The sequence below is a fragment of the Sphingomonas flavida genome (assembly GCF_036663655.1).
GTDB lineage: Bacteria > Pseudomonadota > Alphaproteobacteria > Sphingomonadales > Sphingomonadaceae > Sphingomonas.
On record NZ_JAXOJH010000012.1, the window covers coordinates 1 to 57,505 of the forward strand.

A 57,505-nucleotide genomic window follows, 5' to 3' on the forward strand; every position below is an offset into this window, starting at 1 on the left:
TACGGCCAAGTCCCGCTTCGTCGGTGCGGAAAAGGCCGAGAATGCCCGGCCCGAACTGACCAGCGCCAAGATCATCGTCTCGGGCGGTCGCGCGCTGGGCTCGGAGGAGCAGTTCCACGCGCTGATCGACCCGCTTGCCGACAAGCTGGGCGCCGCCGTCGGCGCTTCCCGTGCCGCGGTCGATGCAGGCTATGCCCCCAACGACTATCAGGTCGGGCAGACCGGCAAGATCGTGGCTCCGGAAGTCTATGTCGCGGTCGGCATCTCGGGCGCGATCCAGCATCTGGCGGGGATGAAGGACTCCAAGGTCATCGTCGCGATCAACAAGGACGAGGACGCGCCCATCTTCCAGGTCGCCGATATCGGCTTGGTTGGCGACCTGTTCACCGTCGTGCCGGAGCTGACCGGCAAGGTGTGAGGCAGTTTTGGTTCGCGCAGAGGCGCAGAGAGCGCGGAGAAGAAGTGTTCTCCATCTCTCTGCGTCCTCCGCGCCTCTGCGCGAACAGGTTTTTCCTCACCTGCAAGGGGAGGAATTCAGCCTACCCTTCCCTTTCCCGCCCGCCCGCGCGACAATCTTGGCCATGGTCGGTCGTCATCTTCGCATTACCGGGCGCGTGCAGGGCGTCGGGTATCGCTACTGGTTTCTCGGTCGCGCCGAGTCGCTCGGGCTCACCGGCTGGGTCCGCAACCGGGCTGACGGTTCGGTCGAGGCGGTGGTGCAGGGCCCTGAGGACAAGATCGCGCGGATCGTCGCTGAGGCCGAATCGGGACCTCCCACCGCGCGGGTCGACCGGGTCGAAACGACCGAGCGGCCCGCCGACACCACTCTCATCCAATTCGAGCAGCGACCGACATGCTGATCGCACTGCTCCTTGCGCAGGCGGCCGATCCGGCCATTACGCGCCGGGTCGAGTCGCTCCTCGCCCGCGCGCCGATTGTCGACGGGCATAACGACCTGCCCTGGGAGTTGCGCGACACCGGCGTTCCGCCCGAATCGCCTGCGCTGGCCACGGACACCACCGCCCTGCCCCATCCGCTGCAGACCGACCTGCCCCGACTGAAACGTGGCGGGGTCGGAGGGCAATTCTGGTCGGTATGGATTCCCGCCGATGTCACCGGCCCGCGCGCGGTCGAGATGACGCTGGAACAGATCGACCGCGTTCACCGCCTTGTCGCCGCGCACCCCGAGCGACTCGCGATGGCGCGCACAGCCGAGGATGTCCGCCGCCTGTCCCACACAGGCCGGGTCGCCTCGCTGATCGGGGTCGAGGGCGGGCATCAGATCGACGGGCGGCTGTCGGTGCTGCGCCAGTACAAGGCGCTGGGCGTCGCCTATCTGACGCTGACCCATGGTCGCAGCTTGGCTTGGGCCGATTCGTCCACCGATACGCCCATCGCCAACGGATTGAGCCCCTTTGGCCGCGCGGTGGTGGCGGAGATGAACCGGATCGGCATGATCGTCGATGTCGCGCATGTCTCCGACGCGACGATGGCGGCGGTGCTGGACGTCAGCAAGGCGCCGGTCATCGCCTCGCATTCCGACGCCCGCGCGCTGGCCGATGCACCGCGCAACATTCCCGATGCCATGCTGCGCCGGATCGGCGCGAGCGGCGGGGTGGTGATGGTGAACTGCTACCCCGCCTTCCTGTCCACCGACTGGCGGGCCTGGGATGCAGCGCGTACCGCCTATGCCAGGTCGGTCGGCGTGCCCGCCAATATCTACGGCCCGCGCAGCCCCGCGCCGCTGATCGCCTGGGACGCGCAGCACCCTGCTCCGCACGTGACGGCGACGATGGTGGCGGATCATATCGAGCATGTCGCCCGCATCGCCGGGCGCGGCGCGGTCGGGTTCGGCGGCGATTATGACGGGATCAACGGCACCGGGCCGGAGGGGATGACCGGCGTCGACGGTTATCCGCTGGTGCTGGCCGAACTGGTCCGGCGCGGCTGGAGCGACGCCGATCTCGCCGGGCTGACCAGCGGCAATATCCTGCGCGTCATGGAACGGGTCGAGGCCGTGGCCAAAAGCCTCAGTGCAGCAGCACCGGACGATTCGATCGATCCGCTGGCACGCTGACCTGCCCGCGCGACACGCGCATCGCGATCAGCCAGATGACAAAACCGCCCAGCGCCAGCCCGCAGCCGACATAGCCGGTCGAGGTCCACCCCAGGCCATTGGCGATCGCCAGACCGCCCGCCCAGGGCCCGATGGCATTGGCGGTGTTGAACGCCGAATGGTTGAGCGCCGCGGCCAGCCCCTGCCCCTCGCCCGCCACGTCCATCAATCGCGTCTGGAGCACGGTGCCCAGCGCGCCGCCCAGTCCGATCGCAAAGACGACAGGCAGGATCGTCCACAGGCTCCCCGCCGCCCAGGGATAGAGCGCCAGCATCGCCGCCGACCAGAGCAGCAGCGCCCCGGCGGTCGGCATCAACGCACGGTCGGCGAAGCGCGGCACCACGATATTGCCGATCGTCATGCCCAGCCCGAACACGGCGAGCACGAGCGGGATCATCGCTACCGACGCCCCCGTCACCTCGGTCAGGGTCGCCGCCAGATAGGTATAGACCGCGAACATGCCGCCGAAACCGATCGCGCCGATGGCCAGCGTCAGCCAGACCTGCCCCTTGCTCAGCGCGTCCAGCTCGCGACGGATGCTCGCCCCCTCGTCGGGGCGGTCGTGCGGCGCGGCGATCCAGACCAAGGTCGCGGTCAACAGGGCCAGCCCCGCGACCACGCCGAACACCCAGCGCCAGTTGAGCCACTGGCCCAGCATCTGCGCCAACGGCACGCCGACAACGGTCGCGACGGTCAGCCCCAGCATGATCCGCCCGACCGCCACCGTCCGCCGCGATTCGGGGACGAGCGAGGCCGCTACCAGTGCGGCGATCCCGAAATAGGCGCCGTGCGGCAGGCCGCTGAGGAAGCGGAAGAACAGCATCCAGTGATAATCGGGTGCCATCGCCGACAGGCCGTTGCCTGCCGCGAACATCAGCATCAGCACGATCAGCAGCGTCCGACGCGCGACCTTGGCCGACAGCACCGCCAATAGGGGCGCGCCCACCACCACGCCCAGCGCATAGGCGCTGATGACATGTCCCGCCATCGGCGCATCGATGCCCAGGCCACGTGCCAGATCGGGCTCGAGGCTCATCGCGGCGAATTCGGTCGTGCCGATCGCAAAGCCGCCCACCGCCAGCGCGGTGTGGACGATGCCGGGGGAAAATGTCCGCGCCATCATGGAATCCTTTCCCCACCCATATGTTGCGCCGCAGCAAACAACGCAACCGCCCCGCGCGCGTCCCGCTGAAAATGCGGCTGAATGGCTTCCATATTCATCCGCTTCCCGCGTCTCTCCCGATATGAGCCGAAGTTTGGCGTTGAAGATGCCTGCGCGGTCGGTCAGGCTCGGTCCCGGCAAAGGGGAGATTGCCGCTTGGACGGGGTCATCGGGGGGATCGCGATCGTTGCGCGCGAGCTGTTGCTGTTCGCGGGTGCGGGCCTGTTGCTTGGCGGGATCGACGACCTGCTCGTCGACCTGATCTATTTCACGCGTCGCCTGACCCGTGGGCCTGCCACACCGCTGCGCAGTTGGGCGCTGCCCGCGCCTGAGACGCCGGGACGCATGGTGATCCTGGTGCCCGCCTGGGACGAATCGGCCGTGATCGGCGCGATGCTGGCCAATGCGCTCGCCCGGCTGCGTCGCGACGATTACCGTATCTATGTCGGGCTCTATCCCAATGATCCGGCGACCATCGCGGCGGCGGCGGACGTTGCCGAGCATGACCCACGGGTGCGGCTGGTCATCGGACCACGTCCGGGCCCGACGACGAAGGCGGACTGTCTGAATGCGGTCTGGCATGCCCTGGAACGCGATGCGCGGGACGAGGGCTTTGCGGTCCGGGCGGTGGTGCTGCACGATGCCGAGGATGTGGTGCATGCCGACGAACTGCTGGTCTTCGATTCGCTGATCGAAGGACGCGCCGTGGTCCAGTTGCCGGTCCTGCCGCTGGTCGCCCCCGGATCGCGACTGGTGTCGGGCCACTATGCCGACGAGTTTGCCGAAAGCCATATCAAGCAGCTGGTCGTGCGCACCGCGCTGGGCGCCGGATTGCCGCTGGCGGGCACCGGCTGCGCGATCGCGCCCGCGATGCTGCGTGAGATTGCGCGGCGGCGCGGCGGCGATCCGTTCGATGCGAGCAGCCTGACCGAGGATTACGAACTGGGCCTGCGGATCGCCGAGTTGGGCGGCAAGGGGCTGTTCGCGCGGGTCGCCGATGGTCCGCCGCGCAGCGTGGTGGCGGTGCGCGCCTATTTTCCCGCCACCCTGCCCGCCGCCGTCCGGCAGAAGGCGCGGTGGATGACGGGCATCGCGCTGGTCGGCTGGGACCGGACGGGATGGGGCCGGACCTGGGCGATCGGCGATCACTGGTGGCGGTCGCGCGACCGGCGCGCGCCGCTGGCCATGCTGGTCCTGGCCGCCGCCTATCTCGGCCTGTTTGCCGAGGCGGTGGTGATCATCCTGTGCTGGGCACGCGGGGCCGCGCTGCCGGTGACCGATCCGCTGCTCGGCGGGCTGATCGCGGTCAACGCCATGCTGCTCTGGTGGCGGCTGGGCGTGCGGATGGTCTTTACCGGGCAGGCTTATGGCTGGCACGAGGCGCTGTGGTCGCTGCCGCGCTTCGTCGTCGGCAATTTCGTGGCGCTGGCGGCGGCACCGCGGGCGATGGTCCGCTATCTGCTGATGCTGCGCGGACGACCGCTGACCTGGGACAAGACCGATCACCAGTTTCCCGACCTCCCCGCCCGGTCATGAGCGGACGGCCGATCCGTTTCCTGGGGGGTATATTGGCGTTGTGGACCCTGGGGCGGGTGGCATTCCTGTTGCCGGGTGAGGCCGGCCTGGAGCAGGCGGGCCGCCTGTCGGTCGCGGCGGCGGCCGAAGCCGCACCGCCCGCAACGCCCGCCCCGCCGCGCCGCCATGCGCGGAGGCCTTCGAGCAGAGTGGCGGCAGCTGGGCCGTGGCAGCCGTTGCGCCGGAAGCCGGTGCTTCGCCCGACAGGCGGAGCGATGGTGCACGCACGCCCCCTGCTTTCCCTTACCAGCGCGGAGGCGATCGAGCCGATCATGCCCCCGCCGATCCTGCGCGACGCGCCAGCGTCGATCGCCCCTGTCTGGCCCGACACGCCTTCGCGGCCGGACCGCTGGAGTCTTGGGATATGGGCGGTGGCCCGACAGGGCGGCGACGCGCTGACGCCGGGTGGGCAGCTGGGTGGCAGTCAGGCGGGACTTCGCCTGCTGCGCCGCCTCGATTCGCGCGGTGCATGGTCGGCGAGCCTGCGCCTGTCCGCCTCGGCAAGCGGCGTGGGGCGCGAGATGGGGGTGGGTCTCGACTGGCAGCCCTCTCACACCGTGCCGGTGCGCGTGCTGGTCGAACGGCGTGTGGCACTGGATCGGGGACCCGGCGGGACGGCATTGCTGGCCGTGACCGGCATCGGCCCCCGCCCGGTCGCCGCCGGGCTGACCCTCACCGCCTATGCCCAGGGCGGCGTGGTGGTGCGCGATCGGATCGAGCCCTTTGCCGACGGCGCGATGCGCGTGGCGGTGCCGCTGGCCCCCGGCCTCGACCTGGGTATCGGGCTATGGGGCGGGGCGCAGCGAGGTGCGCAGCGGCTGGATTTCGGTCCCACCCTGGGGGTCGCGGTGCCGGTCGGGAATCGACGCGTCCGCCTGTCGCTCGACTGGCGACAGCGGGTGGCGGGCGGTGCCGCGCCCGGCTCGGGCCCAGCGCTCAGCCTGGCGGGCGATTTCTGAGCCATCGACACTGTTCCGAAAGGTCCATGCGGCTATAAAGCGGCGGTGGATCTCTATCTTCCGATCGCCAACCTGTCGGTCAACGCGCTGGTCATCATCGCGCTGGGCGCGGGCGTGGGCCTGTTGTCGGGGATGTTCGGGGTGGGCGGCGGTTTCCTGACCACGCCGTTGCTGATCGTTTATGGCATCCCGCCGACCGTCGCCGCCGCCTCCGCCGCCAGCCAGGTGACGGGGGCCAGCGTGTCGGGCGTGTTCGCCCATTTCCGGCGTGGCGGCGTGGACACCAAGATGGGTGGCGTCCTGGTCGCGGGCGGCATCGTCGGGTCGTTCGCGGGTGCCTGGATCTTTCGCCTGCTTCAGGCGAGTGGCCAGATCGATACGGTCATCGCCATCGTCTATGTGCTGATGCTGGGGTGGATCGGATCGGTCATGGCGCGCGAGGCGACAAGTGCGATCATTGCGCAGCGTCGCGGACGGCCACAGCGCGCGGCGCGGCGGCGGCATCATCCGGTCGTGGCGGCCCTGCCCTTCCGCACCCGCTTCTATGCCTCGGGCCTGTATATCTCGCCGCTGGCACCTTTGATGCTGGGATTCTTCACCGGCATCCTGACCATCTTGCTGGGGGTCGGCGGCGGGTTCATCCTCGTCCCTGCGATGATCTATATCCTGGGCATGGCGACCAACGTCGTGCTCGGCACCTCGCTGTTCCAGACCTTGTTCGTCACCGCCGTCGCGACGATGGTCCATGCCACGACGACCAAGGCGGTAGATATCGTGCTGGCCGGGCTGTTGCTGGTCGGGTCGGTGACGGGGGCGCAGATCGGCGCGAAGCTCGCCACCAATGCCAAGCCCGAATATCTGCGCCTAGCGCTGGCGGTCATCGTGCTGCTGGTCGGCATTCGTATCCTGCTCGGGCTGGTGTGGCGGCCCGAGGAAATCTTCACGGTGCAGCCGCTGTGAAACGTGCCGCCGCCGCGCTGGCGCTGGCGTCGCCGCTGCTGATGGCGCAGGCCAAGCCAGTGCTGGTCCCCGACGTGTCGCAACGCGACATCCAGATCGCCTACAGCTTCACCGGTGCCGAACTGCTGCTGTTCGGCGCGATCCTCTATCCCGGTGGGCGTGCGCCGCAGGACAACCGGCCGACCGATATCGTCGTGGTGGTGAAGGGCCCGACCCAGTCGATCCTGATCCGCGAGAAGGGGAAGATCGCCGGGCTGTGGGTCAATGCCGGGCGGCTGCGTTACCAGTCGGCGCCGTCCTTCTACGCCATCGCCTCGTCCCGGCCGATCGACCGGATCGTCGATGACCGCACCCGCGCCATTTACGAGCTCGGGCTGGACAGCCTGCAACTCTCCCCCGCCTCCAGCGCGCCCGCCGATGTCCAGGCGCGTTTCCAGGCGGGGCTGGTCGACCAGCGCCGCCGCTCCGGCCTGTATGTCGAGGCGCCGCGCGCCGTCGAGATCACCGACGACGTCCTCTACCGCGCCCGCGTCACCATCCCGGCGCGCGTGCCGGTGGGACGCTTCACCGCCGAAACCTTCCTGATCCGCGACGGCCGCGTGCTGGCCGCCGCCGTGCGGGACATCGATATTCGCAAATCGGGGTTCGAACGCTTCGTCGCGCGCGCCGCCGACCGCGCCGCCATCCCCTATGGCCTGACCGCGGTGGCGCTGTCGATCCTCCTCGGCTGGACCGCCGGCTGGATCGCGCGGCGGATCTGATTTCCTTGAGATACGGCATCTTAAGGATCGGCTGCTAACGATATCATCCTCCAGAAAGACCGGACGGTATCGCTTTTCATGTTTTCGCCCGCCCCCGCCGCCGAACATTCCGTCGCCACTCCGCACGACACGCCGGTCATCGGCTGGCTGCTCGGCATCGCCGGATCGACGGGGCGCATCGTGCTCGACCGTCAGGCGGTGACCGCGCTGGCCGGGCATGGCGACCCGGTGCTGGCGGCGGCGGGGCAGGTGGCGATGCCGGTCAAGATCAAGCGCGACGATCGCTGGATCATCGGCACCATCCGCTCGCTGTCGCTCGACCCGTCCGGCGACGGAGCCGCCATCGCGACCGAGATCGACCTGATGGGCGAGGGGATGCGCGACCCCTATAGTGGCGAGCTTTGCGGTTTCCGTCGCGGCGTCACCTCCTATCCGATGCCCGGCGCGACCATCCATGCGATCACCAATGCCGAACTGGCCGGGATCCACGGCAATCGCGACACCACGACCGTGACCATCGGCACCGTCCATCCCGCGCGCACCGTACCCGCCACGCTGGCGGTCGACGCGCTGCTGGGGCGGCATTTCGCCATTCTGGGGTCGACCGGCACCGGCAAGTCGACCGCGACCGCGATGATCCTGCACCGGATCTGCGAACTGGCGCCGCGCGGCCATATCGTGATGATCGACCCGCACGGCGAGTATGCCTCCGCCTTTCGCGACGCGGGCGAGATCCACGATGTCGGCAATCTGCGCATGCCCTATTGGTTGATGAACTTCGCGGAGCATTGCGAGATCCTGCTCTCGTCGGGCCCGGCCGATCGCCAGAGCGATGCCGACGTGCTTGCCAAATGCCTGCTCGCCGCGCGGATGCGCAGCCGCGCCGCCGCCGACCTGCCGCGCGTCACCGTCGATACGCCCATCCCCTATCTGCTGTCCGACCTCACCAGCCTGCTGACCGCCGAGATGAGCAAGCTGGAGCGGGCGGGCGACATCGCCCCTTACTTGCGGATCAAGTCCAAGATCGACGAGGTGAAGGGCGATCCGCGCTATGCCTTCATGTTCTCCGGCATGTTGGTGGCCGATACCATGGCGTCCTTCCTGGGCCGCATCCTGCGCCTGCCGGGCGAGGGGCGGCCGATCTCGATCATCGACGTGTCGGGCGTGCCGTCGGACGTGACCAGCGTGGTCGTCGCGATGCTGGCGCGGATGATCTTCGACCATGCCATCTGGTCGCACCCGGCCGAGCGCCGCCCGGTCCTGATGGTTTGCGAAGAGGCGCACCGCTACATCCCCGCCCGCGCCGAACAGGATTCGGCGGTCGGCCGCATCCTGTCGCGCATCGCCAAGGAGGGGCGCAAATACGGCGTCTCGCTGGGCCTCGTCACCCAGCGTCCGTCCGACCTGGCCGAGGGCGTGCTGTCGCAATGCGGTACGATCATCGCGATGCGCCTGAACAACGAACGCGATCAGGCGGTGGTCCGCTCGGCCATGCCCGAGGGCGGGCGCGGGCTGCTCGACACCATCTCGGCGCTGCGCAACCGCGAGGCGATCCTGTGCGGCGAAGGCGTGACGTTCCCGATGCGCGCCAGCTTCGTCGACCTGGACGAAGGCAAACGCCCCGCATCGAACGACATGAGGATCACCGCGCTCTGGGCACAGCCCGCCCGCGGGGCGCCGATGGTGGCCGACACCGTCGCCCGCTGGCGCGCGGCGGGTAAGTAAGAGCCAGTCTCACCCCACGGCCGTTCGCACTGAGCGAAGTCGAAGTGCACATTCCGCTCTTGGCCAAGTCATCCCCTGGCCTTCGACTTCGCTCAGGCTGAACGGAGGTGGGAGTGGGCGGGCGTGTGCGGTCTTACCGCCCCGGCCGCACCGCCAACAGGTTCTGCACCTCACGGCGGAACGCGCGCAATTTGGCGCCCGACAGGACTGCGACGCTCGACAGGTTCAGCGTGCGCGGGTTCACGACGGCGCCGTTCTTCCACACTTCCCAGTGCAGATGCGGGCCGGTCGACATGCCGGTCGAGCCGACATAGCCGATCACCTGGCCCTGGCGAACATGCGCGCCCGACCGCACGGCGAAGCGGCTCATATGGCCATAGCCGCTCGCGATGCCGCCCGAATGGGTCAGCTTGACGAAATTGCCGTAACCGCCCGAGCGTCCGGCGAACTGGACGACGCCGTCCATGATCGCATGGATCGGTGTCCCGTAAGGCGCGCCGATATCGGTCCCCTTGTGCATCCGCATGAAGCCCAGCACCGGGTGCATCCGCTTGCCGTAGGACGAGGTGATGCGCCCCGCGACCGGCATGTTCATCGCGCCGCGCCGCTCGGTCTGGCCGTTGACGTCATACCATTGGCCGTCCTCGTCGTCGGGAAAGCGGGCGAGCTGCGTCTTGCGCCCGCCATGGTTCAGCCCGACGAACAACAGCTTGCCCAGCCGCGTCTCGCCGGTCGCGGCACGCTCGCGCTCGATGATCAGGTCGAAACTGTCCGACCGCTTCACGTCGCGGCCGACCGACATGCGCGCCGACAACGCCTTGATATAGCCCTCGACCGCCTTGGCCGGCGCGCCCGCCGCGCGGACCGAGCGGTACAGGCTCGAACCGGCCAGACCCTGCAGGCGCAGCGGCGTGCGATCGATCGCGATCGGCGTCTGCGTCATCTCCAGCCCCTTGGGCGTACGGGTCAGCGTGACGGCCAGGTCGAAACGCGCGCGCAGCTTCATCGCTTCCAGCGGACGCGCGACCGTCCGGCTCGGCCGCCGCCCCAGGGTCAGTGCGACACGGGTGCCCGACGCGATGGCCTCGCCCCCCGCCGCCTGTTCGACCAGCTCGGCGGCGTCGCGGGCCTGATCCCGGCTGACGCCGGCGCGTTGCAGCACGCGGGCCAGCCGGTCGCCCGAGCCGACCGTCGCCGACAGCTCGACCATCGGCCGCTCGGGCGCTTCGGCGAGATGCGTGACCAGGTCGCCCGCCGCCATGCGCCGTCCGCTGTCCGCGCCCAGCGCGATCGGCGCGATCGCCTGTGCCCGCGCATTCGCCCAGGCCTCACCGGTCAGCGGCTCCGGTGCGACCCCCAGGATCGGCCGTTCCAGCCGGGGCGCCATCGCGATCGTCGCGGCACACAGCGCCGAGCAGGTGACCAGGCCGCGCCACCAGTCGCGGCTGCCGATCCGCGCGCCCAGATCGGGCACCCAGTCGGTATCGCGCGCGGCCTGGCGCCAGCGCGCCCAGACAGTCGTCCGGGCGGGCGGGAAGGTCACGCCTTGCGGACGCACGGCTGTGCCGCCGGTCATTAACAGGGCTTCGTCGGTGGCAAGGAACATCGGTGGAATGCGTTTCCGTGAAATCGTCGAACAGCGTCGCCGATTCCCCCCGGCGCACAGCATTTTGCGGTGTCGATCGTGCCCGCCAAAGTCAAAGCCGCTGCGCCCCACCGCCCCGATGCTGCGGCAAGACGTGGCCGGACCGGCACAAATGTCGTGGGCTGGCGACGATCTTGCCCCATGCCGTTGCAACCGCGCGCGCGAAGCCCGATGTAGGGGGCATGACAAGCCGCGTATCGGGCGCCGTGACGGCCGTTCTCGGGCCGACCAACACCGGCAAGACGCACCTCGCGATCGAGCGGATGTGCGCGCATTCCAGCGGCATCATCGGCTTTCCCCTCCGCCTGCTCGCCCGCGAGGTCTATGACCGGGTCGTCGCGCTGAAGGGCGCGAACCAGGTCGCGCTGGTGACCGGCGAGGAAAAGATCGTGCCCCCCGACGCGCGCTGGTTCCTGTGCACCGCCGAGTCCATGCCCGACCGCGATGTCGCCTTCGTCGCGCTGGACGAGGCGCAGCTGGGCGCCGATCCCGAGCGCGGTCATGTCTTTACCGATCGGTTGATGCATGTGCGCGGCCGCGACGAGACGATGATCCTGGGCTCCGAGGCGCTGAAACCTATGATCCGCGCGCTGGTCCCCGATGCCGAGATCATCGCCCGGCCGCGCTTCTCCACGCTGACCTATGCGGGTGCCAAGAAGATCAGCCGCCTGCCCAAGCGCTCGGCGATCGTCGCCTTCTCGGCCGAGGAGGTCTACGCGGTGGCAGAGATGCTGCGCCGTCTGCGCGGGGGGGCGGCGGTGGTGATGGGCGCGCTGTCCCCGCGCACCCGCAATGCGCAGGTCGAGATGTTCCAGGCGGGCGAGGTCGATTACCTCGTCGCCACCGATGCGATCGGCATGGGCCTCAACATGGATGTCGCGCATGTCGCCTTTGCCGGGCTCCACAAGTTCGACGGTCGCCGCCGTCGCCGCCTGACGGTGGCCGAGATGGCGCAGATCGCCGGGAGAGCGGGGCGACACCACCGCGACGGCACCTTCGGCGCGCTGGCCGAGGAGGGGCCGGACTCGTTCCTGCCCGAGGAAGTGCTGGCGATCGAGGAGCATCGCTTCCCCCGGCTCGACCATCTCTTCTGGCGCGAGGGCGATCCCGACCTGTCGAGCATCGACGCGCTGATCAAGACCTTGGAGCGCAGGCCCGAACCCGGCGTGCTGCGCGCCGCGCCGCTCGCCACCGATTTGCAGGTGCTCAAGCGCCTGGCCGACGAGCCCTGGGTCCGCGACCGGGTGCGGCGCCCCGCCATGGTCGCGCGGCTGTGGGCGGCGTGCGGCATTCCCGACTTCCGCAAAGTCGGCATCGATCCCCATGCCCGTTTCGTCTCGCGCGTGTTCGGCCATTTGTCCGAAGGCCTCGGCCATGTCCCGCACCAGTGGTTCGCCGACGAAATTGCGCGGCTCGACAATATGGCGGGCGATGTCGAGACGCTGGCGGGCCGCCTCTCCGCGATCCGCAGCTGGGCCTATATCGCGCAGCGTGCCGACTGGTTGGCCGATCCGCGCCACTGGGCCGAGCGTACCCGCGAGATCGAGGAGCGGCTGTCCGACGGTCTTCACGCCAGCCTGACCCAGCGTTTCGTCGACAAGCGCACCACCGCGTTGATCCGCCGCATCGGCGCGGATGCGGGCGCGCTGCCCGTCACCATCGGGCCGGAGGGCGAGGTGCTGGTCGAGGATCACCCCATCGGCCGGCTGGAGGGGTTTCGCTTCACCGTCGAGGCGGGCGCGCGAGCCAATGACAAGCGGCTGCTGCTCGCCGCGGCCGAAAAGCGGCTGGGCACCGAGCGGTCGCGCCGCGCCGAGGCGCTGATCGCCGCCGAGCATGACGCGTTCATGCTTCGGGAGGACCGGCTGGTCTGGGACGGGCATGGCGTCGCGCGGCTGACCTCGGGTTCGTCGCTGGGGCGGCCGGTCCTGCGGCTGGAACGCGACCTCGATTGCCTGGCCCCGCTCCAGCGCGATCAGGTGAAGGCGCGGCTGGAGACATGGCTGGCGCGCTCGCTCGACCGGCAACTACCGGCACTCGTCAGACTGGCGGGGCTGGCGCGCGAGGCCAAGGCGTCACCGGCGATCCGCGCCGTCGCCGCCGCGCTGGAGGATGCGGGCGGCATCGCGCCGCGCCAGCCACTACGCCTGATGATCGATGCCCTATCGCCCGACGAGCGGCGGCGTCTGCGCGGGCTGGGCATCACCATCGGCACGCTCGACGTCTTCGACCCGCGCCTGCTGAAACCCGGTGCCGCCACGTGGCGGCGCACGTTGATGACGCTATGGGGACAAAGCCCGGCGCTGCCCCGGCCGGGCGCGACCATCCTGAAGCGCGACGAGCCGGGGCGTACCGTCGCCTCGGGCTTCCGGCCGCTGGGCGAGCAGGCGGTACGCATCGATCTGGTCGAACGCATCGCGCGCGCCGCGCATGACGCACGGGTCGGGCGCGGGCCGTTCACCCCCGACGCCGCGCTCGCCACCTCGATCGGGCTGGAGGCGGCGACGCTTGACCGGTTGATGGGCGATCTGGGCTTTCGCAAGATCCGGGGCGGAGAGAAGGAACCAGCCCGCTGGATCTGGCGCGGTCGACCACCCGCCCGCCCCGCCCCGCGCGTCGCGGCCAGCCCCGGCAACGCTTTTGCCGCGCTCGCCGACTGGGGGCGGACACCGTGACCCCTGCCTATGCCTCGACCCCGGCGGAGGCCGGGGCCCAGTTGCGGTGAACGTGGTGGCGCGCCACCCGCCCATTTGGCACCTGGACCCCGGCCTTCGCCGGGGTGGTAGAAGATTTATGGGTTTTTCCTCCCGAAAGGACCGTCCCACCCTATGAGCACCCGTGCCCCCGCCCCTGAGTCGATGCGGCTCGACCGTTTCCTCTGGTGGGCGCGGATCGCCAAGTCGCGGGAGCGGGCACGGGAAATGGCGTGCGACGGGCATTTCCGCATGGACGGCCGCGCGATCGATCGCGCCCATGCGCCGGTCCGGGTGGGCAGCATCCTGACCTTTGCACAGGCGGGTGACGTCCGCGTCCTGCGGGTGGAATCGCTGCCCGTCCGGCGCGGACCGCCTGCCGAGGGGCGCGCCTGTTACTGCGATCTGGTCACTTCCCCGGTTTCAAGCGTTGACGGATCGCCATACGCGGCATAGCAGCACGCGTTCGTACCTTGGGAGTTGTCATGACCTACGTCGTCACCGATGCCTGCATTCGCTGCAAGTATATGGACTGTGTCGAGGTGTGTCCCGTCGACTGCTTCTACGAGGGCGAGAATATGCTCGTCATCAACCCGTCTGAATGCATCGACTGCGGCGTGTGCGAGCCGGAATGCCCGGCCGAGGCGATCCTGCCCGATACCGAGAGCGGGCTGGAACAGTGGCTGGAGCTGAACAACACCTTCTCCGCCCAGTGGCCCAACGTCACGCGCAAGCTGGACCAGACGCCGCCCGACGCCGACGCGATGAAGGGCGTCGAGAACAAGTACGACCAGTTCTTCAGCCCGGAGCCCGGCAAGGGCGACTGATCGGAACGTGCCCGGCAAGGGCGACTGATATAAACTTTTCCTCCCCTGCAAGGGGAGGTGGCAGGCCGAAGGCCTGACGGAGGGGTGTCACCCTCTCGATGACGGGGATACCCCTCCACCATGCTTCGCATGGTCCCCCTCCCCTTACAGGGGAGGAAGAGGAGGGAAGGCGGTCAGCATGGACCATGCCTCGACCGCCTGCGCCCGAAGGTTCCCCTAGCCCGCAGATATGCTGGTAATTTTGTTGCGACCATGCTATATAGTCCCGCGACGGGCTTAGCTGTTTTCGCGACCGCCCGCCTTGATGTGTTCGACCCTTCCTTCCCGAGGCCGATGAGATCAGTGGACTCATTTCCGCTCGTCCGGCGCTCGTGCGAAGGCCTTTGATCCGGAAAGGCCCCCAATGGCTGCCAAGGCGCTCCACTTCGACGTCGGTGACTATGTCGTGTACCCCAAGCATGGCGTGGGCCGCGTGATCGAGCTGCAAAAGCAGGAAATCGCAGGGATGCAGCTCGAACTCTATGTGCTGCGCTTCGAAAAGGAACGCATGACGCTGCGCGTTCCCACCAACAAGGCCGAGTCGGTCGGCATGCGCAAGCTGTCCTCGGACAAGACCATGCGCGAGGCGATGGAAACCCTGAAGGGCAAGCCCAAGGTCAAGCGCACCATGTGGTCGCGCCGTGCCCAGGAATATGAAGCCAAGATCAACTCGGGCGACCTGGTGTCGATCGCCGAAGTGGTCCGCGACCTGTTCCGCGCCGACGACCAGCCCGAGCAGAGCTATTCCGAGCGGCAGATCTTCGAAGCGGCGACCAGCCGCCTCGCGCGCGAACTCGCCGCGATGGAAGAGGTGGACGAGCCCCGCGCCCAGGAGAAGATCCTGGAAATCCTGCGCGCCGCCGCGGCCATCTACAACAAGGAAAAGCCCGCCGCCTGACCAGCGGCGTCGGTTCGACCGAGGCGAAAGGGGGCGGTGCCATGCGGTGCCGCCCCTTTTCATTTGCGTGGTGCCCGCCTCCTTGTGTATTGCTTGGACAACACACAAGGAGGCCGTTCCATGATCCGATCCTTACGCCTGCCCCTGATCGCCGTCGCGGTGCTCGCGATCCCCACCGCCGCCTGTTCGTTCGACTGGTCTTCGGACGAAGGCGACGTCGTACCTGCGCAGGGATCGGGCAATGTCCGCAGCTTTACCGCACGCGACTTCACCGGCGTCGACCTGCACGGCAGCGATCCGGTGGAGGTCCGGGTCGGCGGCGATTACTCGGTACGGGCGGAGGGTCCGGCGGACACGCTCGACCAGTTGCAGGTCGAGCGCGACGGCACGACCCTGCGCATCGGCCGCAAGAACGGCGTTCACTGGGGCTGGTCGAAGGGCAATCCGGTCCGGATCCTCGTCACCCTGCCGCGCCTCGCCGATGCGGGCGTGTCGGGATCGGGTCGGATGACGGTCGACCGGGTCGAGGGGCCACGATTCCATGGCGGCATCGCCGGGTCGGGCGACCTGGTCATCGGCGCGATGCGGGTCGGCCATGCCGATCTGGGCGTTGCCGGGTCGGGCTCGATCAGTGCCAGCGGCACCGCCGATACGCTGAAGATCGGCGTCGCCGGGTCGGGCGATGTCCGCGCGACCGGACTGCGCACCCGCCAGGCCGATGTCTCGATCGCAGGCTCGGGCAATGTCACGGCGCGGGTCGAAGGTCCGGCCAAGGTCAACCTGATGGGCTCGGGCAGCGCCGATCTGGGCCCGCAATCGACCTGCACCGTCAACAAGATGGGGTCGGGCTCGGCGCGCTGCGGTCGTTGATCCGGGTTGCGGGGCGGCGGTGACGGGGCGAAGGTGGCGTCATGCTCCATCGCCCCGCCCTCACCCTGTCGCTGATCCTCGCCGCACTGCCTGCCATTGCCTTGGCCGCAGAGCGCCGGGTCGACTTGAGCAGCTTCGACAAGCTGCGCGTCGAGGGGCCGTTTCGCGTGACCATCACCACCGGCCCCTCGCCGCGTGGCATGGTATCGGGCGATGCCGAGGCTTTGCGCGCGGTCGAGACGCGGCTGTCCAACGGCGTGCTCGTCGTCCGGCGGGTGGCGGCGGATGGCGGGCCGGTGCGCAGCACGACGCCCGTCACGTTTGCGCTGACCGCGCCGCCGCTCTCGGCCATCACCGTCATCGGCGGGGCGCAGGTGAATGCGCAGGCGCTGAAGGGAAGCGCCATGACGCTGTCGATCACAGGCGCAGGTGAGATTCAGGTCGAGCGGGCGGACGGCGATCAACTGACCGCGACGCTGTTCGGCCCCGCCCGGCTGGGCATCGGCGGCGGACGGGTGGGCCGTGCCCGGCTGCTCGCCAACGGTCCGGTCGCGCTGGCGGCCAGCGGGCTGGATGCGGGCGACCTGTCCGTCACGCTGGAGGGTGCGGGCGAGATCGGCGCGCGGGCACGCTATACCGCGACCATCGGCAATAACGGCCTGGGTCGCGTGATCGTCGAGGGCTCCCCCAAATGCCGGGTCACGGGCGGCGGATCGGTGCGTTGCGGCGCTAAATAGCCGCTTAGACCCGCCGCGCCAGAAACGCGTCGATCGCGGCCAGGGCATTGGCGCGGATCGGATCGGCCTCGCGCAGGATCTCATGCGCGCAGTCCCGGCCGAAGGCGACCAGCTCCCCCTGCGGCAGGCGCGCGGCGACCTGTCCTGCGGCGCGCGCATCGACCAGTCGGTCGGCCAGCGCCACCAGCATCAGCACCGGCACCTGGATTTGCGCCAGCCCCGGATCGCGGCGCAGCGCCGCCGTCGCGCGAAACGCCTCGGCCACCCAGTGCCAGCTGGGCGATCCCAGGCACAGTTCGGGCCATTCGCGGCGAAAGGCCTGCTGGTCGGCGAAGCGCGCCACGTCATGGGTCAGCCGCTTCTGCCGGGCGCGCGCCGCCGCGTCGGTCTCCAGCCGTTGCCAGGCAGGGCGAGCCGGATCGCCGCGCCCGACCTGCCAGCGGGCAAAGCGCGCGCCCGCCCATTGCCCGACCGGCGAGCGCAGCGCGAGCATCGGCGCGACCAGCACCACCGCATCGGGCGCGATCATGCCCACAGTCAGCGCCGATAGCGTGACGAAGCCGCCCATCGAATGGCCCAGCACGACATGCGGCCCCGGCGCCTCATCGACCCAGGCGGCATGAAAGGCGGCAAGATCCTCGCCCAACTGCTCGAACCGGTCGATATGCCCGGTGCCGTCACCGGTCAGCCGCCCCGAGCCGCCCTGCCCCCGCCAGTCGAAGGCGCTGACGTCCCAGCCCTGCGCCCGGAAATGATCGATCGCGTCGCCATATTTCTCGATCATGTCGGCCCGCCCCGTCTGAAACAGCAGACGCCCGCGCCGCACCGTCCCCGATACGCGCGGCCGGTCATAGCGGCGATGGACCCAGCCATCGGGCGCGATCCAGCGTGACAGATAGGGGGCCAGGACACCCCGAGCCATGTCGATCTCCATCGTCGCCATATCACCCCGCCCCCTGTGCGAACCCCGATTATTTGCCTCTCTCGACGGCCGCGCCGAACCAAGCAAGTTCCGACGCGTTCATCCCCCAGCAATCTTTTGTTACAGTCAAAAGGGAGGGGTGCGTGCTCGGTCGGATCTTGGCAAAAATCCTGGGTTGGACGCTCGCCCTGCTCGGTGGCTTCTTTGCAGTGGCGGGCGGCTATCTCGCGCTGATCGGCGGCTCGCCCTATTATGTCGTGACCGGGCTGGCGATGATCCTGTCGGGCGCATGGATCGGGCGGGGCGATCCGCGCGGACGCTGGCTATATGTCGTCATCTGGCTGGCGACGATCGTCTGGGCATTGTGGGAAGTGGGGCCGGACCCGCTTCAACTGGTGCCGCGCGTCGTCGCGCCCACCGTTCTCCTCATCCTCGTCATCCTGCCCTGGCTGATTGCCGGGATGCATATGCCCCGCGTCCGCACCCGCGCGGTGCCCGCCATGCTCGGCATCGTCGCGCTGCTGATCGCGGTGCCGGTGCTGCGCAGCCGCCCGGCCGAGGCACAGGACCCCGCCCTCCCCGCCGGGTTGCCGGTCGCGGCACGGGCACCGGTCGGCGACTGGACCGATTATGGCGGCACGCTGTCGGGCCAGCGCTACTCCGCGCTGTCGCAGATCACGCCGGGCAATGTCGGCAAGCTGGAACTTGCCTGGACCCAGCGGACCGGCGACCTGCCCGACCGCGCGGAAGCGGTCGAGCATAAGCGCGAATATCATTCCGAAGCGACGCCGATCCATATCGGCGACACGCTCTATACCTGTACCCCGCATTCGATCGTCCAGGCGATCGACGCGACGACCGGGCGGACCAAATGGACCTGGAGGGATCAGGTCAGCCGCCAGGGCAACAGCTATCTCGTCTGTCGCGGCGTCGCCTTTTACCAGGCCCCGGCGGGCACGCCCTGCCCGCGCCGCATCTTCGCGCCGACCTTCGATGCGCGCATGATGGCGCTGGATGCCGATACGGGGCGGCCCTGCCCCGGTTTCGGCACGAATGGCGGCATCGACCTGCGCCGCAACATGGGCGTGTCGGGCCCGGCGGACCAGATCAGCACCTCGCCCCCCGTGGTCGCGAACGGCCGCCTGATCGTCGGTGAGCGGATCGTCGACAACGTCAACCGCAACATCCCCAGCGGCGTCGTGCGCGCCTATGATCCCGTAACGGGCGCCGGCATCTGGGCCTGGGACGTCGGCCGGTCGCCCGATGCGATCCCGCCCTTGCCCGAGGGGCAGACCTATACGCGCGGCACGCCCAATGTCTGGGGCGCGATGACCGCCGATCCGGCCAATGGCCTGGTCTATCTGGGTACCGGCAATGCCTCGCCCGATTACTGGATCGGCTGGCGACGGCCGTTCGACGACCGGTTCGGCACCGCGATCGTCGCGCTGGAGATCGCCACCGGCAAGCTGCGCTGGGTCCGCCAGCTGGTCCACCGCGACATGTGGGACATGGACCTGCCGATCGGCCCGTCGCTGTTCGACTATCGCGCGCCGAACGGACAAACGATCCCGGCACTGATCCAGACGACCAAGATGGGCCAGGTCTATTTCCTCAACCGCCTGACCGGCGCACCCATCACCCCGATCGTCGAGCGGCCCGCGCGTCAGGACGGTGCGACGCCGGGGGTGAAGGTGTCGCCGACCCAGCCATGGTCGGTCGGCCTGCCGTCCTTCACCCCGCCCGCCCCGACCGAAAAGGCGACCTGGGGCGCGACGCCGATCGACCAGCTGTTCTGCCGGATCGACATTCGCCGCGCGCAGGGCACCGGCATCTATCAGCCGACGGGGTTGAAGCCGATCATCGGCCATCCCGCGTTCGACGGCGTCACCGACTGGGGCGGCGCGGCGCTCGATCCGGTGCGGCAGGTCTTCACCGTCAACACGATGGAGATGCCGTTCAAGATTTGGCTGATGCGCCGCGACGATCCGCGCGTGAAATCCTATATGGAAAAGAAAAAGGGCGGCGAGAATGCGCGCGAGCCCAATCTCCAGACCCAGTACAACACCCCCTATGTCGCGGTGGTCGCCGCCTGGATCGGCCCGTTCGGCGCGCCGTGCAACGCGCCGCCCTGGGGCCATTTGACCGCGGTCGACCTCAATACGAAGAAGGTCGTGTGGAAAAAGATACTGGGCACCGCGCAGGACACCGGCCTGTTCGGCAGCCATCTGGGCGTGCCGATCAAGACCGGCGTGCCCAATCTGGGCGGCTCGATCATCACCGCGTCCGGGATCGTGTTCATCGGCGCGACGACCGACCAGTATCTGCGCGCATATGACCTGAAGAGCGGCAAGGTCCTGTGGCGTGCACGGCTTCCCGCAGGCGCACAGGCGACGCCGATGACCTATCGCGGGCGCGACGGGCGGCAATATGTCGTCATCACCGCCGGCGGGCATGGCGCGCTGGGCACGCGTTATGGGGATTATACGATGGCGTTTGCGCTGCCCAAGGGGGTGTGAGGAGCGTCGGATAAACTGCGAAAGCTCACCCAAGACACACCCCTCCCGCAGGCGGGAGGGGATGGGGGGAGGGAAAGGAGTCTCACCGAGACCATCGCCCGTGGCACCTCCCCTCCCCAAACCCCTCCCCCGTCCCGGAGGAGGGGCTCAAGGCATCAGAAGATCGACCATTCCAGGATCGCGGGTTCGTTGGCCTGCACCGTCATGCGCAGGAAGCGCGCCTTGCCCGGATGGCGCAAGGTGATCGGCGAGCCGCTCACCCCCGTCTCCGCGGCGACCTGACGCCAGCTCTTGCCGTCCACCGACGCCTCGATCCGCAGATCCTGCGGCTGGATCGCAAAGGCCGGACGCACCCGGCTTTCGCGCAACGTCCGCACCATGCCCAGGTCGGCGGTCAGCACCGGCGGCTGACCGGCGTCCGGCCGCCAGGCGGTCGCGTAGTTATCGTCCGCCGCCAGCGCATCGGCACCCTTGCCGGTCCAGCGCAAGCCCCGTGTCCGATGCGCCGCGAAGGCCGGGATCACCGGATCATGGCTGGGCCGGACTTTCTCCAACAGGCCATCGCCACGTACGTTCAGCGGATCGACCGCCACCTGCCGCAACACCCGCTCGCCGCCCATGACGAAGGGCAGCGCCTGGCGGTGATAGAGGATGTAGGACCGCCCCTGATCCGCGAAGATCGCGTGATGGCCCGGGCTGATGATCTGCTTGCCCGCATCGGTTTCCAGGATCGGGCTGTTCGCCGCCTCGACAAAGGGCCCCATCGGCGACGATCCGACCGCATAGCGCACCTTGTAGGTGTCCTTGGTCGTGTTGCCGTCGCTATAGGTCAGCAGGTATCGCCCCTTCTCCTTCACCATGAAGGGGCCTTCGAAATAGTTGGCCGGGGTCACGTCCTTCGGCGCGCCGTCGAAATGGACCATATCGGGCTTCAGCTTCACGACGAAGCAATGCCCGTTGACCCAGTTGAGCCCCGATCCCCAATAGAGATAGGCCTGGCCGTCATCATCGACGAACGCCTCGGCATCGATCATGTGATAGGCGGGCGCGAAGTCGCGCGCGATCAGCGGCTTGCCGCCATTGGCATCGGCCCAGGGACCCGCCGGAGAGGCTGCGGAGCCGACCCATATCTCGCTGCCGACCGAGACATACATATACCAGCGGCCATTCGGTGCCTTGACCACCGAGGGGGCCCAGACCTTCGCATCGCCCGAGGTCGGGCTGGTCGCGGCCTGCTTTGTCGGCCAGTTGGGCTGGGAGAAAGTCCAGTCGCGGCCATTGTCCGAGGTCCACAGGCCCAGACGGTCATCCCCCCACGGGTCGATCGTGGCGAAGATGTACCAACGCCCCCCATCGCGCACGATGGAGGGGTCGGCGAAATAGCCGGGAAGCAGCGGATTGCCCGCCCCCGGCGCATTCCAGGAAAGGTCGCGCCGGGGCGCGGCGGACCCCGCCGTCGCAGTTCCCCATATTGGGGCGAGCAGGACGGCGGCGAACAGCGCCCCGGCGCGGCACCACATCAGCGCAGGTCCAGCATCACGACCGACTTGGCCGGGATCTGCACGGTCAACATGCCGCCCGACAGCGTCGCGCCGTTGAACGGCTGCGGCGTGACCTGGTTCGGCGCGTCGAAGGTGTTGTGCGCGTCCATCGCCGTGCCGGTCAGGATACGACCCGACACCTGGGCGGCGTTCAGACCGTCCAGCTTGACCGAGACGGTCGTGGGCTGGTTGGGATCGACATTGGTCAGGCCGACATGGACCACGCCCGCCTTGTCCCGCACGGCCGAGGCGCTGACCGCCTTCATCACCCACTGGTCCTTGTTGTACCAGCGCGACTGCACGTCGACCGGCAGGACGGTCGCGTCCTGATAGTCCTTGTACATGTCGAAGACCCAGTAGGTCGGCGTCTTCACCATGCGTGCGCCGTCGGTCAGGATCATCGCCTGGAGGACGTTGATCATCTGCGCGATGTTGGCGCCGCGCACCCGGTCGGCGTGGCGGGCGAAGATGTCGAGGTTCAGGCTCGTCACCACCGCGTCGCGAAGCGAGTTCTGCTGATAGAGGAAGCCCGGATTGGTGCCGGGTTCGACATCATACCAGGTGCCCCATTCGTCGACGAGCAGCGCGACCCGCTTGTTCGGATCATATTTGTCCATGATCGCCGAGTGCCGGGTCAGCAGCTCTTCCATCTTCAGCGTCTTGGACAGGGTGCGGGCCCAGGCCTCCTCGTCGAAGCCGGTCGCCGCGCCCTTGTTCGCCCACGAGCCGGGGACGGTGTAATAATGGACGCCGATGCCGTCGAACGCGGAGCCCGCATCGCGCATCATCACTTCGGTCCAGTTATAATCGTCGTTGTTGGCGCCGCTGGCGATCTTCATCAGCTTTTCGCCCGCCGGCACCTTCAGGAACGTCGAATAGCGGCGCGTCACGTCGGCGGCATATTCGGGACGCATATTGCCGCCACAGCCCCACAGCTCGTTGCCGATGCCGAACATGGCCAGCTTCCATGGGCGGTCGCGGCCGTTCTTGCGGCGCTCCTCGGCATAGGTCGATTTGGACGGGAAGGTCATATATTCGACCCACTCGGCCATTTCGGACGGCGCGGCCGAGCCGACATTGCCCGAAACATAGGCCTCGGCGCCGACCATCTCGCTATAGTTCATGAATTCGTTGGTGCCGAAGCTGTTGTCCTCGGTCACGCCACCCCAGTTGGTGTTGACCTTGGTCAGGCGCTTGGATTGCGGACCGATACCTTCGCGCCAGTGATATTCGTCGGCGTAGCAGCCGCCCGGCCAGCGGATGACGGGGACGCGGATCGCCTTCAATGCGTCGATGACGTCGCGGCGATAACCGTTGATGTTGGGGATCTTGCTGCCCTTGCCCACCCAGATGCCCGGATAGATGCCGGTGCCCAGATGCTCGGCAAACTGGCCGAAGATGCGGCGGTTATAGACCGGACCCGGCCGGTCGCCGTGCACCGATACGGCATCTCCGGTGGTCGTCGGCGCGCTGGCCGCTGCCGTCTGGGCGCTCGCCGCGCCCGCGAACAGCGTGGCGGCGGCCGCCGCGAACAGGAATTTCGTTGCCCTTTTCATGGATTCTCCTCTGCCTGACGCGGCATGATGACTTATTGTCCGAGTAAAGGATAGCCCTATTGCGGTTCCGTCGCGCGGGCGGGCCTGGCCTGGTCGGGGGTCGTGCCCTGGCCGGTGAAAGGCTCCAGGCGGAATGCGACCCGCGTCGGCTCAAGCTTCGTCCGGTATTTCATGTGCGGCTGGCCGACATGGCTCCAGGTCGTGTCGCCGCCGACACCCCATTGCGCGGAATCGATGATCAGCGTCGTTTCGCCATGGGCCACGATATCGGTCGATTTCCACGTGCCGGGCGCGCGGCGGTAGAGATCGGTATAGGGGAAGGCGAGCGCCTGCATCATCAGCGGCCGAGGCGCGCGGACCCGCAGGCCGCCCCCCTCGCCCGACAGTTCCATCCAGCGGACATCGACCTTGTTGCCGGTGTCCTGGGGACGCATGTAATCATGGTCCTGCTCGGCGATCGCCCCGCGCCACAGCCCGATCGCGGCCGAGCTTTTCCGATCGACATAGCTTTCATGCGGGCCCCGGCCATACCATTCGACCGTCTTCATCGTCGTGGGCATGGTGTACCACAGGCCGATGCGAACCGGCGGCGGCAGGTCGGCCTTGAGCGGCACGAACTGCCCGTCGACATCGACCGCACCGTCGCCCGCCATCCTGTATCGGGTGACGAAACGCGCCGCCCCCGCCCCCATCTCGTGATCCACCGTCACGCTTCGATCTGGACCGATCGATACACTGCGTACCTGATAGCGGCCGTTCATCGTGAGCCACGGGCCCTGCTGCGCCACCGTGCCATTGGCGGTGTCGTTGTCGGTTTCGGCACGGACGAAATTGGGCTTGCCGCCTTTCGCCAGCACGCGCCCACCCGACGCATAGCGGGCGACCAGCCCGGTCTTGCGATCGATGACCAGCTCCGCCCCGTTCGCGGAGAGGGTCACATTGTCGGCCGTATCCGCGACGGCGACCTGGCCCTTGGCGGCAACCGGCATGGCAGGCGCGTCGCTCAGCGCGAACTGCTCCCAGCCGATGACGTAATTCGCCGGAACCGCACGGATCGTGCCGTCCCTGGCATGGGCGCGGACGGTCAGCAGATACTCCGCCCCGGCCTCGCGCGTGAACTTCGGTGCGAGCGCGACCGTCTGCACCTGTCCGGCGGCGGTGGTCAGCGCAGGCAGATCGCCCTTCGCCGCCACGACCCCGTTCTTCTCCACCACCCAGTCGAAGGTGAAGCCCGACAGGTCGATAAAGTCGTGACGGTTGTGAACGGTCAGACGCCCGGTCTTCGCATCATAACCGTCGAAGCGGATCGGCGACTGGACCTTCTGCACCTCATAGAGTTGCGGGTTGGGGGTCCGGTCGGGCTGGTTCAGCCCGTCGCCGAACTCGATATCGCCGCCGGGATTCGGGCCATATTCGCCGCCATCGCCCCAGTAACGCCGCCCGTCCTTGGTATAGCGGTACATGGACTGGTCAACCCAATCCCAGATGAAACCGCCCTGCAACTTGGCGTGAGCGTAGATGGTGTCCCAATAATCCTTGAAATTACCGCCCGAATTGCCCTGCATATGGGCATATTCGCATTGGATCATCGGCTGGGTCCGCGTCGGGTCCTCGGCCCAGTCGACCATCTTCTCGATATCGTCATACATGGGCGCGTAGATATCGACGTAGGAATTGGGCTGGTGGCTCCAATCGAGCGTTCCCCAGCCGAGATAGGAAATCAGTCGCGAGCCGTCGCGCCGCCGGATCGCCGCCGCCGCCTTCTCGAAATTCGGGCCGATGCCTGCTTCGTTGCCCAGCGACCAGAAGATGATCGAGGGGTGGTTCTTGTCCCGTTCGACCATGTTCATCACGCGGGCAACATGCGCGCTTTCCCAGGCGGGATCGAAGCCGATCTGATACTTGCTCCGCTCGTCACCGTGGCGGTTGCCCTGCTCCATATAGGCGTGGCTCTCGATATTGGCCTCGTCCATCAGGTAGAAGCCATATTCGTCCGCCAGCGCCAGGAAGCGCGGGTCGTTGGGGTAGTGCGAGGTGCGGATCGCGTTGAAGTTGTTGCGCTTCATCAACTCCAGGTCGCGGCGCATCGACTCCTCGGAGATAACGTGGAAGGTTTCCGGGTCATGCTCGTGCCGGTTGACGCCGCGGATCATGATGCGGCGGCCATTGACCATGACCTGCCCATCCTTGATCTCGACGGTGCGAAAGCCAATCCGCTGCGGCGTGGCCTGCATCACCTGTCCTTGCGCGTCGACCAGTTCGACCAGCAGCGTGTAAAGGTTGGGCGTCTCCGCCGACCATGCCCGCACGCCGGGCACCGCCGCATCCAGCGTCGCCGAGGTCGCGCCCTTCGCCAGCGACACTTGCCGCGTCACCACCGTCCGCTCGCCGTCGAGCAGCGTCATCCGCGCCGTCATCGCCTGGGGCAGCGCGGGCAGCGTCAGTTCGGTCGACAGCGTGCCGTCGCGATAGCCCTTGTCGAGCCCGGCATGGACGAACAGGTCGTCGATCCGTGTCCGGGGCACGGCGCGCAAATAGACCGACCGCTCGATGCCCGAGACGCGCCAGAAATCCTGATCCTCCAGATAGCTGCCGTCCGACCAGCGATGGACCTGGATCGCCACGACGTTGCGCCCCGGCTTCAGGAACCGCGTGACGTCATATTCGGTGGGGAGCTTGGAATCCTCGGAGTAACCCGCCTCGTGCCCGTTGATCCACACCCGATAGGCCGATCCCGCCGCGCCGACCTGAAGGATCACATCCTGTCCACGCCACCCGTCGGGCAAGGTCATGTCGCGGCGATATGATCCCGTCTCATTGTCGTCATGCGGCACGAGCGGCCGGTTCGCCGGGAAGGGATAGGTGATGTTGTTATATTTGGGCTGCCCATACCCGTGCGCCTGCCACATTGCGGGGACCGGAATCGTCTTCCACTTGGACACGTCGTAATCGGGCCGCTCGAATCCCTTGGGGGCACCGTCGACCGAGGGGGAGAAGGCGAAGGACCAGGCGCCATCCAGGCTCATATAACGGCTGGACTTGGCCTTATCCCCCGCCAGTGCCAGCGCACGGCTTTCATAGGGAAAGGCGGTGGCGCTGGCGGGTCGGGTGCCGCGCGCGTTGACGGCGGGGTTCTCCCAGTCGGGGCGGCTGGGATCGACCTGCACCGGGGCCACTTGCGGACCGTTCGTCTGGGCCGGAACGGGGCCCGCCAGAGCCACCACGGCCGCACCGGCCGCCAAACGCCACTTCATGCCACTCCCCTTTTTTATCGCTGCGCCGCCGCGCTTGTGGCCATGGCATAACCATGTTGTCGGAGAAATGCGTCATGATCGGGCATCAGCTCAAGCGATTTTCGCGTCACCGTCGCAATATGCGCCAGTCGCGCGGCGGCTTCGTCGCCCGCCATGCCCAGTGCGATCGGGTCGAACCCGCGCGGGCTCACCCCCTGCCCGTCCATCACCGCCAGCCAGCTCGTCTTGGTGAACAACGCCTCGCCCTCGCGATGGATTCGCCCCGTCGCGCAATAGATGTCCAGCCGATCCTGCAAGCTTTCGGGCACCGTCATGGTGCGCAGATCCCGCCAATAGCATGTGTCGTCACGGTCGGTGGCGTGGAAGTGCAGGATGATGAAGTCCCGGATATCCTCATATTCCTCCGCCATCAGCCGGTTGTAGCGGCGGCGGTCAGCGGCCTCGAACGCGGTCGTCGGCAGCATTTCGAGCAGCCGGGCGATACCGACCTGGATCAGATGGATGCTGGTCGACTCCAACGGCTCGAGAAAGCCGCCCGCCAGCCCCAGCGCGATGCAATTTCCTTCCCACATCCGCGCCCGCCGTCCGGTACGGAAACGGATGCTGCGCGGCTCGGCAAGTGCCGGTCCGTCCAGCCCCGCCAGCAGCCGCGCGGTCGCTTCATCGTCAGACAAATGGGTCGAGGCATAGACGATGCCGTTGCCGGTGCGATGCTGAAGCGGGATGCGCCACTGCCACCCCGCCCCGTGCGCGGTGGAACGGGTATAGGGCGTCAGCGCACCGGTCCGTGCCGAGGGCACGGCAATCGCGCGGTCGTTGGGCAGCCAATGTCCCCAATCCTCGAATCCGACGCCCAGCGTCTCGCCCAGCAGCAGCGCGCGAAACCCCGAGCAGTCGATGAACAAATCCCCCGCGATCCGCGTGCCGTCCTCCAGCACCAGCCCCGCGATCAACCCGTCGTCGCGGCGCTCCACGGACGCGACCTGCCCTTCATGCCGTAGGACGCCCTGCGCCTCGGCCCGGCACCTCAGAAAGCGGGCATAGAGCCCGGCATCGAAATGATAGGCATAACCGATATGGCCCAGCGGCGTGTTGCCGGGGCGCGGGGTGGTGAATCGGTTGGCCGCCGCCGCCTGGGTCGCCAGCGCATAGGCTTCGAGCGGTGCGGCAAGCCCCGCCTGCTTCATGCGCTGCCAGATCGCCTCGAACGGAATGGCCCCGAAATCATGGCCATAGGTGCCGAAGGGGTGGAAATAACGGTGGCCGGGCCGCCGCCAGTCGACGAACTCGATACCCAGTTTGAAGGTGCCGTTGGTTTCGCGCACGAACTCGCGTTCGTCGATGCCGAGCAGCGCGTTGAAGGCCTGGATCGGCGGGATCGTCGCCTCGCCGACGCCGATCGTGCCGATCGCATCCGATTCGATCAGGGTGATGGCGGGACCATCGTGGCCGAGCACACGGGACAGCGCCGCCGCCGCCATCCAGCCGGCGGTCCCACCGCCCAGGATGACGATCCGCCCGATCGCCGCAGGGTCGCCATGCTGCGGGGCGGTCCGGGGCTGTTGCATCATGCGTCCGATCGCACCGTTGCGTGAGGAAAGGCGGCATGGGGGCGGTGCCTCCCCCATGCCGAGGTGGGGTCGTCAATAAAGGACGCGGATCGATGCGCCAAAGCGGCGGTCATTCAGCTGATACTGAAGCGGTGCGGCAGGCGTGCCGATGTACAGCACGTTCATCCGGTTGTTCAGGTTCACCGCATCGATCGACACCGCGAGATTCTTGGTCAGGTTGAGATTCAGCGAGGCATCGAGCGAGGCATAGGGGCGTGCATATTGCGCCTCACCATTCGCACCGCTGCCCGTGGTCGCATCGAGATAGCTGGACCGCCAGTTCCAGGCGACACGCGCGGTCACCGGGCCCTTTTCGTACAGGCCGATCAGATTGTAGCTGTGCTTGGACAGCTTCTCGAGCGGCAACGACTGCGGCGCGTTGGGATTGTTGCCCGCGAACGGATTGGCGACGTTGGAGTCGACATAGGTATAGTTCGCCTGGATCCCCAGACCGCTGAGCAGACCCGGCAGGAAGTCGAAGAACTGCTGATAGCCGATCTCGGCGCCCTTCACCGTGCCGCTGCCCGAATTGACGACGGTGTTCACGTCGTAGGCGCGGCCGCCATAGACCCCAACGACCCGGCCGCTGGCCAGGAAGCCGTCAATCTTCTTGTAGAAGATACCACCGGTCAGCGAGCCCGCGGAGGCGAAATACCATTCCGCCGTCAGGTCCAGATTGTCCGAGTCGATCGGGCTGAGCCGCGGATTGCCCGAGCTGGCGCTCGGCCGTCCGGTCGCCGGGTTGACCTGGTTCGGGTTGTTGAGCGTGATGTTGGTCGACAGCTGGTCGAAATTCGGGCGCGCCAGCCCCTTGGAATAGGCGAAGCGCATCTGGAACTCGTCGGTCAGCCGGGCGCGCAGGTTCACGCTGGGCAGGACGCGATTATAGCGGTTCTTGAGCGCCAGCGGTGCGCTGCTGCCATCGGCGTTGAACTGCGTACCGTTGGACGTCAGGTCGGTGCGGATGATCCGCGCGCCGGCGCTGCCGTCGAAGCGCACGCCGCCCGCCTCGAACTCGTAATCGGCCATGCCCCAGGCGGTGTAGGTCTTTTCGGTCTGGTTGTTCAGGTCGCCCGGCGTGAAGGCATCCTTGGTCTTCGCGCCGAACAGCGCATAGAGCGCCTTGGTCTGTGCCCAGACGCCGTCTCCTGCCGGGAAGGCCGGGTACAGGATACCCCCCTTCACCGTATTGCCGTCGAACCAGTTGGCCGACGGCCCCTTCATCGCCAGCTGCGGGAAGCGCGACAGCGGGATCAGCGCAGTGCCAGCCGGGGCATCGGTGCCCGGTGCCACCCCCTGGTACAGGCTGACGCCGTTCCAGGTGCCGCGCAGGTCGATGGTATTGTCGGCAAAGCGCGCGCCACCGCGCAGCTTCTGCAGCACACCGCCCTCGAAATCATATTCGATGTCATAGGCGAGCGCGAGCGTCTCGGCATCGTTGCGCTGGAGCGAGTCGGCGATGAACGGCAGCGTATAGTTGGCGGGATTGTTCAGCACCGTCGGGTCGGTCACGTCCCAGCGCGGATATTTGCCGCGCAGGTCGAACACCACGGTCGAGGGATGCGGCGCGTTGAGCGCGGTCTGCCCCGACCGGTTGTAGAGCGACAGGACATGGCCGTTGCGATCGGCATTATAATAGGACGTCAGATACTGGACGTCGAAATTCACCTTCGCCCGGTCGGTGGCCTGCCAGCCGACATTGAAGGTATAGTTCTGGCTGGCGCTCCACAATTCCTGGTCGAAACGCCCGGTCTCGAACGTCTGGGGCGAAAGCGCGCCGCTGGTTGCATAACCCTGGTCGTTGAAGGTGAAGGCGGCGCCGGGGGCCGCGCCGGTGCCATAGGACGTCACCTGCCCGGCGGCGTTATACTGGTTCGAGCGGTTGTTGTAGTCGTAGTAATAGGCGCCGGTACGGTTGAACCAGTATTTGGTGCCCTGATACTGGGCGGTGACCAGCACGTCCTCGTTCGCCTGCCATTGCAGCGCGGCGGCGATGCCGAAGCGGCGGCGGTCGCCGCTGTCGTCATAGATTTCGAAGCCGTAGGGGATGCGCGCATTGGCGGGCGCGTTGGCGATCGTGCCCGGCTGCGCCTCGGCGAAGGGCCCGGCGAGCAGGCCGTCCTGGCGATACTGGCTCTTGGAATAGACCGCGTTGACCAGGATGCCGATCTCACCGATCGTGCTGTCGAAGCGGTTGCTGTACAGGCCCGAGATCGAGCCGCCGAACTTGTCGACCCGGTCATAATAATTGCCGCGCGCGGTCAGCGAGATGACCTGACCCGCCGAGTCGAACGGCCTGCGCGTACGCAGGTTCACCGCGCCGCCGATGCCGCCCTCGATGATGTTGGCGGGTGCGTTCTTGTACACGTCGATGCCCGCGAGCAATTCGGGGGGCACGCCCTCCAGATCGAAGGCACGGCCGCCCGATGCCGAGTAAACGGCGCGGCCGTCGAGAAAATTCTGCACCTGGGTCAAACCGCGCACGGTCACGGCGGGCTGGGTGCGGTGGTCGAAGTCGGTCGCGCCTTCGCCGTAACGACGCTGGATCTGGACGCCGGTGATACGCTGCAACGCCTCGGTCGTGTTCGCGTCGGGCAGCTTGCCGATATCCTGCGCCTGGACCGAGTCGACGATCTGGTCGGCATTGCGCTTGATCGCCTGGGCAGAACGAAGGCTCTCGCGGACGCCGGTGACGACGATGTCCTGGTCGCTGGGTGGGGCCTTGGCGGCCTGATCGGCGGTCAGTGCCTGGGTCGACTGCGCGGTCGCCTGGACCTGCGCCATGGCCGGTGTGCCCCACAAAGCCGCCATGGACGTACCGCATAGCAGAATCGTGCCGATCTTCATCGCCTTATCCCCTCCCTTTACAGGCCGGCCCATTTTGTCATGGGTGCGTACCTAATTGTCTGATTTATACGTTCCGTTCCGAGGCCTCGCAACTGGAATTTCCAGCCATGGCTGGGCTCACAAGACCGAATATTTCACGGTAAACCCTAAATTGTTCGATTAACGGCGTATTTTCAATCCGAAAACCGGGATTGACGGACTGATCGATCCTGATCCTATAGTCAGACGTAAAACGGGAGCATGAGACTATGGGCGGGATGATTCCAGACAAGCCACGGCGATGGCGACTCGCTGCCCTGCTGGCCCTGGGCATGTCCGCAGCCGCCACGCCCAGCTTGGCGCAGCAGCCTGCATCACCGGCGATGGATCGCCCGGTGCCTGTGACATTGCGCCCCGCGATCGACCGGCCATCGACGGTGTTCGAGGGCTGGGGTACGGCGCTGGCCTGGTTCGCGCATGTCACCGGCGGCTGGCCCGAGGCGGAGCGGACCCGGCTGGCCGACCTGTTCTACGGTCCGGACGGGCTGGGCTGGACGATCGCGCGCTACAATATCGGTGGCGGCAATGCGGCGGACACCCCGCCCTATATGAAGGTGGGTCGCGCTGTGCCGGGGTTCTGGCGGCAACCCGCGGGCGTGAGCGGCAAGGACTGGTGGCGGGCGAACGACCCCGCCATGTGGGACTGGAACCAGGACGCCAACCAGCGCTGGTGGCTGGATGCGATCACCGCCCGCGTGAAGCAACCGATCTTCGAGGCCTTCTCCAACTCGCCGCCGTGGTTCATGACGGTCAGCGGCCGGGTGTCGGGTGCGGAGAAGGGCGCCGACGACAATCTGCGCCCCGGCCAGGAAACCGCCTTCGCCACCTATCTGGCCCGCGTCACCGACGAATTGCAGCGGCGGCATCACCTGACCTTCCGCACGCTGTCGCCGGTCAACGAGCCCAACACCAATTACTGGTTCGCCGCCAATACGCAGGAGGGCGCGCATTGGAGCCCGGCGCGGCAGGCGCAGATGATCGACGCCACCGCCGCCGCGCTGAAAATCAGGGGGCTGGCGACGGTCATCGCCGCGCCCGACGAAACCGCCTCGCACCTGTTCGTCCAGGACTGGGCCGCCTACCCGCCCGCCACGCGCGCCAGGATCGGCCAACTCAACGTCCACAGCTATGGCACCGTGCACCAGACGGCGGTACGCGACATCGCCCGTGCGTCGGGCATCAAGATGTGGATGAGCGAGAACGACACGCCCTTGTCGGGCGACCCGGAAGACCTGACCGGCATGGCGACGCCGCTGGCCTTTGCCGAGCATGTCGTCGGCGACCTCAAGCGGCTGGAACCCGCCGCCTGGGTCTTCTGGCAGGCGGTCGAGGATCTCAGCACCCGCAAGGGCGAGAAGGGATCCAACTGGGGCATCGTCAAGGCCGACCTGATGGGCGCGGCGGACCAGCCCCATGCGATCCACGTCACCGGCAAATACTGGGCGATGGCGCAGTTCAGCCGCTATATTCGCCCGGGCGACCGGCTGGTGCCGGTGGACGACATGGATACGGTGGGTGCCTTGTCGCCGGACGGGCGGCTGCTGGTGCTGGTCCATGTCAATCCGGGCCTGTCCCCTCGCCCGCTGACGGTGGCGGTACCGGGGCGGTGGCAGCGGCGGATGATCGTGACCGATGCCGTGCATAAGGCTGTGGATATCTCGGGGGATATCGCGCCGCCGCAGTCGGTGGTGACGTTGATATTGACGCGGTGAGTTTTGGGCGAGTTCGGGGCGTGGCCTTCGACTGCGCCCAGGCTGAACGTCTGTTGGGGAAGGGGCTTCATGCTCCCGCCGTTCAGCCTGAGCGAAGTCGAAGGCCAAGGGAAAATCTCGGCCCCAGACCGATCACATCCCCGCATCCGGATCGGTCAGCCCGATCATCCGCCGCCCGGCCCGCCTCGCGAAGTTCAGCGTCGCCTTCTTTCGTACATGGGCGGGCAGCGGCACGCTGTGCGCCTCGCGCACGATCGCGGCATCATAGCGGTCGGCGACGATGATCCCGGTCCGCTCAGGAAGAAATGCCGCGCTTTCCAGGGGTGACCAGTCGAACCCGGCCGGGACCGCCCAATAGAAGCGGTCGCAATGCGCCAGATAATCGGGCCATTTGCCATCGCCGAGCATGTCGGCGCGCGACACCTTGATCTCGACCACCACGACGTTCCCGCGCGCATCCAGCGCCATCAGGTCGGCACGGCGGCCGCCCTCCAGCGGGACTTCGGGAATGGTCACGAGGTCGTGGCGGAGCAGCATCCGGGTCACGCCGCGCGCGACGTCAGCGGCGCAGAGTGGCGAGGCCGGGTCCTCGACACACGAAGCGGGCGGCATGTCCAACATGCCACCCGCTTAGAACATTCGGCGAACATTTGCAAAGCCCCGAGGGGGACCGCGCAAAAGCAAGGCCCCTAAACGGAGCCGTGACCATCAACGATAGAAGATGTGGTTGCCGATCGACGCGACCTTCTGGACGCGCACGCCCGGACGGTTGCCGGGGGTGTTGAAGTACAGTGCCTTGCCAGCGGTGCTGTCCCAGGCCTGGGCCAGGGCGACCTTGGCGACCGCGACGGCGGTGCGATAGGCGCTGCGCGACGGGCTGACCGAGGGGATTTCACCGCGGCGCACGAAGCTGAACTGACCGCGCTGCTTGATGACGTCGCAGACGCCGGTCGGGAAGCGGCCCGACTTGGTGCGGTTCAGGATGACCTGGGCAACGGCGAGCTGGCCGTTCAGCGGCTCACCCTGTGCCTCGAAATAGATGGCACCGGCCAGGCAGCGGAGCTCTTCGCTCGACGCAATCTCGTCCTGGTCGGCCACGGCGTCGGCCAGCGATTCATAATCGCCGTCGTCATCGCCTTCGGAAACTTGGGAAAAATCGGGGAGCGCGGACATCGTGGCCCGGGCGCTCTGGGGAACCATCGCCAATTCGGCGGCGTTGATCCCGGAAACAGCCATTGCAGAGGCTGGAGCAGCGACCCCACCGGCGGCGACGTTGGTCGCAAGGCTGGGGGTGCTGGTGGCGAGAAGACCCGCCAGGGAAAGAGCCATGGCCGCAGATGCCGCGACTTGCTTGAAAACGGTCATTCACTCGAACAGACATGCGGTTGGATCACGGACCCGAGCATTGCCAAAAGGCGCTCGTCCGGGCTTCCCCCCGACTGCGTAACCCACCGGATCGCACCCGATAAGCACAACGCTGATAGTTGATGGAGGGGCTCGTGGCCGATCCGGCCGCGTTCGTCAATGTTGCAGGATCGTTTCAGCGGTGAACCGTTCCGCCGCAGCGCCATCCAGTTCGACCACCCACAAGTCCGGATCGCGCGCCCGCCGCCGCCGCCAATAGCCGATCACATCGTTTGCAGGCGTCGAATCGATCAGCGCGGTTCGGCCATCCGGACCGATGCCCCGCTCCAGCACCCGCTCGCGCCGTTCCGCATCGACGACGACGACCAGGATGCCGCCGGCATGGGCATCGCCCTTGGCCAGCACCATGCCCATGCCGCCGCTGTCGTTCATCCGGCGCAGCAGCGCGGTCACCAGCATATCGCTGGGCAGGCGACCGTCCATGCCGTCAGGCGGTCCGGTAACCGGGCAATCCGGCCAAAGCGATCTGCGAGCGCATGAAGGTGCCGGTGCCGCGCGCGACCTCTTCGCCCTCCACATCGATCAAGCGCGCATCGGCGACGAACACCCGCCGCCGCCCGCTGACCAACCTCCCCTCGGCCACCACTTCGCCCGCCTTCATCGGCCGGGTCAGCAGCAGGTTGAACTGCGTCGTCAGCAGGAAGCGGTCGGTGACCAGGCTGTTGCAGGCATAAAAGGCCGCATCGTCGAGCATCTTGAAATAGATGGTGCCATGCGCCGCGCCCGCCGCGTGAAAATGTCGCTCATCCACCCGAAAGCGGATTCGCGCGGTTCCGGCTTCGGGGATTTCGAGCGTGGACTGAAAAAACGCGTTGATCGGGGCCTTGGCATAGAGCGCTTCCAGCGCCCGGAAATGCGCGGCCTCGCCCTCAGGCCGCGGCGTCACGCGCGTCGGCCTGGCTCAGCAGCGCCCAGATCGCGTCCGGCGAACCCGCCCCGCGCAGCTTGGCGACGAAGCCCTTGTCGCGCAGGCGGCGCGACACCCGTGCCAGCGCCTTCAGATGCGCGGAGCCAGCATCGGCGGGCGAGAACATCGCAAAGACCAGATCGACCGGCATGTCGTCGACCGCCTGGAAATCGACCGGCTGGGCCAGGCGGGCGAAGACGCCGACGATCTGGGTCAGCCCCGCGACCTTGCCATGCGGAATGGCGACGCCGCCGCCGAAACCGGTCGAGCCCAGCTTTTCCCGCTCGGCCAGCACATCGGCCAGCAGCTTGGCATCCTGTCCCGCAGGCCCGGCGGCAGCCGCCGCCAGCGCCTGGAACAGGGTCTTCTTGTTGGCGGCGCTGACGCCCGCCAGCACCGTATCGTGGCGCAACAGATCGCTGAAGTCGTTCATGGTCTTTCCGGTGCGCCCCCGCGCGGCCCGTCCAATAACGGGCCGCGCGGAAGAACGATAGAGCTTATCCGGTCGTACCGACCCGTTGTGGTTCAACCCAACCGATGGTTCCGTCGCCCCGGCGATAGACCATATTATACGAACCGGTGCCCGAATTCTTGAACAACAGCGCCGCAGTGTTGCGCAGGTCGAGCATCATCACCGCATCCGACACACTGGCATCGGGAACATCGACGCGGGTTTCGGCGATGATCAGGGGCGCATCGCCCGCTTCGTCCTCGTCGACCTGTTCGGCGAACAGCGTATAGCCCGCATCATAGGCTCCGGCCTCGGCCAGTTCGATCGCCTGGCCCGCATGGCGATCCTTCAGGCGGCGCGAATAACGGCGCAGCTGCTTTTCGATCTTGGTCGCGGCACCGTCGAACACGAGGTGTGCGTCCTGCGCCTCGTGGCGGCCTTTGAGCACCAGGCCGCGGGTGACGTGCATCACGATATCGCATTTGAACCCGACGTCGTGCGGGCCCTTGCCGAACGTCACCTCGGACGAGATGGCGCGGGCGAAGTATTTCTCGGCGATACCCTGAAGCCGGTCCGTCACATGGGTCCGCAGCGCGTCGCCCGTTTCGACCTGATGACCAGAAATCCGGATATCCATCGTCTTCTCCTTGATGCACTCTGGTGGGACGGTCCTTTTGGCCTGTCCCGTGGCGTCAACCGGACGCCTCGGCCCCCCAAACCGGATCGCTTATGCTCTTAAGAAACGCCGCATGGGCGGCAAGTTCCGCCTCGCTCGGCCGGAAATGGCGCGGCGGGCGGACCCGAGCCGGTGCGCGGGCGACGATCGTCGGCCCGCTATCGACCTCCGTATCGGCGAGCAGCCCCAGGCCGATCTGCCGTCCGCCCATCAGCTCGACATAGACCTGCGCCAGCAGCTGCGCGTCGAGCAGCGCGCCGTGCAGCACGCGGTGCGATCGGTCGATGCCATAGCGCGAGCACAGCGCATCGAGCGTGTGCTTGGCGCCCGGATGGCGGCTGCGCGCGATCGCCAGCGTGTCGATCATCCGCGTCTTTTCATCAACCGGCGGAAAACCCAGCGCGCCAAGCTCGCCATTGATGAAGCCGAAGTCGAAGGTCGCATTGTGCGCGATCAGCGGCGCATCGCCGATGAAATCCAGAAAGTCGGAAACCCCGGCGGCAAAGACCGGCTTGTCCTTCAGAAAGGCATCCGACAGCCCGTGGACCGCCTGCGCCTCGGCCGGCATCGACCGTTCGGGATTGAAATAGGCGTGATAGGTGCGACCGGTCTCGACCCGGTTGACCAGTTCGACACAGCCGATTTCGACCAGCCGGTCGCCTTCCGAAAATTTGAACCCGGTCGTTTCGGTGTCGAAAACGATCTCTCTCATGAAACGACTATCGGCCTTCGGATGCGGTGATGCAAGCGATCAGCGTCCGCACTTTTTCGCGGGTTTCGGCCAGTGGAATATCGGTCGCGATGACATGATCGGCGCGGGCGCGTTTATCCACATCGGGCATCTGACGCGCCAGAATCGCGTCGAACCTGGCTTTGGTCATGTTCGACCTTGCCAACACCCGCGCCTCCTGGATTTCGGGTTTTGCCGAAACAACCAACACCTTATCCACAGATTTATCGCCGCCGGTTTCGAACAACAGGGGCACGTCGACGACCACCAAGGGTGCGTCATCATGCGCCGCCAGAAAGGCCGCGCGTTCGGCCTGGACCGCCGGATGGACGATCGCCTCCAGCCGACGCATCGCGGAATCATCGCCCAGCACCGCCTGCCCCAGCGCCGCGCGACTCACGCCATCGGGCCCGGTCGTCCCCGGAAAAGCCGATTCGATCGCCGCCACCAGCGCGCCGCCGGGCCCTTGCAGACGGTGGACACAGGCATCGGCGTCGAACACCGGCACGCCTTCGTCGCGAAACATCTGCGCCACGGTCGATTTGCCCATCCCGATCGAGCCGGTCAGACCCAGAATCTTCACCGCAACAGCATCGCGCGCAATTCGCCATCCCGCTCACGTGGGGGGACCGCACCGAAGAACAGCTCGAACGCCACCGCCGCCTGGCCGATCAGCATCTCCAGCCCGTCGATCGTCGCCAGCCCCCTCGCCCGCGCCGCCGCCAGCATGTCCGTCTCCAGCGGTGCATAGACGATGTCATAGACGACGGCGTCCTGCGGCAGGGCCGACAGGTCGAGGGCGAGCGGCGGCTGGCCGGTCATGCCCAGGCTGGTCGCGTTGACCACCAGCGCGCCGGGGGGCACGGTCTGGCCGATCGGCACGGCCCTTCCGTCGATCCCCAGCGAGGATAGCAGCGCCGCGCCCTTTTCCACATCCCGGTTGAACAGCGTGACCGGCCCGACACCGATCCGCGCCAGCGCGAACAGCACTGCGCGGCCCGCGCCCCCTGCCCCGATGACCGTGACCGGCTTGCCCGCCAGATCGAACCGCTCGAGCGGTGCGGCAAAGCCCGCCGCGTCGGTATTGGTGCCGACCAACGCGCCCTGGTCTCCGCGAAAGACGGTATTGATCGCACCGATCGCGGTGGCGACGTCGCTTTGCTCCCCGACATGCGCCAGGCTCGCGATCTTGTGCGGCACCGTGATGTTGCAACCGCGCCAGTCCGGGTCGGCGCGCCGCTCGGCGAAATAGGCGGCCAGCGCGTCGGGGCGGACATGCACCGCGCGATAGTCCGCCGCGATCCCCAGCGTCTCCAGCCAGAAGCCGTGGATTTTGGGTGACTTGCTATGGCCGATCGGGTCGCCGATCACCTCCGCATAAGGCCGCGCCATCAGGCCGCCATCCAGCCACGCTCACGCAGATAGCCCAGCACGGGAAGCAGCGGCATTCCCAATATGGTGAAATGGCTCCCATCGATCCGCGAGAAGAGCTGCACACCCGGCCCCTCGATCCGGAAACAGCCGACGCAACCCGCGATCTCGGGCCATTCCTGGTCGAGATAGCGGTCGATGAACGCGCCCGACAGCGGGCGGACATGGAGTTTCGCCCGCTCGACATGGCGCCATACGGGGCGGCCATGCTCGGCGATGACGGCGGCGCTCCACAATTCGTGGCTGCCGCCACTCATCCGCGCCAGATGCTCGGCCGCCTCTTCGCGACTCTCCGGCTTGTCGAGTAAAGTGCCGTCGCTCAGTGCCACGATCGAATCCGATCCCAGCACCGGGACCGGCCCGGCGTTCGCCGACACCTTCACCGCCTTCATCTCGGCCAGCGCGTCGGACAGGTCGCGCGGGGAGGCACCCGCCATCGCCGCCTTCACCCCCGCTTCATCGACACGCGCGGGCAGCGCTTCATAGGCCACCCCGGCGGCGTCGAGCATCGCCCGGCGCGAGGCGCTTTGCGAGGCGAGGATGATCATGCGGGCTTCCTTTGGTTGACGAGCGAGATGATCGCGGCCGCCGTTTCCTCGATCGAACGGCGGGTGACGTCGATCACCGGCCAGTCATTGTCGGCGAACATGCGCCGGGCAAAGGTCAGTTCGCGGTTCACCGCCTCCTGCTCGACATAATCGGTGTCGGGCGCCTGGTTCAGCGACAACAACCGGTTGCGCCGGATCGCGATCAGCCGGTCCGCACTGGTGGTCAGCCCGACGACCAGCGGCTTCTTCAGCGTGAACAGGAAGGGGGGCGGGGGGCTTTCGACCACGATCGGGATGTTGGCGGTCTTGTACCCGCGATTGGCGAGATAGATGGAGGTCGGCGTCTTGGACGAGCGGCTGACGCCTGCCAGCACGATATCGGCCTCTTCCCATTCCTCCCAGGCGATGCCGTCGTCATGCGCGATGGTGAACTGGATCGCATCGACCCGCGCGAAATAGGCGGCGTCGAGCACATGCTGGCGACCGGGGCGCATCTTGGCCTGGACGCCCAGCAGGCCCGACAACGCGGCATTGACCGGATCGAGCGGCGCGACCGTCGGCAGACCCAGCGCATGGCAGCGGCTTTCCAGCACGCGCCGCGTCGTCGAGTTGACCAGCGTGTAGATCACCAGCCCCGGATTCTGCGCGATCTCCTGCAGGATGCGCTCCAGATGACTCTCGGTGCGGACCATCGGCCAGAAGTGGCGGACGGTTTCCACATCGTCATATTGCGCCAGCGCCGCCTTGGCGATGTTCTCCAGCGTTTCGCCGGTGGAATCGGACAGCAGGTGAAGATGGAGGCGCGTCGTCATGGCCGGACTAATGACTCTGTGGATAACATGTCGCGAATCGGTAGCGTAACTTCGCCGACCGGCCAAGCGGCGGACCGGCGGTGGATAACGACCGATTCGTCCACAATGAATCTCACAGGCCCGATTCTTTTCCACAGGCTGTGAGTTACGGGGGTGATGAATCCGAATCCCGTTGAATCGGCGATTCCCCATGAGTCAACGTGTTGGCATATCGGGGAGAGCCGCATAATCCCGACAACCAACGTGCCAACCACTTCAACAATCCATTCTTAGAATCTTCTTGAATAGAAGAAGGGGGGTCTCCTGACCGACGTTTCGATCCAAAAGCCCCTGCTCGCCGTGCTGTCGGGTGAGCGGCAGGCGACACCGCCCATGTGGCTCATGCGGCAGGCGGGCCGCTATCTGCCGGAGTATCGCGAACTCCGGGCGCAGAAGGGTGGCTTCCTGGCGCTGGCCACCGATCCGGAGGCCGCAGCGGAAGTGACGGTGCAGCCGATCCGGCGCTTCGGCTTCGACGGGGCGATCCTGTTCTCCGACATCCTGATGGTCCCCTGGGCACTGGGCCAGGACCTCAGCTTTGGTGCGGGGGAGGGGCCGCGCCTGGCGCCTGCGCTGGTCGATCATGCGCTGAATGCCCTCACACGCGTCCCAGAGCGTCTTGATCCGGTCTATGCCACCGTGGCGCGGGTCGCGGGCCAGTTGCCGCCACAGACCAGCTTCCTGGGCTTTGCGGGCTCTCCGTGGACGGTCGCGACCTATATGGTGGCGGGGCAGGGGTCGAAGGACCAGGGCGAGACGCGGCGCTTCGCCTATAAAGACCCGGTCGGGTTCGGCGCGATCATCGATGCGATCGTGGCGATGACCGTGGATTATCTGGCGGGGCAGGTCGCCAACGGCGTCGAGGCGGTGCAGCTGTTCGACAGCTGGGCCGGTTCGCTATCGCCGGCGCAGTTCGAACGCTGGGTGATCGCCCCCAACGCCGCGATCGTGGATGGTTTCCGCCAGCGCTGTCCGGGTGTGCCGGTAATCGGTTTCCCCAAGGGGGCCGGGGGCAAGCTGCCCGCTTATGCCCGCGAAACCGGGGTGGACGCGGTCGGGCTGGACGAGACGGTCGATCCGGTCTGGGCCGACACCCATCTGCCCGAAGGGCTGCCGGTGCAGGGCAATCTCGATCCGCTGGCGCTGATCGCCGGGGGCGAGGCGCTGGACGGGGCGGTGGACCGCATCCTCGCGGCCTTTACCGAGCGGCCGCATATCTTCAACCTGGGGCACGGCATCCTGCCCGACACGCCGATCGCGCATGTCGAGCATCTGATCGCCCGTGTGAGGAACCGCGCATGATCGGACTGCTGGGGGCCGCCTATGACTGGGTGAAGGCGGCGCATATCATCTTCGTGATCTTCTGGATGGCCGGGCTGTTCATGATGCCGCGCTATCTGGTCTATCATCAGGAGGCCTTGGTCGCGGGCGATAGCGTCGATGCAGCCCGCTGGGTCGAGCGCGAGGGCAAGCTGCGCAAGATCATCCTGACCCCGGCGATGATCGTGGTCTGGGTGCTCGGGCTGTTGCTGGCGGGCTCGCTGGGGCTGTTCTCGGGTGTGCCGGGGCTGGGTTGGCTCCATGCGAAGCTGGCCTTCGTCCTGCTGCTCAGCGGCTATCATGGCTGGATGGTCGGCTATTCGAAGACGCTGGCGCGCGGGCAGATGAAGCTGACCGGCAAGCATCTGCGCATGATCAACGAGGTGCCTGCGCTGGCGGCGGCGGTGATCGTCGTGCTGGTGGTGATCAAGCCGTTTTAACTTTCTCCCCTCCCGTAAACGGGAGGGGGTGGGGGAGGGCAGGGAGTCTCACCGAGACCATCGCCCGTGGCTTTCCCTCCCCAAACCCCTCCCGCCTGCGGGAGGGGCTTAAGCAACCTTTCCCCATTGACTTGGCCTTCCCCGAAACCTAACTCCGACCCCGTACGGCGCGGTCCTCGCGTCGGGTACGCTTCCTTATCGACAGCCTCGTTTCGCCGCGATCCTCGCCGACCGACGCCCTCCGACCATCCGGACCGATCATGCATCTGAAAGACCTGAAAAAGAAAACCCCCGCCGATCTCGTCCAGCTGGCCGAGGAATTAGGGGTCGAGAGCGCGTCCACGCTGCGCAAGCAGGACCTGCTGTTCGCCATCCTGAAGGAGCAGGCGGAAAAGGGCGACCAGATCATGGGCCTGGGCACGATCGAGGTGCTGCCCGACGGTTTCGGTTTCCTGCGTTCGCCGGAAGCGAATTACCTGGCCGGTCCCGACGACATCTATGTCTCGCCCAACCAGGTCCGCAAGCACGGCCTGCGCACCGGTGATACGGTGGAAGGCGAGATCCGCGCACCCAAGGACGGCGAGCGCTATTTCGCGCTGACCAAGCTGACCAGCGTCAATTTCGACGATCCCGATGCAGTCCGCCACCGCGTCAACTTCGACAACCTCACCCCGCTTTATCCCGAGCAGAAGCTGATCCTCGACCCAGCCGACCCGACCCAGAAGGACAAGTCGGCGCGCGTCATCGATATCGTCAGCCCCCAGGGCAAGGGCCAGCGCACGCTGATCGTCGCGCCCCCGCGCGTGGGTAAGACGGTGATGCTGCAGAACATTGCCAAGGCGATCACCGACAACCACCCGGAAGTCTTCCTGATCGTCCTCCTCATCGACGAGCGTCCGGAAGAAGTCACCGACATGCAGCGTTCGGTGCGCGGCGAGGTCGTCTCCTCGACCTTCGACGAACCGGCGCAGCGCCACGTCCAGGTCGCCGAGATGGTGATCGAAAAGGCCAAGCGCCTGGTCGAGCACAAGAAGGATGTCGTCATCCTGCTCGACTCGATCACCCGTCTGGGCCGCGCCTACAACACCGTGGTCCCGTCCTCGGGCAAGGTGCTGACCGGTGGTGTCGACGCCAACGCGCTCCAGCGGCCGAAGCGCTTCTTCGGTGCGGCGCGCAACATCGAGGAGGGCGGCTCGCTGTCGATCATCGCCACCGCGCTGATCGATACCGGCAGCCGCATGGACGAAGTCATCTTCGAAGAGTTCAAGGGCACCGGTAACTCGGAAATCGTCCTCGACCGCAAGGTGGCGGACAAGCGCATCTTCCCGGCGCTCGACGTCGGCAAGTCGGGCACCCGCAAGGAAGAGCTGCTGGTCGAGAAGGACAAGCTGTCCAAGATGTGGGTGCTGCGCCGCATCCTGATGCAGATGGGCACGATCGACTCGATGGAGTTCCTGCTCGACAAGATGAAGAACTCAAAGACCAACGAGGACTTCTTCGACTCGATGAACCAGTAAGGGTGAGGGGCTCCGGCCCCGCCGACGCTACGGTTTCGATGGGTTCGCCAGCGGGAAACAGGCCCGCTGGCGAACCCATTTTCGTTTTGGGACGTTAGCAGGCCCGATCCCATCCCCTTTCGGGATCGTGCCGACCCAAGCACGGCACGGCCGCGTCGTTGCTTATCAGGCGACGCGGCCAAACGGGGCAGGCAGACGAACAGCAATTCGAGGCCTTCGTTCATACCAAGCGAAGGCGCAGCGCATGACATGCGCCGGGTCGATACTACCCCGCACTATTTCCCCCCGCTCCGAGGAAAAGGCCGGGGATAGTCTGTGGATAAGTCCGGTAGAAGTTACGGTCGGGTGCGTCCCGGACCACCCTGGCCCGGCCCGCCACCGGCGCCCGGTGCGCCGACCGCGCCGATATTGCCGAACAGATCCTGGAAGAAGCCGCGCTGGCGACCCAGGGTGGGCGTAGTCTTGCCATAGGGCGAAATGCTGGCGACTTGCTCTATGCCGCCGCGGCGGATCGTCGTCACGTTGCCCGCCTGGTCGAAGCTGATCTGCAGCATGATCTGCGACGCAGGCTTGGGCAGGTTGAAGCCCAGGTTGCGGCTGTCGCGGGCGACATAATACCAGTCGCTACCATTGAACTGGCTGTTGATCGTCGGCGTGCCCAGCGTCTGGAGCACCGACTGGCGGTTGTCGACACCCGGCTGGATCGCGTTGACGAGATCGACATCGACCACATAGCCCTGATGCGACCGCAGCGGCGTACAGGCGGACGCGGCCAAGGCCATCGCCAGGCCGAGCCCGAGGGCGCGGGTGGTAGAAACGCTCATCATCATCTCCGGGCCGGGGATATCGGCCGCACAGGCAGGTATACAGGCGGTCGATCCGCTCGACCGTCACCCCCTCGATATGCCAAGGGAAAGGCGCATACAAGCAATTCGCGCGTGCGTCGGTCGCGCGATCACGGAGGGGAGGGGTGCCATGGCCCTGGGCTGGATCAAGCAGGGGATCGCGCGCTATTTGGGCCGCGACGGGGATGCGGCGCTGCCGCTGTACAATGCCGTGGTGCTGCGCGCGCGCGAACCGCATTGGTATATCGACGGTGCGGTGCCCGATACGGTCGACGGCCGGTTCGACATGATCGCCGCCATCCTCTCGCTGGTCCTGATCCGGCTGGAGTCCGATCCCGCGGCGGCCGGGCTCTCGGCCCGCATTACCGAACGGTTCGTGACCGACATGGACGGCCAGCTCCGCGAACTGGGGATCGGCGACATCGTGGTCGGCAAGCATATCGGCCGGATGATGGCGATGCTGGGTGGCCGCCTGACCGCCTATCGCGAGGGGTTGGCGGGCGACGCCGCCATGCTGGACGCCGCGCTGGTCCGCAATCTCTACCGCGGCGAGGCGCCGGCAGACCGACACGCGGTTGCCCATGTTCGCGACGCGCTTCACACCCTACATGAGCGGCTGGCGGATGTTTCGCTTGCCCGCCTCACCCTTGGAGAATTGCCGTGACCCCCGAATGGAGCCGCCCCGAAAAGATCGACACGATCGGCGAGCGTGAGAAGCCGGTATCGATCGACACTACCGCCGATGAACGCCGCGCACTGGCCCGGCGGTTCGGCCTGTTGTCGGTGGACGCGCTGTCGGCAAATCTCGTCGTGCGGCGCGATGCGGCGGGTATCCTGGTCACCGGCAAGGTGTACGGCACGGTGGTCCAACCCTGTTCGGTGACCGGCGATCCGGTGCCCGCCAAGGTCGACGAACCCGTCGCACTGCGCTTCGTCGAATCCTCGGGGCAGAATGGGGAGGAGGAAATCGAGCTGTCCGAGGATTCGCTCGACACGATCGAGATCGAGGGCGGCACGATCGACCTCGGCGAGGCGTCGGCAGAGACGATGGCGCTGTCGCTCGATCCCTTTCCACGCAGCCCCGAAGCCGCCGCGACACTGAAGGAGGCGGGCGTCATCAGCGAGGACGAGGCTGGCCCGCTCGGGGCGCTGTCGGGCCTGAAGGCCATGCTCGAAGGCAAGAAATGAACACGTCTCCCCCAGTCTGGCCTGGGGTGGAATAGCTAGGGTGCATCCGGCCCCAGCGTCGGGTCGAGGTCCCGTGGCCGGATGAACGCCACCAGCGTGGCGTGATGCGCCCGCGCCTCGGCCCAGCGCTCGACCGGCAGCGTCATCTGCGCCACGGTCGCGGTCGGATATTTGTCCTCCACCCGCTCGCGCAATTCGCCGTCCAGCGTCAGGTCGAGGACCAGATCCTCCAGTCCCGGATTATGCCCGACCATCAGGACATGGTCCGCATCGTCGGGCAGCCCCAGGACCAGATCGAGCAGGCTGGCGGCGGAGGCAAGGTAGAGTGCCCGGTTCCATACCGGCTCCAGCGTGCGACCATAGCCGTTCCACACTTCGTCCAGCGTCTCGATCACGCGGATAGCGGGGGAGGCGAGGACATGGTCGAACGCGAACCCTTCCGCCTTCAAATGCCGCCCGATCATCGCCGCGGCACGCCGCCCCTTGGCATTGAGCGGACGGTCGAAATCGCGGGCGACGGGATCGTCCCAGCTGGACTTGGCATGGCGAAGGAGCGTCAGCGTCTTCATCGATCCGGAAACTCCGTCGCGGCGGCTGGCAGAATATCGACGACCCCATGCCCTATTGGCGCGTCGGAGGAAAGCCGGGCCGCAACCCGTGCGACCGCTTCGTCGAGCGTCACACGTGAAATCGCGACGCCCGGCGGAAACGCATCGAGCAATCGCGACGGCATCGCGGCGGACAGCAACACGAAGGCGCCGCGATCGTCCGCCCGCCGGATCAACCGCCCGAACGCCTGGGCCAGACGCGCGCGCACGATCCGGTCGTCATAGGCACTGCCGCCCCCCGCCAGCTTGCGCGCGGCATGGAGAACGGTGGGCTTGGGCCAGGGCACGCCCTCCATCACCACCAGCCGTAGCGAGGCGCCGGGCACGTCGACACCGTCCCGCAGCGCATCGGTGCCGAGCAGCGAGGCGGACGGATCGTCGCGAAAAATATCCACCAGCGTGCCGGTGTCGATCGGATCGACATGCTGCGCGTGCAGCGCCAGCCCGTCGCGTGCCAGCCGGTCGGCGATGCGGCCATGCACGCCGCGCAACCGCCGGATCGCGGTGAAGAGGCCCAGCGTCCCGCCGCCCGATGCCGCGATCAGCCGCGCATAGGCATTGGCGAGCTGGGGGATATCGCCGCGCTTCACATCGGTGACGATCAGCACCTCGGCACGGGTCGGATAGTCGAACGGGCTGGGCGCGACGAAATGCGCCGGGCCCCGTGCGAGGTGCGGCGCGCCGGTTCGTGCCTCCGCCACGTCCCAGTCGCCGCCCGCGCGCAAGGTCGCCGAGGTGACGAGTGCGCCATGCGCGGGCTTCAGCACGATCTCCGCGAAAGGCCGGGTGGGGTCGAGCCAGTGGCGATGCAGGCCGATATCATATTCGCGCCCCTCGACCCGGTCGACCGCCAGCCAGTCGACGAAATCGGGATCGACGGGCCCGCCGATCCGCGCGAGGAGCGACAGCCAGGCGGCGACCGTTTCTGCGCGCCATGCGATCGAGGCGATCGCGCCCTCCACCCGCGCCCGCGCCTGCCCGTCGAGCCAGTCGGGTGCTTCCTGTAACACCGCCTCCAGCCGCTGGCCGAGCGTCACCAAGGGCCGCAGCAATGCGTCGAGCGCATGGGCAGCGGGCCCGGCGGCCTCGATCAGCGCGGGCGAGGGATCGGCCAATTCGGTCTCCAGCCCATAGCCCGCATCGCCCGGCTGCTCGGCACGGGCGAAAGCGAGTCCCCGTACTGCCGCCAGAAGCGTCTCGATCGGACCGAAGGGCTGGCCCTCCGCCAGCCGCCCGAGCCAGCCCTCGCTCGCCAGCGCCTGCGCGGCCTGCACCGCGTCGCCGATCGCACGATTGCCGCCCTCGTCATAGCTGGCGACATCGGACAGCCGTGCGGCAAGTCCTCGACGGCGCCCGCGCGATCCGGCTTCGGGGCCGAGAATCCAACGGCGCAGCTCGATCGTTTCCGATCCGGTCAGCGCGGTTGCGAACATCGAGTCCGCCGCGTCGAAAAGGTGATGGCCCTCGTCGAAGACATAGCGGGTCGGCCGCGTCTGCGTCTCGCGCCCGCGCGCGGCGTTGACCATAACGAGCGCATGATTGGCGATGACGATATCCGCCTGCACCGATGCCCGCGCCGCACGCTCGATGAAGCATTTCCGGTAATGCGGGCACCCGGCATAGACGCACTCGCCCCGCCGGTCGGTCAGCGCGGCCGAGCCGTTGCGGCGGAACAGCGTGGTCAGCCAGCCGGGCAGATCGCCGCCGACCATATCCCCATCGCTGCTATAGGCGGCCCAGCGTGCGACCAGTTGCGCCAGCACCGCCGCGCGGCCCGCGAACCCGCCTTGCAGCGCATCCTCCAGATTGAGCAGGCAGAGATAATTCTCCCGCCCCTTGCGCGTGACGACGCGCTCCTTGCGCAGCACGGGGTCGGGAAAGATGCGGGAGGTTTCTCCGCTCAACTGGCGTTGCAGCGCCTTGGTATAGGTGGAGATCCATACCGCGCCGCCCGCCCGTTCGGCCCAGAGGCTGGCGGGGGCAAGATAGCCGAGCGTCTTGCCGATGCCGGTCCCTGCCTCGGCCAGTACCATGTTCGGTGTGTCCCTCACCGCGCGCGGGGCAAAGGCGGCGGTGACGGCGGCGGCATAGGCGCGCTGGCCCGGGCGTTCCTCCGCACCCTCGCCGGTCAAATGGCGAAGACGATCTTCGGCATCGGCGGGCGGCAGGTCGATGGTGCGCGGGACGGGGCGGGGGGCATCCTCCTCCCATTCAGGCAATGCGCTGAACAGCCAGCGCTCGTTGCGCTCGGGCCGGGTGAGGCGTGGGCCGATCAGCGGCGTCCAGGGCCAGCGCAGTCGCGCGAGACTTTGCGCCGCGGTCCAGGCACCTTCGCGCTCGGGCCATGCCCTGTCGGGGGTGGCGAGGAGTGTCTCGGTCGCGCGGAGTAGAAAGGCGGCGATCTCGGCATCGCTCCCCGGTGGCTCCAGTCCACAGGCGCGTGCCAGGCCGTGCGGGGTCGGCACCGCGAACCGAGCGGGGCGGAGAAAGGCGAAGAGTTCGAGGATGTCGAGACCGGACAGTTCGGCATAGCCCAGTCGCTGGCCGATCAGTGGCGCGTTGAGCAGGATGACCGGGGTTTCGGACGCCAGCCCGATGGCCTCACCGCGCGAGACGGCGCGGGTCTTTCCTTGCGTCGAAATCCACACACCGCTGTGGCTGGCATGAAGGGCGGGGTGGGGGAGCGCGGTCACAGTCAGGATATCGGACTGTTGGAACAGGTTGGCAACGGGGTGAGGCTCATTTCGTTTGCTGCTGTTGGGGAGGCCCTCCCCAAACCCCTCCTGCCCGCGGGGGGGAGGGGTTCACCGCTTGAAGCGCGCATTCCGTTTCAAGAACGCACGCCCCTCCCGCAGGTGGGAGGGGATGGGGGAGGGAACGCCAAGCAGAACGCCCCCACCGTGTTCCACGTGGAACAAGGGCGTCCTGTGGATAACTCTGTGAGCAACCCTTGCACTATTCCTGTGTGACTTGGGGATAACCGGTGGAGATCGCAAAACCCATTGTGCATCACGTCCCGTCTTGCCAGAGGCAGGGCATGACAGACGAACTCCGCTCCACCGCTCTCGAGTCCAAGGCCTGGCCCTATGAGGAGGCTCGCAAGCTCCTCAAACGCTATCCTGACGGCAAACCGGGTGGCGAGCCGATCCTGTTCGAAACCGGCTATGGGCCTTCGGGCCTGCCGCATATCGGCACGTTCAACGAAGTCTTGCGCACGACCATGGTCCGCAATGCCTTCCACGCGCTGTCGGATCAGAAGACGCGGCTGATCGCTTTCTCTGACGACATGGACGGCTTTCGCAAGGTGCCGGACAATGTGCCGAACCCGGAGATGCTGCGGACCCATCTCGGCAAGCCACTGACCCAGGTGCCCGACCCGTTCGAGAAGTTCGACAGTTTCGCGGCGCACAACAACGCGCTGCTGCGCCAGTTTCTCGATCGCTATGGCTTCGATTACGAGTTCGCCTCGTCGACCGACTATTATACCTCGGGCCGGTTCGACGATGCGCTGCGACTGGTGCTCAAGCATTTCCAAGGTATCCAGGATGTGATGCTCCCCACGCTGCGCGCCGAGCGCCGCGCCACCTATTCGCCGGTCCTGCCGATCAGCCCCAAGTCGGGCATCGTGCTTCAGGTGCCGATCGAGGTGGTCGATGCGGACGCCGGTCTGATCGCGTTCGAGGATGACGGCGAACGGATCGTCCAGTCCGCGCTGGGCGGCCTGTCCAAGCTGCAGTGGAAGGTCGACTGGGCGATGCGCTGGGTCGCACTGGGCGTGGATTACGAGATGGCGGGCAAGGACCTGATCGACTCGGTCACCCAGTCGTCCAAGATCGCACGCGTGCTAGGCGGTCGTCCGCCCGAGGGCTTCAACTATGAGATGTTTCTCGACGAGCATGGCGAGAAGATCTCCAAGTCCAAGGGCAACGGCCTGAGCCTCGACCAGTGGCTGACTTATGGGCCGGAGGAGAGTTTGGCCTTTTTCGCCTATCGCGAGCCGAAGAAAGCCAAGCAGCTTCACATGGGCGTCATCCCGCGCGCGGTGGACGAATATTGGCAGTTCCGGGTCAACTATCCCAACCAGTCGCTGAAGGAGCAGTTGGGCAATCCGGTGCACCATATTCATGACGGCAAGCTGCCCGAGGGTGAGCTGCCGGTGACGTTCGGCCTGCTGCTCAACCTGGTCGGGGTGATGGGCGAGGCGACCAAGGAACAGGTTTGGGGCTATCTGGCCAATTATGTGCCCGAAGCGTCGCCTGCGAAATATCCCGAGCTCGACCGGCTGATCGACCATGCTTTGGCCTATGGCCGCGACTTCATCGCCCCGACGCTCCAGCGCCGCGCGCCCGAGCCGCATGAGGCAGAGGGTTTGCGCCAGTTGGACACGCAACTCGCCGCGCTGCCAGCGGGCGCGAGTGCCGAGGATATCCAGAACATCGTCTATGAGATCGGCAAGACCGACGCCTTCCCGTCGCTGCGCGACTGGTTCAAGGCGCTGTACGAAACACTGCTGGGATCGGCGCAGGGGCCCCGGATGGGCAGTTTCATCGCCCTGTACGGCGTGGATAACAGCCGTAAGCTGATCGCCGAGGCGCTGGCCAAGGCGGCGTAACAGGAAAAGGGGGAGCCGCGGGGCTCCCCCTTTTTCATATCAGCGGAGATGTTCCGCGAAGAACGCCAGGGTGCGTTCGTCTGCCAGTTGCGCGGACTCCTCCGACCGGCGCTGGCCGAACTCCGCCGCGAAGCCGTGATCCTCACCGGCATAGTCGTACAGCGTGACCTTGGGGTGGTCGTCCAGCCCCTCATGCATCCGCTTCTGCGCATCCTTGTCGACGAAGTGATCCTCCTCCGGGATATGGAGCAGGACCGGCTTGGCGATGGCGTGCTTCTCGCCCAGCAGCCCGTCGATGCCGACGCCGTAATAGCCGACGCTGGCGTCCACATCGGTCCGCGTGGCGGTCATGAACGCCAGCCGCCCGCCCAGGCAATAGCCGACGACGCCGACCTTGGTGTCCGCGCCATGTTCGTCACGGATCGCCTTGATTGTCGCCTCGATATCGTGAATGCCGCCATCCTGATCGAACTGGCCCATCAGGTCGAGCGCCTGCTGCATCTCGTTCGGCACGTCGGGATCGAGTTCGATGCCGGGGGCGATCTTGTGGAAAAGGTCGGGGGCGACGGCGAGATAACCCGCCTCGGCCAGCGTGTCGCATTTGCGGCGGATGCCCGCATTCACGCCGAAGATTTCCTGGATGACGATGATCGCGGCGGCCGGTTCACCCTCCGGCTCGGCATAATAGGCGTTGAACTGGCCTTCGCCATTCGCGGCGGCGATGGTCTTGGTTCCGGTCATGCTGGTCTCCTGTGGTCGTCGCGACGATAACGTCTTATGCCTCAGTTGGTCGCGTGAGGAGATTGGCCTGTGAAAGTGAATGTGGAAATCGACTGCACGCCCGAGGAGGCGCGCCGCGCCATGGGGCTGCCCGACCTGACGCCGATCCATGAACGCTATGTCCAGATGATGCTGGACACGATGCAGTCGGGCGTGAAGCCCGAGATGATCGAGGCGATGATGCGCAACTGGGCGCCGATGGGTGAGGCGAGCATGACCATGTGGCGCCGGATGTTCGAGGGGCAGAAGGGCTGATCCCGTGACGGATACGATCTTCGCCGTCTCCAGCGGACAGCCGCCCGCCGCCATCGCTGTGATCCGCGTCAGTGGTCCGGCGGCGTTCGCGGCGGTGGAGCGGATGGGCGGACAACGGCCTGCGCCTCGCCGCGCAAGCTTGCGGACATTGCGCGACGGGGCGGGGGCGGTGCTGGATTCGGCGCTGGTCCTGTATTTCCCCGGCCCGGCGACCGCGACCGGTGAGGATCTGGTCGAGCTGCATTGCCATGGTGGCCGTGCGGTGGTCGCGGCGGTGGAGGGGGCGCTGGCCATGTTGCCTGGCGTTCGTCGCGCGGAGCCGGGTGAGTTCACCCGACGGGCTTTGCTCAACGGCCGGATCGATCTGGCCGAAGCCGAGGGGCTGGCCGACCTGCTCGAAGCGCAGACCGAGCGACAGCGGCGTGCGGCGATCGCCGCCGTCGAGGGACGGGTGAGCCAGGAGGTGCGCGGCTGGATGGACCGGCTCGCCACCCTGTCGGCGATGATCGAGGCGATGCTCGATTTCGCGGAAGAGGATGATGTGCCGCTCGATGCCAGCGCGGTTGCGCGGATCAAGAGTGAGATGCACACGCTTGCCGCCGTCATGCTGGAGGTCGTGGAGCGGCCGCCGGTCGACCGGCTGCATGATGGTATCCGCGTGGTGCTGGCCGGACCACCGAACAGCGGTAAGTCGACCTTGCTCAATCTGCTGGTCGAACGGGAGGCGGCGATCGTGTCCCCTATCGCAGGGACCACGCGCGACCGGATCGAGGCGAGCGTGCTGCGCGGCGGCGTCGCCTATGTGCTGACCGACACCGCCGGGCTGGCCGAGGATACCGATGACGTGATCGAGGTCATCGGAGTTGCTCGCGCGCAGGAGGCGATCCTTCAAGCCGACATATTGCTGTGGATGGCCGACACACGCCCGCCGCGCGCCGATGCGATCTGGCTCCATTCGCGTGCCGATCTGCCGGAGCGTGCAGGCTTGCCTGAGGGGCGGCGGCTGGCGGTGCGGCGCGACGATCCTGTCAGTGTGGCGGCGGTCTGGGACGCATTGGCCGAAGCAGCGGCGGCTTTGCTTCCGCGTGAGGATATGATCGGTTTCAAGCGGCATCAGCAGGAGCAGTGCCGCCGGGCGGCGAATGCGCTGATCGCTGCACCGGTCGATGACGTGCTTTTGATGGCCGAAGAATTGCGCGTGGCGCGACAGGCGCTTGCCGAAGTGCTGGGCGTCAGCGCGACCGAGACCATGCTGGACGCGCTGTTCGGACGTTTCTGCCTCGGCAAATGATTGTTCCACGTGGAACGTTAAGCATAGAATGTTGGTGGGGATCGCTTTGACGCTGCCTCGTCCTTCCGGTAGGGCGGGGGCATGTTTGATGTCGTAGTGATCGGTGGTGGTCACGCGGGAACCGAAGCCGCTGCGGCGGCCGCGCGCCGGGGTGCGCGGACGGCCCTTTTGTCTTTCGATCGCCATGGCCTGGGCGCCATGTCCTGCAATCCAGCGATCGGCGGATTGGGGAAGGGCCATATCGTGCGCGAGGTCGACGCCTTTGACGGGCTGATCGGCCAGGCGGCGGACCAGGGCGCAATCCATTATCGTATGCTCAACCGGAGCAAAGGCACGGCGGTGCAAGGCCCGCGTGTCCAGGCCGACCGACGGCGCTATGCCGGAGCCATCCAGGCGATGCTGGCGGCGCAACCGAACCTGACCATCGTCGAGGGCGAGGCCGAGGCGCTGGTCCTCGACGGCGGCCGTCTGGCGGGTGTGCAACTGGGCGACGGTTCGATCCTGTCCGCCCGCGCGGTGGTGCTGGCGACCGGCACCTTCCTCGGCGGACGGCTCTTCCGGGGTGAGGAGCGCCATCTTGGCGGTCGCATCGGCGAGCGTGCCGCGACCCGCATGGCCGAGCAGCTTCGTGCGCTTGGGCTGCCGATGGCGCGGATGAAGACCGGCACACCGCCGCGTCTCGACGGTCGGACGATCGACTGGGCCAAGCTGGACGAGCAGCCCAGCGACACCGATCCCTGGACGATGTCGCCGATGACGGCGGCCCGGCCATTGCCGCAGATCGCCTGCGCGATCACCCGGACCACAGAAGAAACCCACGCGATCATCGCGGCGGCCTTTCACCGTTCGCCTTTGTTCACCGGCGCGATCGAAGCGAATGGCCCGCGCTATTGCCCGTCGATCGAGGACAAGATCAAACGCTTCGCTGACCGCGACAGCCATCAGATATTCTTGGAGCCGGAAGGGCTGGACGATCCGCTGGTCTACCCCAACGGCCTGTCGACTTCGTTGCCGACCGATGTGCAGGCGGCGATGATCGCCTCCATGCCGGGGCTGGAGCGGGCGGTGATCACGCTGCCCGGCTATGCGGTGGAGTATGACCATATCGACCCGCGCGCGCTGGATGCGCGGCTGGCGCTGGGCGCGCTGGAGGGCGTGTTCTGTGCCGGGCAGATCAACGGCACGACCGGTTATGAGGAAGCGGCAGGGCAGGGGCTGATCGCCGGGCTCAACGCCGCCGCCTTTGCGTGCGACTTGTCGCCCGTGATTCTCGATCGCGCGTCGAGCTATCTGGGCGTGATGATCGACGACTTGGTGTTGCAGGGTGTGACCGAGCCCTATCGCATGCTGACCGCGCGGGCCGAGTATCGGCTGTCGCTACGCGCCGACAATGCGGAGACACGGCTGGGCGATATCGCCGAGGTTGCGGGCTGCCTGTCGTCCGCGCGGCTGGCGCATCGGCAGCGGCGGCTGGAGCAACGGGCCGCTTTGCAGGAGCGGCTGGGTGTCATACGAACCGCCTCCGATCTGGCGCGCAGTGGTGCGGCGATCGCGCAGGATGGGGCACGGCGGACGGCCTATGAATGGCTACGGTTCGACGGCGTCACGCTTGCGCATGTTGCGCCCGACGCGGCGCAAGGCTGTGACCCGGCCGTCATTGCCGAGACTCTGGAGGATGCGCGCTACGCTCCCTATGTCGAGCGCCAGGCCGAGGAAGTCGCCCGGCTGCGCGCCGACGAACAGATCCTATTGTCGCCCGCGATCGACTATGAAGCCATTCCGGGCCTGTCGCAGGAGATGATCGACCGGCTCAGCCTCGCGCGCCCTGCCACGCTGGCGGCGGCATCGCGTATTCGTGGAATCACTCCGGCCGCCTTGTCGGCCGTCCTCCTTCACGCCCGAAAGGTGGCGGCATGACCGAAGAACAAGCGCGGGACTGGGTCGTAGAGCGGTTCGGCGAAGAGGCGGCCGCGCGGATCGACTATTTCCTGAACCTCGTCATCGTCGAGAACGACCAGCAGAATTTGATCGCGCCCTCGACCATATCGACGATCTGGGCGCGGCATGCGCTCGACTCGGTGCAGCTGATTCCGCTGGCCGATCGTCCCGATGGGCAATGGGTCGATATCGGAACGGGTGGCGGCTTTCCGGGCATGGTCGTGGCGCTTGCCTGGCCGGGGCGGATGGCGCTGGTCGAACCGCGCAAGCGCCGGGCGGACTTCTTGCGCGACTGTGCCGAACGCCTCGGGGTGGCGGACCGCGTCACGGTCTATGCCTCGAAGATCGAGGCGGTGGACGTGAAGGCCGATGTTATTTCGGCCCGAGCCGTTGCCACGGTGGAAAATCTTTTGCGCGCCGCCGTCCACTGCGGCACACAGGAAACACGGTGGCTGCTCCCGCGTGGCCGCCTGGACGAGCGCGAGATCAAGACCCTCAAGCGGCAATGGCGCTTCGTGTTTCACGTGGAACATAGCATCACCTCGGCGGACTCGTCGATCGTGATCCTCGACCGAGTAGGGACCCGATGATCTGCGTTGCCATCGCGAACCAGAAGGGTGGGGTGGGAAAGACCACCAGCGCCATCAACCTTGCCACCGCTCTCGCGGCGACGGGGCTGAATGTCCTGCTGATTGACCTCGACCCGCAAGGCAATGCCTCGACGGGTCTGGGCATTCCCAACAGCCAGCGGATGTTCTCCAGCTATCATGTGCTGCTCGGTGAAGCGCGGATCGACGATGCGGTGGTGCATAGCCAGGTTCCGCGCCTCGACGTTGTGCCAGCGACGGTTGATCTGTCGGGTGCGGAGCTGGAGCTGGTCGATTACGAGAATCGGACGCATCGGCTCGACCATGCGCTGCGCCGGACGCAGGGTAACTGGGATATCGTTCTGGTCGACTGTCCGCCGTCGCTGGGACTGCTGACGATCAACGCGATGGTCGCGTCCGACTCGCTGCTCGTCCCGCTGCAATGCGAGTTCTTCGCGCTGGAGGGCCTGTCGCAGCTGTTGACCACGGTCGAGCGGATCCGTGCGCGGTTCAATCCGGGGCTGGCGATCCTGGGCGTGGCCTTGACGATGTACGATCGGCGCAACCGGCTGACCGACCAAGTGTCGGCCGATGTGCGCGCCGTTTTGGGGGGTGTAGTGTTCGATACGGTGATTCCGCGCAACGTCCGACTGTCGGAGGCGCCCAGCCATGGTTTGCCCGCGCTGATCTATGACCATCGCTGCGTCGGCAGCCTGGCCTATATCGCGCTGGCGCGGGAGCTGATCGCACGCCTGCCGCTCGGCACCCAGCCGGGAGCGGCAGCGGCATGAGCGGCGAGACGAGCGCAAAGCGGCCGCGCCCCGGTCTGGGCCGTGGCCTGGGGGCCTTGCTGGGCGATATCGCTCGCGAGGCGCCGATCCGGCCGGGCGACCAGCCGACTCCGGGTGGCGTACGCATGTTGCCGGTCGGGGCGCTGCAACCGCATCCCGACCAGCCGCGCCGCCATTTCGACGAAGCCGCGCTCGACGAACTCGCCGCGTCGATTTCGGCACGCGGGTTGATCCAACCGATCGTCGTGCGCCCACACGGCCGGGATTATCAGATCGTCGCGGGCGAGCGTCGCTGGCGTGCCGCCCAGCGTGCGCGGCTGCATGAGGTCCCGGTCGTCATCCGTGACTTCGACGACGCCCAGACGCTCGAAGTCGCGCTGATCGAGAATATCCAGCGCCAGGACCTGAACGCGATCGAAGAAGCGCAGGCCTATCAGCGGCTGGCGGGGGAGTTCGGCCATACGCAGGAGGCGCTGGCCAAGATCGTCCACAAGTCGCGCAGCCATGTCGCCAACCTGCTGCGCCTGCTCGAACTGCCCGATACGGTGCAGAGCCAGGTCGTCAACGGCGCGCTGTCGATGGGCCATGCCCGCGCCTTGCTGGGGGCGAACGAGGTCGAGGCGCTGGCCGACCAGGTGATCGCACGTGGCCTGAGCGTCCGCGAAACCGAAAAACTGACCCGCGAGGCCAAGGGTGGCGGTCGCAAGGGCTCCTCTGCCTCCGATGGTGAGCCGGGACCGCGCGCTGCCGGGCAGCAGGATGTCGTCGACGCAGACATCGCCGCGCTGGAGGGCCAGCTGGCCGATCTTTTGGGCCTGTCGGTGCGGATCGCGCATGGCGAGAAGGGGGGGACGCTGACGCTCAGCTACTCGACGCTCGACCAGCTCGACATGGTGTGCCAGCGGCTGACCGGTGAGGGTATTTGAAAGCGGGACGCCGTAGCCTTTCGGGGCCTGGCGCAGCTCAAATTCGATTTTTGAGGGGTAGGGGCGTGGGCTTCGACTTCGCTCAGCCTGAACGGCCGTTGGGATATTGGGCCTGACTGAAAATCCCCGTTCAGGCTGAGCGAAGTCAAAGCCCAAAGGAATTCCTAACCCCGCCGGGCGATACCCTGCGCGATGATCGTCGCCTCGGCCTCGGCCAGCACCGATCCGGCATTACCCGGCGCCATGACGGCGCGTTCCGCCGCCCGGATTCGCGCCAAGGCGCGCGCGAGCATGGCCGGGGTCCAGCGTCGCAGCGCCTTGGCCGTCTTGGCCTCGTCGCGGAAGAAGACGCGGTGGCGCTTCATCACCGCTTCCACCGGCTCGCCCGCATCGACATCGGCCCGCATCTCGGCCAGCGCGACCA

Annotated in this window: 52 protein-coding genes (1 of these 52 cut by a window edge); 28 read left to right on the top strand and 24 right to left on the bottom strand. The window is 67.0% G+C overall.

Annotated features, from left to right (window positions below; genetic code table 11):
• The 3 genes from U1703_RS13505 to U1703_RS13515 form a co-directional block, all read left to right on the top strand.
• Positions 1-418 (top strand): electron transfer flavoprotein subunit alpha/FixB family protein (locus tag U1703_RS13505; RefSeq protein ID WP_332784730.1); only part of this gene is annotated, 418 nt, incomplete at its 5' end.
• 163 nt (positions 419-581) lie between these two features.
• Positions 582-860: an acylphosphatase gene (locus U1703_RS13510; RefSeq protein ID WP_332786094.1), complete on the top strand. Its 279-nt coding sequence runs from the start codon at positions 582-584 to the stop codon at positions 858-860.
• Complete coding sequence (locus U1703_RS13515; protein ID WP_332786095.1) at positions 854-2,077, top strand: dipeptidase; 1,224 nt, start codon at positions 854-856, stop codon at positions 2,075-2,077. Before U1703_RS13510 ends, U1703_RS13515 begins: the two co-directional genes overlap by 7 nt.
• Here the strand turns inward: U1703_RS13515 and U1703_RS13520 are convergent.
• The gene (locus tag U1703_RS13520) at positions 2,031-3,236 is read right to left on the bottom strand and encodes an MFS transporter (protein ID WP_320453178.1); all 1,206 of its coding nucleotides are present in this window, start codon (positions 3,234-3,236) and stop codon (positions 2,031-2,033) included. The genes U1703_RS13515 and U1703_RS13520 overlap by 47 nt on opposite strands.
• A 198-nt stretch (positions 3,237-3,434) precedes the next feature.
• On the opposite strand from U1703_RS13520, the gene U1703_RS13525 reads away from it, so the two are divergent.
• The 5 genes from U1703_RS13525 (at position 3,435) to U1703_RS13545 (ending at position 9,258) form a co-directional block, all read left to right on the top strand.
• Complete coding sequence (locus U1703_RS13525) at positions 3,435-4,814, top strand: glycosyl transferase family protein (protein ID WP_332786096.1); 1,380 nt, start codon at positions 3,435-3,437, stop codon at positions 4,812-4,814.
• Positions 4,815-4,846: 32 nt separating this feature from the next.
• Positions 4,847-5,812, top strand: a complete 966-nt coding sequence (locus U1703_RS13530; RefSeq protein ID WP_332786097.1) for a hypothetical protein — start codon at positions 4,847-4,849, stop codon at positions 5,810-5,812.
• Between the two features lie 45 nt (positions 5,813-5,857).
• Positions 5,858-6,772: a sulfite exporter TauE/SafE family protein gene (locus U1703_RS13535; protein WP_320452803.1), complete on the top strand. Its 915-nt coding sequence runs from the start codon at positions 5,858-5,860 to the stop codon at positions 6,770-6,772.
• A 41-nt stretch (positions 6,773-6,813) separates the two neighbouring features.
• Complete coding sequence (locus U1703_RS13540) at positions 6,814-7,533, top strand: TIGR02186 family protein (RefSeq protein WP_443025815.1); 720 nt, start codon at positions 6,814-6,816, stop codon at positions 7,531-7,533.
• A gap of 78 nt (positions 7,534-7,611) precedes the next feature.
• Positions 7,612-9,258, top strand: a complete 1,647-nt coding sequence (locus tag U1703_RS13545) for an ATP-binding protein (protein WP_332786099.1) — start codon at positions 7,612-7,614, stop codon at positions 9,256-9,258.
• A gap of 133 nt (positions 9,259-9,391) precedes the next feature.
• Here the strand turns inward: U1703_RS13545 and U1703_RS13550 are convergent, their stop codons facing one another.
• Positions 9,392-10,834 carry a M23 family metallopeptidase gene (locus tag U1703_RS13550; protein WP_332786100.1) on the bottom strand — a complete coding sequence of 481 codons (1,443 nt, stop codon included), beginning with the start codon at positions 10,832-10,834 and terminating at the stop codon, positions 9,392-9,394.
• A gap of 251 nt (positions 10,835-11,085) precedes the next feature.
• On the opposite strand from U1703_RS13550, the gene U1703_RS13555 reads away from it, so the two are divergent.
• The 6 genes from U1703_RS13555 (at position 11,086) to U1703_RS13580 (ending at position 16,967) form a co-directional block, all read left to right on the top strand.
• On the top strand, positions 11,086-13,578 hold the full coding sequence (locus U1703_RS13555; protein ID WP_332786101.1) for a helicase-related protein: 2,493 nt from the start codon (positions 11,086-11,088) through the stop codon (positions 13,576-13,578).
• Positions 13,579-13,731: 153 nt separating this feature from the next.
• Entirely contained in the window at positions 13,732-14,052 is a 321-nt protein-coding gene (locus U1703_RS13560) for a S4 domain-containing protein (protein ID WP_320452808.1), read from the top strand.
• A 29-nt stretch (positions 14,053-14,081) separates the two neighbouring features.
• Positions 14,082-14,423, top strand: a complete 342-nt coding sequence (gene fdxA, locus U1703_RS13565) for a ferredoxin FdxA (RefSeq protein ID WP_042486955.1) — start codon at positions 14,082-14,084, stop codon at positions 14,421-14,423.
• A 403-nt stretch (positions 14,424-14,826) separates the two neighbouring features.
• The gene (locus tag U1703_RS13570) at positions 14,827-15,360 is read left to right on the top strand and encodes a CarD family transcriptional regulator (protein ID WP_042486954.1); all 534 of its coding nucleotides are present in this window, start codon (positions 14,827-14,829) and stop codon (positions 15,358-15,360) included.
• 120 nt (positions 15,361-15,480) lie between these two features.
• Positions 15,481-16,230, top strand: coding sequence for a head GIN domain-containing protein (locus U1703_RS13575; protein WP_332786102.1), 750 nt, complete (start codon positions 15,481-15,483; stop codon positions 16,228-16,230).
• A 41-nt stretch (positions 16,231-16,271) separates the two neighbouring features.
• Complete coding sequence (locus tag U1703_RS13580; protein ID WP_332786103.1) at positions 16,272-16,967, top strand: GIN domain-containing protein; 696 nt, start codon at positions 16,272-16,274, stop codon at positions 16,965-16,967.
• Positions 16,968-16,971: 4 nt separating this feature from the next.
• Here U1703_RS13580 and U1703_RS13585 read toward each other — a convergent pair whose 3' ends face one another.
• Positions 16,972-17,889: an alpha/beta fold hydrolase gene (locus U1703_RS13585; RefSeq protein WP_332786104.1), complete on the bottom strand. Its 918-nt coding sequence runs from the start codon at positions 17,887-17,889 to the stop codon at positions 16,972-16,974.
• Between the two features lie 143 nt (positions 17,890-18,032).
• Between U1703_RS13585 and U1703_RS13590 the strand changes: the two genes are divergently transcribed.
• Complete coding sequence (locus U1703_RS13590; RefSeq protein ID WP_332786105.1) at positions 18,033-20,405, top strand: membrane-bound PQQ-dependent dehydrogenase, glucose/quinate/shikimate family; 2,373 nt, start codon at positions 18,033-18,035, stop codon at positions 20,403-20,405.
• Between the two features lie 155 nt (positions 20,406-20,560).
• Here the strand turns inward: U1703_RS13590 and U1703_RS13595 are convergent, their stop codons facing one another.
• The 5 genes from U1703_RS13595 to U1703_RS13615 form a co-directional block, all read right to left on the bottom strand.
• Complete coding sequence (locus U1703_RS13595) at positions 20,561-21,925, bottom strand: family 43 glycosylhydrolase (protein ID WP_332786106.1); 1,365 nt, start codon at positions 21,923-21,925, stop codon at positions 20,561-20,563.
• On the bottom strand, positions 21,925-23,502 hold the full coding sequence (locus tag U1703_RS13600) for an alpha-N-arabinofuranosidase (protein ID WP_332786107.1): 1,578 nt from the start codon (positions 23,500-23,502) through the stop codon (positions 21,925-21,927). Before U1703_RS13600 ends, U1703_RS13595 begins: the two co-directional genes overlap by 1 nt.
• Positions 23,503-23,558: 56 nt before the next feature.
• Positions 23,559-26,756: a glycoside hydrolase family 2 TIM barrel-domain containing protein gene (locus U1703_RS13605; RefSeq protein ID WP_332786108.1), complete on the bottom strand. Its 3,198-nt coding sequence runs from the start codon at positions 26,754-26,756 to the stop codon at positions 23,559-23,561.
• Positions 26,757-26,770: 14 nt separating this feature from the next.
• Entirely contained in the window at positions 26,771-28,327 is a 1,557-nt protein-coding gene (locus U1703_RS13610; protein ID WP_332786109.1) for a tryptophan halogenase family protein, read from the bottom strand.
• Between the two features lie 72 nt (positions 28,328-28,399).
• Complete coding sequence (locus U1703_RS13615; protein WP_332786110.1) at positions 28,400-31,213, bottom strand: TonB-dependent receptor; 2,814 nt, start codon at positions 31,211-31,213, stop codon at positions 28,400-28,402.
• A gap of 311 nt (positions 31,214-31,524) precedes the next feature.
• On the opposite strand from U1703_RS13615, the gene U1703_RS13620 reads away from it, so the two are divergent.
• Positions 31,525-32,964 carry a glycoside hydrolase gene (locus U1703_RS13620; RefSeq protein WP_332786111.1) on the top strand — a complete coding sequence of 480 codons (1,440 nt, stop codon included), beginning with the start codon at positions 31,525-31,527 and terminating at the stop codon, positions 32,962-32,964.
• A 132-nt stretch (positions 32,965-33,096) separates the two neighbouring features.
• Here the strand turns inward: U1703_RS13620 and U1703_RS13625 are convergent, their stop codons facing one another.
• The 11 genes from U1703_RS13625 to U1703_RS13675 form a co-directional block, all read right to left on the bottom strand.
• Entirely contained in the window at positions 33,097-33,585 is a 489-nt protein-coding gene (locus U1703_RS13625; RefSeq protein ID WP_320452819.1) for an MmcB family DNA repair protein, read from the bottom strand.
• A gap of 87 nt (positions 33,586-33,672) precedes the next feature.
• A complete protein-coding gene (locus U1703_RS13630) occupies positions 33,673-34,293 on the bottom strand; it encodes a cell wall hydrolase (protein WP_320452820.1) in 621 nt (206 codons plus the stop codon).
• Positions 34,294-34,485: 192 nt separating this feature from the next.
• The gene (locus U1703_RS13635; protein WP_332786112.1) at positions 34,486-34,812 is read right to left on the bottom strand and encodes a DUF1491 family protein; all 327 of its coding nucleotides are present in this window, start codon (positions 34,810-34,812) and stop codon (positions 34,486-34,488) included.
• A gap of 4 nt (positions 34,813-34,816) precedes the next feature.
• Positions 34,817-35,275, bottom strand: a complete 459-nt coding sequence (locus U1703_RS13640; protein WP_320452822.1) for a PaaI family thioesterase — start codon at positions 35,273-35,275, stop codon at positions 34,817-34,819.
• Positions 35,259-35,729 (bottom strand): PTS sugar transporter subunit IIA, encoded by a 471-nt coding sequence (locus U1703_RS13645; RefSeq protein WP_320452823.1) that lies wholly within the window; start codon positions 35,727-35,729, stop codon positions 35,259-35,261. The genes U1703_RS13640 and U1703_RS13645 overlap by 17 nt, the downstream gene beginning before the upstream one ends.
• 64 nt (positions 35,730-35,793) lie before the next feature.
• Positions 35,794-36,384 carry a ribosome hibernation-promoting factor, HPF/YfiA family gene (gene hpf, locus U1703_RS13650; RefSeq protein ID WP_332786113.1) on the bottom strand — a complete coding sequence of 197 codons (591 nt, stop codon included), beginning with the start codon at positions 36,382-36,384 and terminating at the stop codon, positions 35,794-35,796.
• 55 nt (positions 36,385-36,439) lie between these two features.
• A complete protein-coding gene (gene dnaQ, locus U1703_RS13655) occupies positions 36,440-37,135 on the bottom strand; it encodes a DNA polymerase III subunit epsilon (RefSeq protein ID WP_320452825.1) in 696 nt (231 codons plus the stop codon).
• A gap of 7 nt (positions 37,136-37,142) precedes the next feature.
• Positions 37,143-37,736, bottom strand: coding sequence for a dephospho-CoA kinase (gene coaE / locus U1703_RS13660; protein ID WP_332786114.1), 594 nt, complete (start codon positions 37,734-37,736; stop codon positions 37,143-37,145).
• Positions 37,733-38,545, bottom strand: coding sequence for a shikimate dehydrogenase (gene aroE, locus U1703_RS13665; protein ID WP_332786115.1), 813 nt, complete (start codon positions 38,543-38,545; stop codon positions 37,733-37,735). Before aroE ends, coaE begins: the two co-directional genes overlap by 4 nt.
• Positions 38,545-39,132 carry a Maf family protein gene (locus U1703_RS13670; protein WP_332786116.1) on the bottom strand — a complete coding sequence of 196 codons (588 nt, stop codon included), beginning with the start codon at positions 39,130-39,132 and terminating at the stop codon, positions 38,545-38,547. The genes aroE and U1703_RS13670 overlap by 1 nt, the downstream gene beginning before the upstream one ends.
• Positions 39,129-39,944 carry a pyruvate, water dikinase regulatory protein gene (locus tag U1703_RS13675; RefSeq protein ID WP_320452829.1) on the bottom strand — a complete coding sequence of 272 codons (816 nt, stop codon included), beginning with the start codon at positions 39,942-39,944 and terminating at the stop codon, positions 39,129-39,131. The genes U1703_RS13670 and U1703_RS13675 overlap by 4 nt, the downstream gene beginning before the upstream one ends.
• 318 nt (positions 39,945-40,262) lie before the next feature.
• Here U1703_RS13675 and hemE point away from each other — a divergent pair, with 318 nt between their 5' ends.
• From hemE to rho, 3 genes are all read left to right on the top strand, one after another.
• A complete protein-coding gene (hemE, locus tag U1703_RS13680) occupies positions 40,263-41,285 on the top strand; it encodes a uroporphyrinogen decarboxylase (RefSeq protein WP_332786177.1) in 1,023 nt (340 codons plus the stop codon).
• Positions 41,282-41,743, top strand: coding sequence for a HemJ family protein (locus U1703_RS13685; RefSeq protein WP_332786117.1), 462 nt, complete (start codon positions 41,282-41,284; stop codon positions 41,741-41,743). The genes hemE and U1703_RS13685 overlap by 4 nt, the downstream gene beginning before the upstream one ends.
• Positions 41,744-42,003: 260 nt before the next feature.
• On the top strand, positions 42,004-43,260 hold the full coding sequence (rho, locus tag U1703_RS13690; RefSeq protein WP_320452831.1) for a transcription termination factor Rho: 1,257 nt from the start codon (positions 42,004-42,006) through the stop codon (positions 43,258-43,260).
• A gap of 335 nt (positions 43,261-43,595) precedes the next feature.
• Here the strand turns inward: rho and U1703_RS13695 are convergent, their stop codons facing one another.
• Entirely contained in the window at positions 43,596-44,090 is a 495-nt protein-coding gene (locus tag U1703_RS13695) for an outer membrane protein assembly factor BamE (protein WP_414712052.1), read from the bottom strand.
• A gap of 145 nt (positions 44,091-44,235) precedes the next feature.
• Between U1703_RS13695 and U1703_RS13700 the strand changes: the two genes are divergently transcribed.
• Entirely contained in the window at positions 44,236-44,769 is a 534-nt protein-coding gene (locus tag U1703_RS13700; protein ID WP_332786118.1) for a ubiquinol-cytochrome C chaperone family protein, read from the top strand.
• Positions 44,766-45,293 carry a YceD family protein gene (locus U1703_RS13705; protein ID WP_332786119.1) on the top strand — a complete coding sequence of 176 codons (528 nt, stop codon included), beginning with the start codon at positions 44,766-44,768 and terminating at the stop codon, positions 45,291-45,293. Before U1703_RS13700 ends, U1703_RS13705 begins: the two co-directional genes overlap by 4 nt.
• 35 nt (positions 45,294-45,328) lie before the next feature.
• Here U1703_RS13705 and U1703_RS13710 read toward each other — a convergent pair whose 3' ends face one another.
• Both U1703_RS13710 and U1703_RS13715 read right to left on the bottom strand, forming a co-directional pair.
• Complete coding sequence (locus U1703_RS13710) at positions 45,329-45,862, bottom strand: SixA phosphatase family protein (RefSeq protein WP_332786120.1); 534 nt, start codon at positions 45,860-45,862, stop codon at positions 45,329-45,331.
• On the bottom strand, positions 45,859-48,594 hold the full coding sequence (locus U1703_RS13715; RefSeq protein WP_332786121.1) for an ATP-dependent DNA helicase: 2,736 nt from the start codon (positions 48,592-48,594) through the stop codon (positions 45,859-45,861). Before U1703_RS13715 ends, U1703_RS13710 begins: the two co-directional genes overlap by 4 nt.
• Positions 48,595-48,938: 344 nt before the next feature.
• On the opposite strand from U1703_RS13715, the gene U1703_RS13720 reads away from it, so the two are divergent.
• Positions 48,939-50,513 (top strand): lysine--tRNA ligase, encoded by a 1,575-nt coding sequence (locus U1703_RS13720; protein ID WP_332786122.1) that lies wholly within the window; start codon positions 48,939-48,941, stop codon positions 50,511-50,513.
• A 39-nt stretch (positions 50,514-50,552) separates the two neighbouring features.
• Here U1703_RS13720 and U1703_RS13725 read toward each other — a convergent pair whose 3' ends face one another.
• Positions 50,553-51,254, bottom strand: coding sequence for a dienelactone hydrolase family protein (locus U1703_RS13725; RefSeq protein ID WP_332786123.1), 702 nt, complete (start codon positions 51,252-51,254; stop codon positions 50,553-50,555).
• 69 nt (positions 51,255-51,323) lie between these two features.
• Here U1703_RS13725 and U1703_RS13730 point away from each other — a divergent pair, with 69 nt between their 5' ends.
• The 6 genes from U1703_RS13730 to U1703_RS13755 all read left to right on the top strand — a co-directional run bounded on the left by U1703_RS13730 (position 51,324) and on the right by U1703_RS13755 (position 57,081).
• Positions 51,324-51,548, top strand: coding sequence for a DUF6489 family protein (locus U1703_RS13730; protein ID WP_042486898.1), 225 nt, complete (start codon positions 51,324-51,326; stop codon positions 51,546-51,548).
• 4 nt (positions 51,549-51,552) lie between these two features.
• Positions 51,553-52,839 (top strand): tRNA uridine-5-carboxymethylaminomethyl(34) synthesis GTPase MnmE, encoded by a 1,287-nt coding sequence (gene mnmE, locus U1703_RS13735; RefSeq protein ID WP_332786124.1) that lies wholly within the window; start codon positions 51,553-51,555, stop codon positions 52,837-52,839.
• 81 nt (positions 52,840-52,920) lie between these two features.
• Positions 52,921-54,756 (top strand): tRNA uridine-5-carboxymethylaminomethyl(34) synthesis enzyme MnmG, encoded by a 1,836-nt coding sequence (mnmG, locus tag U1703_RS13740; RefSeq protein ID WP_332786125.1) that lies wholly within the window; start codon positions 52,921-52,923, stop codon positions 54,754-54,756.
• On the top strand, positions 54,753-55,367 hold the full coding sequence (gene rsmG / locus U1703_RS13745; protein WP_332786126.1) for a 16S rRNA (guanine(527)-N(7))-methyltransferase RsmG: 615 nt from the start codon (positions 54,753-54,755) through the stop codon (positions 55,365-55,367). The genes mnmG and rsmG overlap by 4 nt, the downstream gene beginning before the upstream one ends.
• Positions 55,364-56,155: a ParA family protein gene (locus tag U1703_RS13750; protein ID WP_332786127.1), complete on the top strand. Its 792-nt coding sequence runs from the start codon at positions 55,364-55,366 to the stop codon at positions 56,153-56,155. Before rsmG ends, U1703_RS13750 begins: the two co-directional genes overlap by 4 nt.
• Positions 56,152-57,081 carry a ParB/RepB/Spo0J family partition protein gene (locus U1703_RS13755; protein WP_332786128.1) on the top strand — a complete coding sequence of 310 codons (930 nt, stop codon included), beginning with the start codon at positions 56,152-56,154 and terminating at the stop codon, positions 57,079-57,081. The genes U1703_RS13750 and U1703_RS13755 overlap by 4 nt, the downstream gene beginning before the upstream one ends.
• Before the next feature lie 164 nt (positions 57,082-57,245).
• Here the strand turns inward: U1703_RS13755 and holA are convergent, their stop codons facing one another.
• On the bottom strand, positions 57,246-57,505 hold the 3' portion of the coding sequence (gene holA, locus U1703_RS13760) for a DNA polymerase III subunit delta (protein ID WP_332786129.1). Its footprint extends 760 nt past the window's final position; only the last 260 of its 1,020 coding nucleotides appear in the window; its start codon lies beyond the right edge, outside the window — the gene reads right to left on this strand; its stop codon occupies positions 57,246-57,248.

Bases quoted from the DNA above. Each gene is read 5' to 3' on its own strand.
- U1703_RS13510 (WP_332786094.1), top strand. From the start codon at position 582: ATGGTCGGTCGTCATCTTCGCATTACCGGGCGCGTGCAGGGCGTCGGG.
- U1703_RS13515 (WP_332786095.1), top strand. From the start codon at position 854: ATGCTGATCGCACTGCTCCTTGCGCAGGCGGCCGATCCGGCCATTACG.
- U1703_RS13520 (WP_320453178.1), bottom strand. From the start codon at position 3,236: ATGGCGCGGACATTTTCCCCCGGCATCGTCCACACCGCGCTGGCGGTG.
- U1703_RS13540 (WP_443025815.1), top strand. From the start codon at position 6,814: ATGGCGCAGGCCAAGCCAGTGCTGGTCCCCGACGTGTCGCAACGCGAC.
- U1703_RS13545 (WP_332786099.1), top strand. From the start codon at position 7,612: ATGTTTTCGCCCGCCCCCGCCGCCGAACATTCCGTCGCCACTCCGCAC.
- U1703_RS13550 (WP_332786100.1), bottom strand. From the start codon at position 10,834: ATGACCGGCGGCACAGCCGTGCGTCCGCAAGGCGTGACCTTCCCGCCC.
- U1703_RS13555 (WP_332786101.1), top strand. From the start codon at position 11,086: ATGACAAGCCGCGTATCGGGCGCCGTGACGGCCGTTCTCGGGCCGACC.
- U1703_RS13560 (WP_320452808.1), top strand. From the start codon at position 13,732: ATGAGCACCCGTGCCCCCGCCCCTGAGTCGATGCGGCTCGACCGTTTC.
- fdxA (WP_042486955.1), top strand. From the start codon at position 14,082: ATGACCTACGTCGTCACCGATGCCTGCATTCGCTGCAAGTATATGGAC.
- U1703_RS13570 (WP_042486954.1), top strand. From the start codon at position 14,827: ATGGCTGCCAAGGCGCTCCACTTCGACGTCGGTGACTATGTCGTGTAC.
- U1703_RS13575 (WP_332786102.1), top strand. From the start codon at position 15,481: ATGATCCGATCCTTACGCCTGCCCCTGATCGCCGTCGCGGTGCTCGCG.
- U1703_RS13580 (WP_332786103.1), top strand. From the start codon at position 16,272: ATGCTCCATCGCCCCGCCCTCACCCTGTCGCTGATCCTCGCCGCACTG.
- U1703_RS13585 (WP_332786104.1), bottom strand. From the start codon at position 17,889: ATGGCTCGGGGTGTCCTGGCCCCCTATCTGTCACGCTGGATCGCGCCC.
- U1703_RS13595 (WP_332786106.1), bottom strand. From the start codon at position 21,925: ATGTGGTGCCGCGCCGGGGCGCTGTTCGCCGCCGTCCTGCTCGCCCCA.
- U1703_RS13600 (WP_332786107.1), bottom strand. From the start codon at position 23,502: ATGAAAAGGGCAACGAAATTCCTGTTCGCGGCGGCCGCCGCCACGCTG.
- U1703_RS13605 (WP_332786108.1), bottom strand. From the start codon at position 26,756: ATGAAGTGGCGTTTGGCGGCCGGTGCGGCCGTGGTGGCTCTGGCGGGC.
- U1703_RS13610 (WP_332786109.1), bottom strand. From the start codon at position 28,327: ATGATGCAACAGCCCCGGACCGCCCCGCAGCATGGCGACCCTGCGGCG.
- U1703_RS13615 (WP_332786110.1), bottom strand. From the start codon at position 31,213: ATGAAGATCGGCACGATTCTGCTATGCGGTACGTCCATGGCGGCTTTG.
- U1703_RS13620 (WP_332786111.1), top strand. From the start codon at position 31,525: ATGTCCGCAGCCGCCACGCCCAGCTTGGCGCAGCAGCCTGCATCACCG.
- U1703_RS13625 (WP_320452819.1), bottom strand. From the start codon at position 33,585: ATGTTGGACATGCCGCCCGCTTCGTGTGTCGAGGACCCGGCCTCGCCA.
- U1703_RS13630 (WP_320452820.1), bottom strand. From the start codon at position 34,293: ATGGCTCTTTCCCTGGCGGGTCTTCTCGCCACCAGCACCCCCAGCCTT.
- U1703_RS13635 (WP_332786112.1), bottom strand. From the start codon at position 34,812: ATGGACGGTCGCCTGCCCAGCGATATGCTGGTGACCGCGCTGCTGCGC.
- U1703_RS13645 (WP_320452823.1), bottom strand. From the start codon at position 35,729: ATGAACGACTTCAGCGATCTGTTGCGCCACGATACGGTGCTGGCGGGC.
- hpf (WP_332786113.1), bottom strand. From the start codon at position 36,384: ATGGATATCCGGATTTCTGGTCATCAGGTCGAAACGGGCGACGCGCTG.
- dnaQ (WP_320452825.1), bottom strand. From the start codon at position 37,135: ATGAGAGAGATCGTTTTCGACACCGAAACGACCGGGTTCAAATTTTCG.
- aroE (WP_332786115.1), bottom strand. From the start codon at position 38,545: ATGGCGCGGCCTTATGCGGAGGTGATCGGCGACCCGATCGGCCATAGC.
- U1703_RS13670 (WP_332786116.1), bottom strand. From the start codon at position 39,132: ATGATCATCCTCGCCTCGCAAAGCGCCTCGCGCCGGGCGATGCTCGAC.
- U1703_RS13675 (WP_320452829.1), bottom strand. From the start codon at position 39,944: ATGACGACGCGCCTCCATCTTCACCTGCTGTCCGATTCCACCGGCGAA.
- U1703_RS13685 (WP_332786117.1), top strand. From the start codon at position 41,282: ATGATCGGACTGCTGGGGGCCGCCTATGACTGGGTGAAGGCGGCGCAT.
- rho (WP_320452831.1), top strand. From the start codon at position 42,004: ATGCATCTGAAAGACCTGAAAAAGAAAACCCCCGCCGATCTCGTCCAG.
- U1703_RS13695 (WP_414712052.1), bottom strand. From the start codon at position 44,090: ATGATGATGAGCGTTTCTACCACCCGCGCCCTCGGGCTCGGCCTGGCG.
- U1703_RS13700 (WP_332786118.1), top strand. From the start codon at position 44,236: ATGGCCCTGGGCTGGATCAAGCAGGGGATCGCGCGCTATTTGGGCCGC.
- U1703_RS13710 (WP_332786120.1), bottom strand. From the start codon at position 45,862: ATGAAGACGCTGACGCTCCTTCGCCATGCCAAGTCCAGCTGGGACGAT.
- U1703_RS13720 (WP_332786122.1), top strand. From the start codon at position 48,939: ATGACAGACGAACTCCGCTCCACCGCTCTCGAGTCCAAGGCCTGGCCC.
- U1703_RS13725 (WP_332786123.1), bottom strand. From the start codon at position 51,254: ATGACCGGAACCAAGACCATCGCCGCCGCGAATGGCGAAGGCCAGTTC.
- mnmG (WP_332786125.1), top strand. From the start codon at position 52,921: ATGTTTGATGTCGTAGTGATCGGTGGTGGTCACGCGGGAACCGAAGCC.
- rsmG (WP_332786126.1), top strand. From the start codon at position 54,753: ATGACCGAAGAACAAGCGCGGGACTGGGTCGTAGAGCGGTTCGGCGAA.
- U1703_RS13750 (WP_332786127.1), top strand. From the start codon at position 55,364: ATGATCTGCGTTGCCATCGCGAACCAGAAGGGTGGGGTGGGAAAGACC.
- U1703_RS13755 (WP_332786128.1), top strand. From the start codon at position 56,152: ATGAGCGGCGAGACGAGCGCAAAGCGGCCGCGCCCCGGTCTGGGCCGT.